Genomic DNA, 57,671 nt, shown 5'->3' on the forward strand with positions numbered 1-57,671 from the left:
TGGCCCGCTCGCTCAGCAAGACGCTGTTTTAACAACTCATATGACCCTTTTAAATATACAAACTGCACATTCTGGTCATGGCCGCGTAAAATATCTCGGTAGACCCGCTTTAGTGAAGAACAAGTAAACACTGCTGTCTCACCCGCCTGCTGTTTCTCTTCAATAGCTTTACGAATCGCGTGTAACCAAGGCATGCGATCTTCATCAGTTAGAGGAATACCCTGACTCATCTTGCTTTTATTTGCAGTTGAATGCAGTGTATCTCCATCGAGAAACTCACAAGCCAAATGCTCCGACAGCAACTCACCAATCAGTGTTTTGCCTGTTCCACAGACACCCATTGCAATCACAATCATGGATTACTTACCTCTAATTATAAAATAGTGCTAAGAAGTAGCGTGAAAGACAAACCCAACACCGAAATAATGGTTTCTAATACTGACCAAGTTTTGAGTGTCTGCCCTACTGTCATACCAAAATATTCTTTGATTAACCAAAATCCTGCATCATTTACATGGGAGAAAACTAATGAACCTGAACCTGTGGCAAGTACTAAAAGTTCCGGTCTAACGGCGACACCAGCTGTAGCAGCAATCGGAGCGACAATACTACAAGCAGTAGCCATAGCGACTGTTGCCGATCCTGTTGCCAAACGAATCAATGCTGCAACTAACCAGCCCAACAATAACGGTGACAAATTTGCCTTCAAGGCTGTAGAAACGATCTCATTAGAAATACCACTGTCACGCAAAATACCGCCAAAACCGCCACCAGCACCGACAATCAACATGATTCCGGCAATAGAAGCCAAACAACCGCCACAGAATTTTTCGATCTGTTCACGGTTAAAGCCCTGCATCGTACCAAAGGTAATAAAGCTGACCAGTACGGCAATAAGCAATGCGATATCAGAAGTACCAATGAAACGTAGTAAGTCGTTTGCGAAAGTTTGTGGTGCAAAGAAAAGATCAGCCCAACTTCCGATTAACATTAATACGACAGGCAACATAATCGTAAATAAGGTAATTCCAAAGCTTGGTAGCTCACGAGTTTCTTTCTTATCTACCTCAACAAATTGCTTAAACAATGGATTGTTCTCAGGCAATTTGACATATTTGTTGATCCATAATGCATACAACGGCCCTGCAACAATCGCCGTTGGTACGCCCACTAACAAACTGTAGGCAATCGTTTTACCAATATCAGCGTGATATGCCTGTACCGCCAACAATGCTGCTGGATGCGGCGGAATTAAGCCATGCACAACGGACAAACCTGCAACCATTGGCAAACCTACAACCAATAACGACTTACCTGTTCTTTTGGCAATGTTAAAAGCAATTGGAATTAGTAGAACAAAGCCTACTTCGAAAAATACGGGCAGCCCCACAATAAGGGCAATGAACATCATGGCCCAGTGAATATTTTTCTCACCGAACCATTTAATTAAAGTAATTGCTATTCGCTCTGCACCACCCGACTCGGCCATCATTTTACCGAGCATTGTTCCGAGTGCGATTACAATCGCAAGGTGACCTAAAGTTTTACCGGTACCGGCTTCATATGACTTAACAATATCGCCCATTGGCATGCCAACAGCTAAGGCTAAACCAAGTGAAACAATAATAAGAACTAGAAATGGATAAATTCTGAACTTCGCGATCATGACAACCAATGCAATAATCGCGATTACAGTGTAGATAAGCAACATGCCACCCTGAACCGTCTCCATGTGACATTTCTCCTTGGAGTAACTATCTAGGCAACTAAGCCCAAATAAAGGTCTTCAACCAGGATAATTCCTACTGTTGAGACACTAATTTTTTATATTTAGGTATGACCAGCATCACTACTGGTCATATCGACATAAACTCTAAAGCACATCAAACGCGCTTCATTTTTTATAAATATTTACTACACTTAATCAGCTCTCAACTGACTAGCCAATTGTGCCAAGCGAGTAATTTCCGCCCAATCTTGTGAAGCAACTGCTGCTTTCGGTGTTAACCACGAACCACCCACACACACCACATTTGGTTGCTTTAAAAAGTCCGGAGCTGTCTCTACAGTAATGCCACCTGTAGGGCAAAAACGTAGGTTTGGAAATGGACCATAGAATGCTTTTAGCATCTCGACTCCACCCGCTTGCTGAGCTGGAAAGAACTTCACAATCTCATAACCTAATTCAATGGCCTGAATCAGGTCACTTGGCGTCATCACACCCGGTAATAAAGGCAAACCTGCATCTTGCGCAGCCAAATGTAAATCTTTAGTCAAACCTGGTGACACACCAAATTGAGCACCAGCTTTTTTGGCTTGAGCACAATGTTCTGGCTTGGTAATCGTACCGACACCGACCACAATGTCATCTGCCAACTGGCTCGCACGCTCAATAGCAGCCAGTCCTGCCGCAGTACGTAACGTAATTTCTAATACTTTCACACCACCAGTGTGCAGCGCGCGTGATACATGCTCACCTTGCTCGGCAGACTCAAATGCCAGTACAGGAATCACTGGTCCTAATTGAACGACATCTTCAATCTTAATCATTACTTTTCTATTCCTATTATTATTAAAGTCTAAGGTTGAACGATTTCACCAACCAATGCACCAAACACAGAAGCACCATGTTCAGCTGGTGCAGCAGTGGCACGGAAAACACCAAATAATTCTCGGCCAAAGCCGACTTCGTTTTCTGCCTGATGTTCAGGTTGTGCAACAGGGCGTGACTGCCAAACAACTTCATCTAACTCAATATCGAGTACACCAGCTTCAGCATCAATCACCAACATATCTCCCGTTTGCACTTTAGCAATCGGACCGTTCAGCAATGCCTCTGGAGATAAATGAATCACTGCTGGAACTTTGCCTGAAGCACCTGACATACGACCATCAGTTACTAATGCCACATGGAAACCTTGATCTTGTAAAACACCTAATACAGGGGTTAAACGATGTAGCTCTGGCATACCATTCGCACGCGCGCCTTGGAAGCGAACAACAGCAATGAAATCACGGTGTAACTCACCACGATCAAATGCAGCTTGCACTGCTTCTTGAGAATCAAACACGATTGCAGGTGCTTTAACTTTACGATGTTCTGGAGCAACGGCAGAGATCTTGATCACACCACGTCCTAAACGCCCTTGCATCAAACGCAAGCCACCATCTGGTTGGAATGGCTCATCGAAACTACGCAGAACTTTGTCATCAAGGCTTTGAACCACGCCATCAACCCAAGTGAGCTTACCATCGATCAGTTTTGGTTCTTTGGTGTAATGGTGTAAACCCTTACCTGCAACGGTAGTCACATCGTTATGCAATAAACCAGCTTCAAGCAAATTACGAATGAGGAAAGCAACCCCACCTGCAGCCTGAAAATGGTTTACATCGGCTTTACCATTTGGATAGATTTTTGCGAGCAATGGAACAACAGCCGACAATTCATCAAAGTCATCCCAGTCAATCAAGATGCCAGCCGCGCGAGCAATCGCAATAAGATGCAAAGTATGGTTAGTTGATCCACCAGTAGCGAGCAATGCCACAATGCCGTTTATAATTGCTTTTTCATCAACAACATGACCAATCGGCGTGTAGTTCCCGCGCTCAACGGTTAAGTCAAGTACACGAATGGCAGCTTCTGCGGTGAGTGCATCACGTAACGGCGTATGAGGGTGAACAAATGCGGCACTTGGAAGGTGTAAACCCATCACTTCCATCAACATTTGATTACTGTTGGCTGTACCATAAAATGTACAAGTACCTTGTCCGTGATAGGCTGCTGCCTCAGCTTCTAGCAGAGCATCTCGCCCAACTTCACCTGTTGCGAACTGCTGACGGATTTTGGCTTTATCGTCATTAGATAACCCACTTGTCATTGGGCCCGCAGGCACAAAAATGGTAGGTAAATAGCCAAACTGCAAAGCACCAATCAATAATCCTGGCACAATCTTGTCGCAAACACCCAGACATAGTGCAGCATCAAACATGTTATGAGACAGTGCAATCGCAGTGCTCATTGCAATCGTTTCACGAGAGAACAATGATAGTTCCATGCCAGCATTACCTTGAGTAATACCGTCACACATCGCTGGCACACCGCCTGCAAATTGCGCTACACCACCATTTTCACGAGCGGCTGTTTTAATTAGATCTGGAAATGTTTTATAGGGTGCATGTGCCGAGAGCATTTCGTTATATGAAGATACAATGCCAATATTTGGCTCACGGCCTACTTTAATAATTAATTTTTCATTATCTTCCATGCTGGCAAAACCATGAGCCAGATTGGCACATGAGAGTGCACCACGAGCAGGAAATTTGCCTTGTGCATGTTCAATACGTTGTAAATATGCAGAACGGGTTCGTTGACTACGCGCAATTACGCGCTCGGTAACTTTTGCCAGTATGGGATTCGGCAAGTCCATGCAGGACGCTCCTGTACAACCGGATAAGCCGGAAAAAATAAACCAAATGATATATTTTCTGATCATTTGAAAAAGAATGAATAATATTATTCAGGCGAAAAGCGACATGCAACCCCAGTCAATGCTGCTGTAATGGCCTCAGCACAAGCCTTAGAGGCGTAGTAAGCTTAGGTTTTAGACCAAAAACCTATTTAAAATCTCGATTATTTATGCTTAAACTGAACTTCAGAAATTATGGTAAAATTATCGTAATATCAATATCATGAAATACATTAAACAACATCTAGATAATAAGCTTTTCATACTATTTTTTAGTTCTAATAAGCCTATGTTTTATTCTTTATAATTCTCATTCCTACTATTAATTCTTAATTTCAATTACGTATATTATTTGTAATATATTTTTCAAATTTAATTAAAGAGACTTCTGCCCTCTTAATAAAGAATCAATACCCAACATTTAAAAATGAAATTTGATTCAAGCTTACTTTTCATAAATGTATACAAAAAACTCGTTTGCATCCTTATAAAAAAACAAGGAATACAGTGATTAAGCTTTATACTGAACAAATATTAGTTACAAATAATTTGATGGTCGATAGTGCTTAAGTCTAATGGGCTAAAGTCTATCTTGGACAGAAAAACAACACATGTTAAAAGATGACAACCAGTTCAACGTGTAGCCGAAAATAATACATTTTGAACAGGAAGTTAGGAAAACTATTTTAAATCAGGACGTGGGTATTTCAACGTGGCTACATCAGTATTAGTTATCAATTGCGGCTCTTCATCTATTAAATACGCGCTGGTTTCAGAACGTCGTGAAGATCGTATTTACGGTTTAGCAGAAAACTTGGGGGCAGCCGATGCTCGTATTAAGGGAGTGACAGTTGGTGGTGAACCACTTGAACTTTCAATTCCCTATGCTGACCATGCCAAAGCTTTAGAAACTTTACTTGCGCGTCTTGCCAACTACAAACCACAGGCAATCGGACATCGTGTTGTACACGGCGGTAGTTTAACCAAAGCCGAATTACTCACTCCTGAAATTATTGAACGTATTCGTGCTGCGACGCCTTTAGCTCCGCTTCATAACCCAGCACATTTAATCGGTATTGACGCAACCGTACGCCTATTTCCTGAATTACCTCAAGTTGCAGTCTTCGACACCGCATTCCATCAAACCATGCCACCGCATGCCTACCGTTATGCAATTCCTAAGTTCTTATATACCGAACATAATGTCCGTCGTTATGGCTTCCATGGTACAAGCCATGCCTATGTGTCTGACCGAGCAAGTGAACTTGCAGGCAATCTGAAAAAAGGTGGTTGGTTAACAGCACACCTAGGAAATGGCAGTTCAACTTGTGCAGTATGGAACGGACAAAGTGTTGATACTTCTATGGGCCTTACTCCACTAGAAGGTGTGGTGATGGGAACCCGTAGTGGTGATGTCGACCCAAGCCTACATAGCTTCCTTGCGAAAAATCTTGGTTGGGACCTCGCTAAAATTGATAAAGTTTTAAATAACGAAAGTGGCTTACTTGGCTTGTCGCAATTGTCTAATGACATGCGTACAGTCATTGAAGCAGCAGAAATTGGCAATGAAGATGCTTGCCTTGCAATTGAAGTGTTTAGTTATCGCCTTGCAAAATCACTTGCAGCATTAAGCTGCGGCCTACCAACTTTAGACGGCCTCATTTTCACAGGTGGTATTGGTGAAAACTCGGCATATATTCGTGAAAAAACTTTAGCGTATTTACCTCATTTTGGTTTGCAGCTCGACAAAGATCAAAACAACAACTTAAAACGTGGCACCGAAGGTCGAATCGACAATGAAATAGGTCCGCAAATTTGGGTCATTCCAACAGACGAAGAAGGCCGTATTGCCAAAGAAACCCGTCAAGTTGTTGAAGCGGCAGGAACTACAGCATCTGTAGCGAGCCTTGCTTAATCAGATCTTAGCGAAAACTCGATATTCGTTTATTTATAGGTTTATATGAATACAATTTTATTGATTCCTACAGGTGAAGGGGTTGGTTTAACCTCTGCCTGCCTAGGCATGATTTACGCACTTGATTGTAACGGGATTAAAGCAGGCTTTTTAAAACCATTTTCTCAAGAAGACCAAGAGCATCTTGATCGAACAACTTCTTTATTTGGTCACTTATTTCAAGGTAAAACTGTTCAATCTATTTCGCATGAAAAATTAACTCAGCTTATTGCCGCTGGGGAAGTGGATGAATTACTTGAAGAAGCTGTAAGCCTACATCGCAGTGTTGCAGCAGACCATGATGTCATTATTGTGGAAGGCTTATTACCAAACGGACAAGACCACTTCGCCAGTGAACTCAACGCAAGTCTTGCACAAGCACTTGATGCAGAAGTCGTATTGGTCAGTACAGCAGATATTCAAAACCCTAAAAAAGCCGCAGAAAAAGTAGATGCTCATTTACGTCAGTTTGGCGGTGCAGCGTCAAATCGTACTGCGGGTGTACTCTTTATGCGTACCCGTGGATTAACCGAAGAAACAGCACAAATTCCTGTGGCGTTTGATCCATCATTACGACCAACCGAAGACATCGCAAAATTTACGACCGAATTGCAAAAATATAATCGTTATTTTGGCTCTAGCGATTTACCAATTATTGGTTTAGTTCCATTTAGTAATACCCTAAGCGTACCTAGAACCCTAGATATTGCGAATGTAATTGATGGACAGTGGGTACATCAAGGTGAAGCTAAAACACGCCGTATTTTGCATTCAAGTTTAATTGCGTCAAGCATTGAATATGAACTGAATAAGTTCATTGCAGGTGAACTAATTATTAGTGCGTCTGAGCGTACAGACGTATTACTGGCAAGTAGTTTGGCGACCAGTAATGGTATTCCACTCGCTGGCTTGGTTCTTACTGAACGTGAAGCACCAGCTCCTGAGCTTTTAGAGTTTTGCCAAAGTGCGATCAAGCAAGGCTTACCGATTTTACATACACGTCTCAATACATTAGAAACTGCTCAGCGTTTATCTGACTTTGGTAATGAAATTCCCGTCGATGATACTGAACGTGCGGAACAAGTGACTCGTTTTGTTTCAAGTCATATTGATGTCGAGTGGCTTAAGCAGCACAGCAACAATGCCGCTACCCCTCGCCTGTCTCCATCGGCTTTTCGTCATGAACTGGTGCAAAAATCGATTGCAGCGAAAAAACGCATTGTACTGCCTGAAGGCGATGAGCCACGCACCATTCAAGCTGCAGCCATTTGTCAGGCACGTGGTATTGCTGACTGTATTTTACTGGCAAAACCAGAGGCTGTTCAGGATGTTGCAAAAGCCCGTGGTATTGAATTACCAGCCGGATTAGCAATTGTTGATCCAGATAGCATTCGCGACCAATATGTAGCGCCAATGGTCGAGCTACGTAAAGGTAAACTCAACGAACTTCAAGCGAAAGAACAACTTCAAGATACCGTAGTGCTGGGTACAATGATGTTAGCTTTAGACGAAGTAGATGGCTTAGTTTCTGGTGCAGTACACACCACAGCAAATACGGTCCGCCCAGCATTCCAGCTCATCAAAACAGCCCCTGAATATTCACTGGTTTCATCAATCTTCTTTATGCTTTTACCAGATGAAGTTTATGTGTATGGCGACTGTGCAATTAATCCAGACCCTACCGCAGAACAATTAGCTGAAATTGCGATTCAGTCTGCTGACTCGGCTAAAGCTTTTGGAATTGATCCACGTATTGCCATGATCAGTTATTCAACTGGAACATCTGGAACAGGTGCAGATGTTGAGAAGGTACAACAAGCAACTCAAATTGCTCAGCAACGTCGCCCTGATTTACTTATTGATGGTCCACTTCAATACGATGCAGCTTCAGTTGAAAGTGTTGGACGCCAAAAAGCACCAGACTCACGCGTTGCTGGCCGTGCCAATGTATTTATTTTCCCTGACTTAAATACGGGTAACACCACGTACAAAGCAGTACAACGTGCTGCGAATGTTGTGAGCGTTGGACCAATGTTGCAAGGTCTCAACAAACCTGTAAATGACTTGTCTCGCGGAGCATTGGTAGATGACATCGTGTTTACCATTGCGTTAACGGCAATTCAGGCAGAACAGCAAGCCGCTGCTAAATAATTAATAATTTGATCCGCTTCTACCTCTCGCCATTTGATGTCCGCTCAAATGGCTTTTTTTATTTTAATCGTTTCAAAATAAATAATTTTCCTATCTCTGACGTTTAAATGCGCTCTATATAGTCTTATGCGACTTTCGGTCAAAAGATCAACCAATCTCCCACAAAACTATCTTTTTGTCATATAATTTAGCCCGCTAGCTAACAGCCCGCTCAAGAGATTTTTTGGTATGACAACGATTATCAAACAAGATGACTTGATTACATCAATCAAGGACGCCCTACAGTTTATTTCGTACTATCACCCGCAAGACTTTATCCAAGCAATGAGTCGTGCTTATGATCGCGAAGAAAACCAAGCTGCAAAGGATGCAATTGCACAGATTTTAATTAACTCTCGCATGTGTGCGGAAGGTCATCGTCCAATTTGCCAAGATACTGGTATTGTTAACGTTTTCCTTGAAGTGGGTTTAGATGTTAAATTTGATTTAACAATGAGCTTAGACGATGCAGTAAATGAAGGTGTTCGCCAAGGTTACCTTGAAAATAGCAACGTTCTTCGTGCATCTGTACTTGCTGACCCTGCATTTGGTCGCAAAAACACAAAAGATAATACCCCTGCTGTAATTCACTACAAACTCGTTCCGGGTAACAAAGTAGATATTACTGTTGCTGCTAAAGGTGGCGGTTCAGAAAACAAATCTAAACTTGCGATGCTTAACCCATCTGACTCGATTGTTGATTGGGTACTTAAAACTGTACCAACAATGGGTGCAGGCTGGTGTCCTCCAGGTATGCTCGGTATTGGTATTGGTGGTACTGCTGAAAAAGCCATGATGCTTGCTAAAGAAGCGCTCATGGAAGAAATCAACATGGACGAATTACTTCGTCGTGGACCAGAAAACAAAATCGAAGAACTTCGTATCGAAATCTTTGAAAAAGTAAACGCACTTGGTATTGGTGCACAAGGTCTTGGCGGTTTAACCACTGTTCTTGATATTAAAATTAAAGATTACCCATGTCACGCTGCTGGTAAACCAGTAGGTATGATTCCTAACTGTGCTGCTACTCGTCATGCTCACTTCCAGCTTGATGGTTCAGGTGTAGCTCATATTCAGGCACCAAAACTTGAAGATTACCCATCTGTAACTTGGGATTCTTCAAAATCTAAACGTGTAAACCTTGATACCATTACTCAAGCAGAAATGGATTCTTGGAAACCGGGTGACACATTACTCCTTAGCGGAACAATGTACACAGGTCGTGACGCTGCGCACAAACGTATGGTTGAAATGATCGACAACGGTGAAGAATTACCAGTTGATCTTAAAGGTAAGTTTATTTACTACGTTGGCCCAGTTGATCCAGTGGGTGACGAAGTTGTTGGTCCTGCTGGTCCTACAACTGCAACACGTATGGATAAATTCACACGTAAAGTACTTGAGCATACTGGCTTGTTTGGCATGATCGGTAAGGCTGATCGTGGCCCTACAGCAATTGAAGCAATCAAAGACAATAAAGCAACTTACTTAATGGCAGTTGGTGGTGCAGCTTACCTTGTATCTAAAGCTGTTCGCGAAGCTGAAGTTGTTGCGTTTGCAGACTTAGGTATGGAAGCAATCTACAAATTCGTAGTTGAAGATATGCCTGTTTCTGTTGCAGTTGATGTAAACGGTACTTCAATTCATGCAATTGCTCCAAAAATCTGGCAAGCGAAAATTGGAAAAATTCCAGTAGTCGATGCTGCGGCAGGCTAATCGAGAAAAGCACCGAATTCGGTGCTTTTTTTATGCATTCTTTTTTATTTTAAAATCTGAAAAGAATTGTAACAATTACTTCTTCAATCTGTGCTATTAATAAATGCACTCTCTCGCCATATATTGAATATAGGTCATTTCATGACTATTCGCCCTATTCTTAAAAATCTTTCAATCAGCCTCTGCTTAAGCTGTATTACGACAAGCTTATTTGCATCTCCTGCCAAATTAAGTTCAGTCAAAGAACTCATGCAAATGAGCCAAATTGATTACCTGCTTAAAGAATCAATTAATGAATTAACGCCTTATTATGATCAACAGGCAGAACAGATCGTTAGTAATATCACGGGTATCAAAACTTTAGGTCCAAAAGAAAAAGAAGCTGCGAAAAAGCTCGGTTTACTATTGAAAGATTCAAGCAATCAACTCATCAGCAACCCTAAAACTGCCCAAGCCTTACAAGACATTTATTTAAAGACATATTCTGAAGAAGAGATTCAAGCGAATCTTAAATTTTTAAAAACCCCAGAAGGCCAATCGATTACACGTAAAAACGTGCAGATTATGGGGCAAATTTCAGAATATATGATGGAGTTAGGACAACAGACCTTTAATGATCCTAAAGCACGAGATCATATGCAAGAAGAGATGCTTAAAATTATTGCACCATTGATGAAAGATAAAGAAAAGTCTTAACTTTTCTTTATCTTTTGCAAGTTATTACCAAGTTAAAGGATTCCATAATTTAAAGGGTTTAATCAGATGTACATCTGATTTTTCATCATATTTGGCAGGTTTTAATTCTTGTGGCTTATGTCGAATCTTGCCTGAAGCATCTTCTGCTACAAAGTTGTAGCTTGAAGATTTCAACTCGGTAAAGGCAATTTCTCTACGGCCAATATTATCTTGCATTAACATAAATGGGCCAGTGTGTTCACCTCGGTCCATTTTATTTTCTTCATCATATTTCAAATAATAAGACGTTCCAGCCTCAACAGTTATATCCATATATTTTGGCTCTTGAAAATGAATCCCCAATAAAGGGCGGCTCGCAGAAAGACGATAAGTCCCTGCTGGCAATTCAATCCAATAATAATGGTTATGTAGTAGGCTCGGAATTCGCTTGCCATTTACAAACAGGTTAATCGCAGCAATTTCCTGACGATTCCATTTTGTATCTGGTCGATAGAGATAAACAACAGCAGCTTGTGCGTTTTGTGGTTTGATCGGGACAAATGTCTGACCCAATTTTTGATTAACCCAACCACCCACGGCAAAACCACCTACGTGATATTGGTCTAATAGTCCGGGTTCTTTTTCAACATCGACTTTAGGTAAGGTTGCAGTCAATTCACCCGTATTTTTTTCTAAATGAGATGAACTTTGACAGCCCACAAACAGTCCGGCACAGCACAAAGATACGATTAAATAACGCATGGCATCCCTCAAAGCGTTTTGTTTTTGATTTATTTTTTACACCGCAAAACTATGCGTATTTTGTATTTTTAAGATTAACACCACCCACATAAATTGAAAACAAAAAAAGCACGAATCACTCACGCGATTCATGCTTTTTAGATGAATGAAATCTATGCAGACTTCGAATCAATAACCTTTAAATCAGCCTTTGCAACACTTTCATGTGTTACAGCTTCTTTAGGTTGACGCTCTGCTTGATAAACAGGTTCTGCTTCACCATTAATGACTGCTTCATTAATAATGACTGTCCCAACGTCAGTACGGCTTGGTAAATCGTACATGGTTTCAAGCAGTACGTTCTCCATAATAGAACGTAAACCACGCGCACCCGTATTGCGTTCAAGTGCTTTCTTCGCGATAGCACGCAATGCAGAATCTTCAAAGATCAGATCAACATTTTCCATGGTGAAAAGATATTGATACTGGCGAGTTAATGCATTTTTTGGCTCAGTCAAAATTTGCATTAATGCTTCTTCATCCAACTCTTCAAGTGTAGCAATCACTGGTAAACGACCAATGAATTCTGGAATTAAACCAAATTTCACTAAGTCGGTTGGCTCAACCTGACGGAACAATTCAGCAAGTTTTTTGGTTTCATCTTTGTTTTTAACATCAGCTGTAAAACCAATACCGCCTTTCTCTTGACGCTGCTGTACAATTTTTTCCAAACCAGAAAATGCACCACCACAAATAAACAAGATATTCGAGGTGTCAATTTGGATAAACTCTTGCTGCGGATGCTTACGCCCACCTTGCGGAGGAATAGAAGCCACTGTACCTTCAATCATTTTTAACAATGCTTGTTGTACACCTTCACCAGAAACATCACGCGTAATTGACGGGTTTTCAGATTTACGAGTAATCTTGTCAATTTCGTCAATATAGATAATGCCCTTCTGAGCTTTTTCTACATCGTAGTCTGCTTTTTGCAAAAGCTTTTGTACAATATTTTCAACATCTTCGCCCACATAACCAGCTTCGGTTAATGTTGTTGCATCTGCCATTGCAAATGGAACATCTAAAAGGCGAGCTAATGTTTGCGCAAGTAAAGTTTTACCCGAACCTGTAGGTCCAATCAGTAGAATGTTACTTTTAGCAATTTCTACTTCTTTAGACACATGGCCATTATGACCAACTTTTAGGCGTTTATAATGGTTATAAACCGCAACAGATAACGTCTTTTTGGCAAGATCTTGACCAATCACATATTGATCAAGCGCAGCACGTATTTCATGTGGTTTTGGCAATGCCTTACTCGCCCAGTCCCCTGCTTCAACCTGTTGGCTGGTTTGTACAAGGTCTAAGCAGACATCCACACATTCATTACAAATATATGCGTCCTCACCTGCAATCAGTTTCCCGACTTCAGACTGCGTTTTACCGCAAAATGAACAATGTTTTTGTCCTTGAGGATGTTCGGACATATTCACTCCACAAATAGAATCTTAAATATTAGGGCAAGATGCACTGCATAAATAACTAAATGGAGATCTTTTTCAACATCTCAAGTTATTTATATAGGAAGCTCCTTATGGACGCTTACTTAACACCTGATCAACCAAACCATATTCTTTAGCAGACTGTGCTGTCATAAAGTTATCACGGTCAGTATCACGAGCAACGGTTTCGTAGTCTTGACCACTGTGCTCTGCCATTAAGCGGTTTAAACGTTCTTTAATAAATAGAATTTCACGCGCATGAATTTCAATATCCGATGCTTGACCGCGGAAACCACCCAATGGTTGATGGATCATGACACGCGCATTTTCTAGACAATAGCGTTTGCCTTTAGCACCAGCATTTAACAAGAATGCACCCATTGAAGCAGCTTGACCCATACAATATGTCACGACATCAGGTTTAATAAACTGCATCGTGTCATAAATAGCCATGCCCGCTGTCACAGATCCACCTGGAGAATTGATATAAAGGTGGATATCTTTATCAGGGTTTTCAGCTTCTAAAAACAACATTTGGGCAACAATCAGATTTGCCATGTTGTCTTCAACTTCACCTGTTAAGAAAATGACGCGCTCACGTAAAAGTCGTGAATAAATATCAAAAGAACGTTCGCCGCGAGAAGATTGTTCAACCACAACAGGAACTAAAGCATTTTCAATTGTTGGAACATACATACGTTATTTATTCCTAAATTTTTTGTGACTTAACCTATGGCAACAATATGCGGGATAATTTCTCAAATTGCAAAAGGTTCGCACTGAAATATTATATTATTTATACCTAAGTACTTAATGTCGCACTCAAATTAACCACATAGTGAAAAACAAAAAAGGCGCCTAAAGCGCCTTTTTCTGACTTCTTAAAAGATTAGCCCATACGGCGAGCTTGTTGTTCTTTTAACAAATCATCGTAAGATACAGCTTTGTCAGTCACTTTAGCAGCAGCTAAGATGTGATCAACAACTTGATCTTCTAATACAACTGCTTCGATTTGAGCACGTTGTTGAGCATCATTTTTGAAGTATTCAATCACTTCAGTTGGATCTTCGTAAGAAGAAGCCATGTCGTCAATGTAAGCATCAACGCGAGTTTGATCAACTTCAAGTTTAGCGTCAGCTAAAACTTTGCTCACCAATACGCCAAGCTTAACAGAACGCTCTGCTTGCTCTTTGAACAATTCGTCAGGAAGCATGCTCTTGTCAAAAGATTGCGCGCCTGCACCACCGAACTGTTGAGTGAACTGTTGAACCATTTGTTGACGTTGACGGTCAATTTCTTGAGCAACCATTGCAGTTGGAACTTCAACTTCGTTCGCAGCAACAAGTGCGTCAAAAGCAGCTTGTTTAACTTGGTTACGTAAACCATTGCGAACTTCACGTTCCATATTCTTGCGAACGTCAGCTTTTAACTTCTCAACGCCTTCTTCTTCAGTTACACCGAAGATTTTCAAGAATTCAGCATCAATTTCTGGAAGTTTTGATTTTTCAACTTGCTTCACAGTGATTTTAAACTGAGCTGCTTTACCAGCCAAGTTTTCAGCTTGGTAGTCTTCAGGGAAAGTAACATCGATTACTTTCTCTTCGCCAGCTTTCATGCCAATGATGCCGTCTTCGAAGCCAGGAATCATACGACCTGAACCTAACACAAGTTTAAAGTCTTCAGCAGAACCGCCTTCAAACTTCTCACCATCGATAGTGCCTTCAAAGTCAAAAGTCACTTGCATGTCTTTTTTCGCCATACCCTTGGTAACAGCCCAAGTTTGACGTTGTTTTTGCAAGTTTTCGATCATAGCGTCAACGTCAGCATCTTTAATTTCAGCTGTTTTACGTTCAACTTCTAAACCGTCAAATGCTTGTACTGTAACTTCTGGATAAACTTCTACAGTCGCTTCAAAAACTAAAGCATCTTCTTTATGTTCAACTTTATCAATGTTCGGCATTCCTACCGCATTGATTTTTTCTTGTTGAATTGCTTCAAAAACGCTATCACGAATGATGTCATTTACAACTTCTTGATAAATGCCCGCACCGTATTCGCGACGAACAACGTTTTCAGGTACTTTACCTGGACGGAAGCCGTTGATCTTCACAGTTTTGGCAGTGCGCTTCAAACGAGCTTCAAATTGCTCGTTAATACGGCTCGTCGGTACAGAAACATTTAAACGACGGGCAACGCCCGAAACCGCTTCAGTCGTTACTTGCATGGCTTCCTCGATAAAAATTAGTGAGTAGGAACAGTTTTTTTAAAAGTGCTGTATTATATGACAACTTTCAAGATATACAAAATTAACCGACCACTTCATTTAAATGAAGGTCGTTATTCTCGTAAATTTCACAGTAATTTTATGATTCTTTAAATATTTTTCATAAAGCCTTAAGCAAAACTAATTTTTTAGTTATTCTTCATAAATCTAAAATTACAATCAAAATCTAATTTTAATCGTTTTTACAAACAATTACTAAGAATCAGTAGATTAGCTACATAAAAGTACAATTACCTATTCAATCATTCACTTCATCTTCACAATCCAATTGGCAAATCCAATTAACACAAACTGTACATATAAATAAGAATTATTATTATTCGCATAACCTTTTAGTTTTAGAGTCCTGAAGTCATGTCTTTGATTAGAACACGTAAAAAAATTGTTTCTTCTGCGATAGCTTCATCGCTATCAATGATTGCAACAACAGCCATGGCACAAGAAGCAATTTCACAATTACCAACGATTCATACTCAAGCGACTCAAGAAGAATCTTTAAAAGTAGACCAGTCTGCAAACTCTAAATTCGTGGCTCCCCTCAAAGACACGCCAAAATCGGTCTCTATTCTTTCTCAAAAATTAATTAAAGATACAAACTCTAATACCCTACTCGAAGCTTTACCTTATGAACCAGGCATTACTTTAGGTGCAGGTGAAGGCGGTACACCATTTACAGATATGCCTTACATTCGTGGTTATAACGGACAGTCTTCTATTTATGTTGATGGTGTTCGCAATACAACGTCACAAAGCCGCGATATGTTTGCTATTGAGCAAGTTGAAGTGATTAAGGGCTCTTCTTCTGCTCTTGGTGGCGGTGGTAGCGTTGGTGGAAGTATCAACTTAATCCCTAAAGTTGCTCATGAAGGTGATGTTTACCAAGGCAGCGTTCAAGGTGGTACCGACAACTATCGCCATATCCAACTTGATGCCAACAAAGACTTTGGTAACGGAATTGCTGGTCGTGTTGTTATCATGGGCCATGAAAATGAAAAAGCTGGTGCTAACAATGGAGCTGAATATGCTCGTGCTGGTATTGCCTCAAGCCTTGCATTTGGCCTAGATACAGCAACTCGTGGAACACTTAGCTACTACTATTTACGCAGTAATGATGAACCAGATGCGGGTATTCCATTTAACAATGCAAACCCGACTACCCCTCCTGCTGGAGTTACTGTGACTCCTGGTAACGGTAAGCCTGTTGATGTAAAAGCGGGTACTTACTATGGCTGGAAAGCTCGTGACTTTGATAAACGTGAAAACCATATTGGTACGTTTAAATTAGAACATGACTTTAATGAAAATCTTACCTTGTCGAATGTAGCGACTTACAACAAATCTAAATCTGACTATGTTTACACCAATGCTGATGACTCGAAGGGTAATATTTACAGAGGGACAGTCGCTCGCCGTGCTTTAAGCCGTATATTGGATAGTGATGCGTATAGTGATCAACTTTCTTTGAGAGGTAAATTCAATACTGGTTCATTAAAACATTCTTTTAATGTCGGTACTGAATGGAGCTTCCAAGAAACTGACCAAGGCGTATATACCTTTACTAATGCTGCTGGTGAAACTACATCGACTATTTTAGACAGCAATATTCAAAACTGTACTTCAGCTGCTGCTGTAGCAAATGGCTGGTGTACGAGTTTAAATAATCCAGGAAACGGTGCATTCACAGATAAACGTGGTTCTATTACAGCACAATCGACCACTCGTAGTCATAATGTAGGAATCTACGCTTTAGACAGTATTGAATTTAATCCACAATGGTTACTTAACCTAGGTGTTCGTTGGGATAAATTTGAAACTGAGAAAAAATACAATAAGGACGTAGGTGGACGTACACCTCATAAAGCTGGTGATAAATTAGAAAGTGATACAGATTACTTCTCTTACCAAGCTGGTTTAGTTTTTAAACCAACAGAAGATGGTAGTATTTATTTAAGTTACGCAACATCAGCGAACCCTGTAGGTGTGCTAGCTGAAGGTGATACAGGTTCAGATTCTATTAGCGACTCAGGTAGCGCAAGTGCGAGTGCAAATGATCTAAAACCTGAAGAAGCACGTACTTTTGAACTTGGAACAAAATGGGACCTGTTTAATAATCGTGCGAACTTAACTGCTGCGATCTTCCGTACTGAAAAGCAAAATACACGTATCCAAATCGACCCTACAACAACTGCTAACGCTGGTAAAAGTAAAGTTGATGGATTTGAAATCAGCTTGAACGGGAAAATCACCGACAAATGGGATGTATCTACAGGTTATAGCTATTTAGACAGCGAAATCACTGAAGCGGCATATAATGCGGTTGCTCAAGAAGGTAAACCTCTTCCATTCGTAGCTAAAAACAGCGCGACTTTATGGTCTACTTACAGAGTGATGCCTCAATTGACTTTAGGTGCTGGTGTTGAATACCGCGATCAAGTATTTGTAAACACGACTGCTCCAAAATACTTGCCAACTTATACTATTTACAATGCGATGGCTAAATACGACGTTAACAAGAACGTAAATTTACAGCTTAATATTAATAATATCTCTGATAAGCGTTATTTCACTAGTGCACATGCAGCACACTATGCATTTGAAGGTAATGGCCGTAACGCAGTGTTAGCAATTAACTTTAAGTACTAAGTTTAAATTCCATAATAGTTTTATGGAATTAATTAAAGTTCATATAAGATAGCCTCATCACGAGGCTATTTTTACAAATGAAGTATCTATTTAAAAGGTGTTTGCTGTGATTCATCATATCCCTAATGTTTTAAGCAAAGAGCAAGTTGCTGAGTTTCGTAAGCTCATGAAAGAAGCGAGTTGGGTGGGTGGAAAAGTAACTGCTGGCACCCTATCGGCTTCGGTTAAAAGAAATCAGCAACTTTCTGAACAAGACCCGCTTACACATCATTTAAGTGATATTGTGATCAAAGCAATTTGGCAAAATCCTGTGTTTCAGGCTGCTGCTTTACCTCATAAAATTATTCCACCACTTTTTAACCGTTATGATGAACATGAAAGCTTTGGTTTCCATGTAGATAATTCTATTCGCCTGATCCGTGGGACTTCTGAGCAGCTCCGTACCGATTTATCTTGCACATTATTTTTAAGTGAGCCCGATGAATATGAAGGTGGTGATCTGGTTATCGAAGATACTTATGGTTATCACGAAGTCAAATTACCAGCGGGTGATGTCGTACTCTACCCTTCTACTAGCTTACATGAGGTAAGTAGTATTACATCAGGTACTCGATTTGCCTCTTTTTTCTGGGTACAAAGTTTGGTACGCGATGATAGTAAGCGACACCTTCTATTTAATCTAGATGAAAGTATCAGAGCACTACGTAAGACACACGGTGATAGTTATCCTGAAGTTATGAAACTCACCAACATTTACCACAACTTAATTCGCATGTGGTCAGAACTGTAACTACATTTATTTTTGCCTTATTGAGACCATTTAATCTTTTTTCCCTCAATAAGGCAAAATATCGAAAAATATTTCCCACAAATTAGAAAGTAGCGCAAAATTAGAAAATTATTTTCTAATTTCCGAGATTAAAATTATTATAAGAATTTTGCACAACGTGTAATCATTGTTTAGATGTGATATATCTAAATGATAAACATATTAGCAAACCACCAAACTTATTATTTCACGGTCTAGAGATGAAAACGAATTACTTGTTTGCCCAGCCTACTCAAGCAAGACATCATCTGCAACTCCTGATGCTGCGCCTCGCGCGCGTATAAATATTTTGTCTGCTTTTTAAAGCAGCACTTCGAAATTACCTTTAATTTTTCTCAATTAGATACCATATATAACCGTAGAGACGTTGCCTTTTAAATATATCCAGAGCAACCGCGCTACGAGACAAGGAGTTTTCTCATGATGTTGGCTGACCCAAGCAAAAAATACCGCCGTATGTACCAACGAGTGGATTTACCAGATCGCCAATGGCCAAATAACGAAATTACAAAAGCGCCAATCTGGATGAGCACCGATTTACGTGACGGTAACCAAGCAATTTTTGAACCAATGGACATGGAACAAAAATTCAAAATGTTCAAAATGCTTGTAAAGATCGGTTTTAAGCATATTGAAATCGGCTTCCCTTCTGCATCTCAAATCGACTTCGATTTTACCCGCATGTTGATCGAAGAAAATCATATTCCTGATGACGTATACATTGAAGTCTTGGTTCAAGCACGTGACCATTTAATTGAACGTACTTTTGAATCTTTGGCAGGTGCTAAACGTGCGATTGTGCATATTTATAACTCTAATTCTCCAACCTTCCGTCAAAAGGTGTTGAATGTAGATGTTAATGGTGCAAAACAGTTAGCAATTAATGCTGCTCAAAAAGTTAAAGAGTATGCGGCGCAGTATCCTCAAACTGACTGGATTTTCCAGTACAGTCCAGAGTGTTTCTCTGCAACAGAATTAGAAGTCGCTAAAGATGTCTGTGATGCCGTCACAGAAATTTGGGATGCACGTCCTGACCATAAAGTTATTTTAAACTTACCTGCGACTGTAGAAGTGTCTACACCAAATGTTTATGCAGACCAAATTGAATGGATGCATCGTAATTTGGCACGTCGTGATGGCGTAATCATTTCTGTTCACTGCCACAATGACCGCGGCTGTGGTATTGCTGCATCAGAACTTGCAATTATGGCAGGTGCTGACCGTGTTGAAGGTTGTGTGTTTGGTAATGGCGAACGTACGGGTAACGTTGATGTTGCAGCGATTGCATTGAACATGTATACCCAAGGCGTAGCGCCAGAATTAGATTTCTCTAACATTAATGAAGTGATTGCAACGGTTGAAGAATGTACTGGTTTACCTGTACACCCTCGTCACCCATATGCAGGCGACTTGGTATTTACTGCATTCTCTGGTTCACATCAGGATGCCATCAAAAAAGGCTTTGAGTACCAGAAAAACGAAGAAATCTGGGATATGCCTTACTTGCCAATCGACCCGAAAGATTTGGGCCGCGACTACGATGCAGTTATTCGTGTAAACAGTCAGTCTGGTAAAGGCGGTATCGCTTACTTATTAGAGGCGAACTACAACGTTGTATTGCCGCGTCGTTTGCAAATCGAGTTCAGTCAAGTTGTTCAACAATATGCTGATGACAATGGTACAGAAATTAATGCAAAAGAAATCTGGACCTTATTTAAAGACACGTATGCTGATGTGAAAAACCACCATTACACAGTTAAAAACTACAGATTATCTGACATTAATGGTACTCAAATCATCGAACTTGATGTTGATGTCGAAGGTGAAACACAACAACTTCGCGGTGAAGGTAATGGACCAATCTCTGCATTCTTAAATGCGCTTCAGTTACCAATTGACGTGTTGAACTATGAAGAACGCAGTATTAGTTCAGGTGCAAATGCGAAAGCGTTAACCTTAATTGAACTTCAAGTGAAAGGTACAGGCAGAGGTTCATTTGGTGCAGGTGTTCATGACAATACAGTCACCTCATCAATTGAAGCAATTATTGCATGTACTAACCGTTTGATTGATCAAGGCGTTTTAAGTACAGATCAGGTTGTTGCCGCTGCTGTTTAATTAAAAAAAGACTTTGGAAAGGATACCTAGCTTGGTATCCTTTCTTTTTATTCCTGAAAGATTTAAAAGGCGAAATGTTCCCGTGTCTTTTCCAGCTGATTCAGTGGGGTTAGTCACTCCGCAAAAGTTCCAATTTGAAGAACCATTACATCTTGAATGTGACCGTGTTTTGCCACGTTTTGAATTAATGGTCGAAACTTACGGCACTTTAAATGCAGATAAATCAAATGCTATTTTAATCTGTCATGCCTTATCTGGACATCATCATGCAGCGGGTTATCACCACGAAGATGATAAAAAAGCTGGCTGGTGGGATAGTTGTATTGGCCCGGGTAAAGCAATCGACACGAATAAGTTTTTTGTAGTTTCGCTAAATAATATTGGTGGGTGTAATGGCTCAACTGGCCCAACTTCCCCAAATCCTGAAAATGATAATCGCCCTTATGGACCAGATTTCCCATTAGTAACGGTACGTGACTGGGTGAAAACTCAGGCCATGCTTTCTGACCGGTTGGGTGTAAATATTTGGTACGCTGTTATTGGTGGCTCTTTAGGAGGCATGCAGGCACTACAATGGTCAGTAGACTATCCTGACCGCTTACAAAAATGTGTGATTATTGCCAGTGCGCCAAAGCTTTCAGCACAAAATATTGCCTTTAATGAGGTTGCACGCCAGTCTATCTTGTCTGATCCAGACTTCCATCATGGTCGTTATTTGGAAAATGATAGCTACCCAAAACGCGGCCTGATTTTGGCTCGCATGGTGGGTCATATCACCTATCTTTCTGAAGAAGCCATGAAACAAAAATTTGGTCGTGATTTAAAATCAGGCAAATTTATGTACGGTTTTGATGTCGAGTTTCAGGTCGAAAGCTACCTTCGTTACCAAGGCGAACAATTTAGCCGTAACTTTGATGCTAATACTTATCTCATCATGACCAAAGCATTGGATTATTTTGATCCATCACGTGAGTACAACCACTCGTTAACAGACGCGATGGGTAAAACAAAATGTCAGTTCCTGATTGTTTCTTTTACAACAGACTGGCGTTTTACACCAAGTCGCTCTCAAGAGATTGTTGATGCACTCATTACCAATCATAAGCCAGTAAGTTACCTCGATATTGATGCGGAACAAGGACATGACTCGTTCTTATTCCCGATTCCATTGTATGTAAAAACAATGCGCGCTTTCTTAGGCGGTGAAGAACTCTTAAAATCGACGTCACTGGAGGCAAGCTAATGCGTATTGATCAACAACTGGCAGAAAAGTGGATTAAACCAGGCTCAAGCGTACTCGATTTGGGGTGTGGTGATGGTGAATTACTCGCTCATATGAGCCAAAAGCATCAAATTCGTGCTTATGGCTTAGAAATTGATCAAGAAAAGATTGCAATTGCCGTCAGTCGCGGGTTAAATATTATTCAACAAGATTTGAATCTCGGTTTGAGCCGTTTTGCTGACCAGTCTTTTGACTATGTGGTTATGGCACAGGCTTTGCAAGCTGTAGATGCACCGGATGTTTTATTAAGAGACATGGTGCGTGTGGGTAAACAGGCAATTATTACTTTTCCAAACTTTGCGCATTGGAAGACTCGTTCTTTTCTTGCATTAAAAGGTATGATGCCTGTATCGGATGCTCTACCATATATGTGGTATAACACCCCCAATATTCATTTATGTACATTTAAAGATTTCGAAGCACTTTGTGCGGAAAATCAGATACAAATTATTAATCGACTCGCCGTCAATGGAAATCAGCAGGGAAGCCTGTTAAGCAAACATGTTCCTAATTTGTTTGGTGAAGTCGCTATTTATCGAGTGAGTGCACTATGAAAAAGACATTATTTAGCACACTATTTGCAGGACTGCTAAGTATGCAGGCTCATGCAGATTATATCGCCCAGCCACAATCGGTTGCGAGTCAGGCTGCACGCTTTTCAACAATGGGGGTTAATGACCTTCAGAAAGCTGCAAAAGCTGGTCAAGCAGGCGCACAATTTTACCTTGGTACACACTACCAATATGGTAAAGATGTAGAAAAAGATGAAAAGCAAGCTTTCACATGGTTTAAAGCAGCAGCTGATCAAGGTTTATCGCCAGCACAATTAAACGTAGGCCGTATGTATGCCGACGGTATTGGTGTTAGAAAAGATGAGTCAATGGCTCGTAAATACTTCGAGAAAGCGGCAAGCAATGGTGATAACCGTGCAAGCTATAACCTCGCGATGATGGAAGAGCAAAAGAAAAACTACGTAGGTGCTTACCAGTGGTATGAGCTTTCAACTCGTGATGGCATGCTGGACAATAAAGTAATTAGCCTATCAGAAGGTAAGAAAACTGCTCTTGCTGCTAACTTGACTCAAGAACAAATCCGTACAGCACGTGACCGTGCAGACAAATGGATTCAAGCACAATAATAACGGTTCATCCGTAAAAAACCTTACTCGACTAAAACCACCTTGTATGCTCTACAAGGTGGTTTTAGTTTAGATCATCTCATTTATATTCTATTTGTTTCCCTCTATATCCCCTCTTAAAAAACACGTAACATAACTCACGTTCGATATTAGCTATAAAGTTTGGTTTTATTATGTCTACCCCACATTGGTTTGATCAGGGCAGTTTAGTTCTTGCCAGCAATAACAAAGGTAAAGTCGCAGAGTTTGAAAAACTTTTTGAACAGCTTAAGTTACCTGTAGAAATTATTCCTCAAGGTCGCCTTAATATTCCTGATGCAATTGAAGATGGCTTAAGCTTTATTGAAAATGCCATTATTAAAGCTCGTCATGCCTCTCAAATTTCAGGTAAACCTGCTATGGCTGATGACTCAGGCATTTGCGTTCCTGTCTTAGGCGGTGCACCTGGTATTTACTCAGCACGCTATGCTGGAGAACACGGTGATGACGCTGCGAATAATGCCAAGTTACTTAATGATTTATTACCATTTCGTAAAAATGGTGAAGTGATTGAAGGCATGTTTGTATGTGTACTTGCTTTAGTGACTCATGCTGAAGATCCTTTACCACAAATTTTCCAAGGCATCTGGCACGGCGAAATTTTAGAAGCTGCACGTGGTGAAAATGGCTTTGGCTATGACCCACTGTTCTGGTTGCCTGGGTTACAAGTTTCTAGTGCTGAATTGTCTAAAGAAGACAAAAATAAAATTAGTCATCGTGGACAAGCGATGCAGTTATTTAGAGAAAGCTTGCAGAAGTAAAACTTTATATAGCATTTATTTAGTTTAACGTTAAAACCATTTGCTATCGTGCTAGGCGACATGGATGTCGCCACGTCACTGCCTTGCGCAGATTCCCAAAGCAGTGCTTCGGAAATTGCTCAGGATGTGTCGTCAGTTCGACAAATGGTTTTGTTACTTTTGACGAAACAAAAGTAAATATTGCCTACATACAGAAAATAAGCATATGACCACTATTCTAAGGCCGTCTTATCTAATCCTCTTACTTAGAAATAAAGATGTAAAAACACTGCATAAATCGCAATACACACACAACTCACAATCGTCCCAGAAGCAATATAAGCCGCAGATCTTCCCGTTCCCTGATAATGTGTTTCTAGCGCTACAATATTGGCCGCTGGTGGCAAACAGAACATTAAAAACATCACTCCAATGTGCTGGCTCATATTTGGAATGGGTAAAAATCTATAAGTAAGTCCACAAAGAATAAAACCACACACCACCTTAAAAGCTTGAGCTTTCGTACTGTAAATTAAGTCTTTTACATGAACTCGAGTACGGCGCAGCCACATTCCCAACACACACATTCCAGCAAAAGTCATCACGAACTTGGCAACTTCATAGACCCAGTGTATGGCAGGATGTTCGATATGTTGAGCACCAAGAAGTCTAAGTAGAAGCGCGCAAAAGATCGAAATACATGGTGGAGAAGACAAAACTTTTTTTAATATATTGAGCTTACTTTGCGGTGCAGTTGTTACAGCAGTCACAGCCCAAGCATTGCCAAAAAGCGACATCCCAATATATAAAGCGACAATCGGAGCAGTAGCTTGGGGGCCAAATAAAGCCATGGCAAAAGGAAAGCCGAGCCAGCCCATGTTGGTATAACTTGCACAAAGTGCTAATAATCTATCTTTAAATAAAGCTAAATAAGCAAAGAAAATAAGAAATGCTGAACCAAAGCTAAAGAGCATTAAACTCAAACTACCCGGTTGATAAAATACCATGTTGTAAATAATAACAACTGGGATCAGTAAGCGGGCAAGCCAAGCGGAAAGAACAGGCTTTATCGTTTCTGAAAGAGAAGTCTGGGCAAGTAAAAGTCCAGTGATGAACGCCAATATTGGCAGTAATAACGCCACGTTTGCTCCTCTCACCCATCAAAATCAGTTTGTTATGCTACACCTTTTCAAAGTGAAATGTACTCTCCTTTTCAAGTAATTTAAGCTTCTCTTTTTTAACCCTTTCTAAAATAAAAAAACCAAATACATCCTTTATAAAACTACCTTTTAGATTTTGACTGACGGCCATTGTCTTAAAAATGACATATAAATGTCACATTCCTGTCATGGCAACCTGTTGATATAAAGCGAACTAAAAAGAGGTATAAGATCATGGCTGGTTTATCTATTTGGCATGTCGTTATTTTTGCAATTGTCGTTATTTTATTATTTGGTACATCTAAATTAAAAAATATCGGTAAAGACGTAGGCGGTGCAGTAAAAGACTTTAAAAAATCAGTTCGTGAAGAAGACGAAGCTGCTGCTCTTAATACTCCACGTACAATTGATGCCCAAGTCAAAACGCCTGACAGCACATCAGTAAAAAGCTAAAGGTTTTCAACCATGCTTGATGTAGGAATGACAGAGCTACTCTGTTTTGCAATTATTGCAATTTTAGTTTTAGGCCCAGATAAACTTCCGGAAGCTGCCCGCTTTGCTGGTCGCTGGTATGTTCGCCTAAAACGTTATATTACTAATTTGCAAAATGATATTGATCAAGAGTTGCGTCTTTCTGAATTTCGAAAAGAAATGCAGGATGAACTCAACCGCATTGAAGCACTGGAACGGAAAGTACAACAACAACTCGAAGAAATACAAAAACAGAATATTTCCGAAACTGTAGATAAAACTGAGGCTTCTAAAATATTGCCAAAGCCTATTCGGATATGTCTGCCTATCTCGGGTCAGTATAAAGTGCCGTACATTGGAAGGTTTATTCCTTTTGTATCGACACCCGAAATTTCAGAGACATCTCCCGTTAACTTGAAGATTGCCGTATGAACCAACTGCCTTCAACCACTGTAAATTCTCAGGAAAATCTAGACCAAATGCCGATCATGAGCCATTTGGTTATTTTAAGACGTCATTTATTTAGAATTGTTGGGGTAACATTATTTTTATTCTTTTGTTTATTACCCTTTCGAAATAATACATACCAACTATTATCTGAACCTTTAAGGCTGCAACTTCCGACATCATCTTCAATGATCGCTACAGATGTGACTGCAACCTTTATGGCTCCATTTAAATTAAATTTATTTGTCGCGCTCGTGTTAGCAATGCCATTTATTCTTTATGAAATATGGTCTTTTGTTCGCCCTGCGTTGTATCAAAAAGAACGACATTTAGCGATTCCGTTACTCATTGGCAGTATTGTTTTGTTCTATGCCGGAGTTGCTTTCGCATACTACATTACCCTTCCTGCAATTTTACATTTCTTTATTAGTGTATCACCTGAAACCGTCGCACCTATGACAGATATTAATAGCTATTTAAGCTTTTGCTTAAAGCTATTTTTAGTTTTTGGTCTCACTTTTGAAATTCCTATTGCAACCCTACTACTCATTTTAATAGGCGTAGTAGACACAAAAAGTCTTGCTGAAAAAAGACGCTTTATTATTGTGGGATGTTTTTTTGTGGCAATGTTCATTACACCGCCAGATGCAATTTCAATGGTAATGTTAGCCATTCCAATGTGGTTGCTTTTTGAGCTCGGATTACTCTTTGGTAAAATTCTTGAGAAAAGAAAAACTCATTCTGCTGAATAAAATGATTTCTAAGAAAAAGCCTGAACCTTCAAGTTCAGGCTTTTTGTATAGAACACTTTTTAATCTACAAAGCAATAAAGTGTCTTCAAAGTGACTTAAAAATGTAAGAAAAGTGTCATTTTCAGTCCATAGAATCAACTCAACAAATATACCCACAAAATTTACGGATTTCTTATGACAACTGCTTCTACTCAACCAACGCGTCGCGAAATTTTAAAATGGTTCTCGGGGATTCCTTTTCTACCATTAGGGGCGATGGCTACGGCAGCAACGTTAGCAGGTTGTAATGATAGTGATGACAGTTCAGTAGTCACTCCAACACCACAACCAAGCAAATTAAAAAATGCAAAATTCACAACAATGACGGCGCCTACAACTGCAGCAGACCGTGCCACAACCTTAGTGAACTCTAAATTAGAAATTGAATGGGAAGACTCAACCACTACTCCATATCAATTAGCATATAAGCCTTTCTTTAAAACAGGTGATAGCGTACCAAAACTTGGTGGTGGAACAATTATCGCTGGTGGTTATTTTGATGTTAACGGCAATCCAATTATGGATAAGTCTGTTGCGGGTAAAGAGCGTCAGTTCTTTTCAGACTGTCCAGATGGTTCATCCTTAATTCAGTTAGAAGGTGCGAAAGTTGATGGTGTCGCAAATCCTGTATTCCATGTTGTTCAATTTGAGTACAACTCAAAGGACCAAGCAGGTGGAGATACTTACGGTCAATTACCTTCACCAATTGCAATTTTGACTTTAGATCAAGACCAAAAAACTGGTCATCTAGAACTTAAAAAATACTTCAACGTTGATACTGCTCCAGTCCACGGTCTATGGATTACTTGCGGTGCTAGCCTATCGCCTTGGAATACTCACTTATCAAGTGAAGAGTATGAACCTGATGCATTCAATCAAGGCATTGGTGGAACAGATCCCAAATATCTTGGTAAATACTTCTTTGGTGATGAAACTAAAGCAAACCCATATAACTACGGTCATTTGCCAGAAGTAACAGTTAACCTTGATGGTACTGGTAGCATTAAAAAACATTACTGCTTAGGCCGTATTTCTCATGAACTTATTCATGTGATGCCAGACAACCGCACAGCACTTATGGGAGATGACTACACAAATGGTGGTTTCTTCATGTTCGTTGCTGACAAGGAAAAAGACTTATCAGCAGGTACGCTGTATGTTGCTAAATACATCAATACTTTAACTGAAACTTCAACTGCGAGTATTCAATGGATCAAACTTGGTCATGCGACAAGTAAAGAAATTGAAGATTTAGTTGCGGGTGGAATTAAGTCAACTGACATTATGGAAAGTTTAACAACGAACCCAAATGATGCCAGCTATACTGAAATTACTTTGGCAAAGAAAACGCTTTGGGTCAAACTTAAACCAGGTATGGAAAAAGCAGCGGCTTTCTTGGAAACACATCGTTATGCAGCACTAAAAGGTGCAAGTATGGCGTTCACTAAGATGGAAGGAACAAACGTGAATATTAAAGATAAAGTGGCCTACTCTGCTTTAGCTAATATTCAAGATTCAATGGTCGTGGGCGGTAAAGGTTATGTTGCAGAACATAATGTAGGGTTCTCTAAAAAAATTACTGCTGGTGGGGTTCTTGCACACAAGTTGGGTAATAGCTTTACAGACAATGAAGGCAGCTCAATTAATAGTGAATGGGTCCCTCTTTACTCATATATGTTATTAATGGGTGAAGATCTTGCTACAGCAGATAAGTTAGGTAATACAGCTCACCCAGACAAAATTGCCAGCCCAGACAACCTGAAATTCTCTGAAACTTTACGTACATTATTCATTGGTGAAGACTCAGGTAATCATGTTAATAACTTCTTGTGGGCATACAATGTAGATACCAAAGAGTTAATTCGATTACTTTCTACACCAGCAGGTGCAGAATCGACTGGCTTGCATGCGGTAGATTCAATCAATGGTTGGACTTATATCATGAGTAACTTCCAGCACCCAGGCGATAGCAGCAGTGTACCTGAGGATGTTAAGGCATTAATTAACCAGAATTACAACAATGGTTATAGCGCTAACGTGGGCTATATTACAGCAGACCCAATTGCACCATCAGTCACAACCAAATAATTTTTAATATGGTCCAAACATTAAAGCTGGCTAAGGTCAGCTTTAATGTTTTTAAATAGAGTTTTTACTTTTTATAAAAATGAAATGAAAAATCACTAGAAGTTTTAACCAACTTATCATCAAAACGTCAACGCCACGTCACATTCACAACCTAAGCTCATGAAGACTTTTAGAACAATCTCTTTATTATTTACTTAGGAATTTCCCATGACAGAGCTGACGCCATATCATGAAGACCAAGAACTGGATAACAATACTTCAGACAACATCCACTTCCGTGACATTTTAGAACAACATGTAAGCCGCCGTAGTTTAATCACCAAAGCAGCAAGCGGTGCTGTAGCATTAACTTTAGCTTCTACATTAACTGGCTGTAATGATAGCGATGATGACTCTGGCTCTAACAATGGTGGAACCACACCTGTAGACCCAAATAAAAGACCAGAAAAACTAACTTTTACAGCAGTTGCAAAAAACCACAACGATATTGTGACTGTACCTGAAGGTTATGAAGCGAATGTCATTTATGCTTTAGGGGACTCAATCAACCCAACCTTTGGAGAGTGGAATGATAATAATATCCCATCGGGTCCAAGTTTCCAGTTCCGCTCTGGCGACTGCCATGACGGTATGCATTTCTTTGGTTTAAATACTTCGAAAAATAACTTCGATGAAAGTGTTTCAGCTGAAGGTTTGTTAGTCATGAATCACGAATATATTAATCAGACTTTCCTTCACCCAAAAGGTCCAACAAAAGTTGATGGACGCCGCCCTGAAGATGAAGTGATTCGTGAAACCAATGCACACGGCGTATCTGTCGTTCATATCAAAAAAGATGCTGCAACTCAAAAAGTAGTAATTGATAAAAGTTCTGTTTTTAACCGCCGTATTACAGCATCAACAGAAATGGATTTTGCAGGTGCAGCAGCTGGTTCTGGCTTGCTTGCAACTCGCTTCTCGCCTGCTGGTCGTCAAACTCGCGGCACACATAATAACTGTGGTAATGGTCATACTCCTTGGGGCACGTATTTAACTACCGAAGAAAACTTTATTGGTTATTTCCAACGTTCAGGTAGCGATGAATATGCACGTACAGATGCAGAAAAAATTGCATTAAAACGTTACGGTTTAGGCGTTAAAAAAGATGAACCTTATCTTTATGAGAAAGATGAAAAAGGTGCGCCTAAAAAAGATAAAGATGGCAAGGTTATTTATTTAAAAGATAAAAATGGTGAGTTAATCCCTAACGTTGATGAACAAGGGCGACAAATTTATTTAGGCGCAAGTTCACGTTACGGTTGGGAAACAGCAATTGGTCAAGTAGAGTCACAAGACTTATATGACCGCTGGAATGCAGATGTAAAAGCTGCACAGCCGACACAAGACTACCGCAATGGACCTAATACATTCGGCTGGATGGTTGAGATTGATCCTTTTGATAACCGCCTAAACCCAGTAAAAAGAACATCATTAGGTCGTTTTGCACATGAAGATAGTGCTTGCCGTGCCGTTGTAGGTCAACCATTAGCATTTTATATGGGTGATGACTCTCGCGGAGAATACATCTATAAATTTGTCTCTACCGCAGTGTGGGATGCTAAAGATGTAAATCGTGGTTATGCTGCTGGCGACAAATATATGAACGCGGGTAAACTGTATGTTGCCAAATTTAATAACGATGGTTCAGGTCAATGGATTGAACTTGCCTATGGCAAAAACGGCTTAAATGAAAGCAACACCACCTACCCTTTCAAATCTCAAGCGGACGTTGTTACATTTGCACGTTTAGCTGGTGACGCCGTCGGCGCTACAAAAATGGATCGCCCAGAATGGTGTACAGTTAACCCAGTGAATGGCGAAATCTATGTAACTCTTACCAACAACTCGAACCGTGGTAAAGATTATGAAACTGATGCCGCTAACCCACGTAACTATACTGACCTTAAAGATGGAACAACCACCCAAAAAGGTAATGTGAACGGTCATATTATCCGTTTTAAAGAAACCGATGACAAAACCACTGCTGAAACCTTCAAATGGGATATCTACCTATTTGGTGCAGAAGCATCTATGGCTTCAAACATCAACTTATCTGGCTTAACTGACAATAACGATTTGTCTTCACCAGATGGTATGTGGTTTGACCCACGTGGTGTGCTTTGGATTCAAACAGACGATGGTGCCTACACCGATGTTACGAACTGTATGATGCTTGCTGCGTTACCGGGCCAAATTGGTGATGGCGCTACTGCAACCACTTCAAATGGCCAACAAACGCTAGTCGGTGCTAAAGTTACAGACTCAACACTACGCCGTTTCTTGGTTGGTCCAAAACAGTGTGAAATTACAGGCATCGCCATGACACCTGACCACAAAGCAATCTTTATTAATGTTCAACATCCTGGCGAAGATTCTGCAAGCTACGCGACACCAGACAGTAACTGGCCTGCAACGCAAAAAGACCCAAGCAACAAAACTGCACGTCCACGTTCAGCAACTGTTGTGATTACCCGTAAAGATGGCGGTGTAATTGCTGGATAATTTGTTATCGTAATAAAAATGCCGGTCAATTGATCGGCATTTTTATTGCTATCGATTTAAGAGAACCTGCTGCTGCACAATTTGACCGCTGTGCTCACCTTGTTGAGTCTTTTCTAACCATACCCACTCATTATTAGTCATTCTTAGAAAGTTCGAACAGCGTGTTCCATACACGGGACTTTGAATAAAGGTTGATGATAGCAACTCTTCCATTTCTGCTTGAATGCCAGTATTTGGTAATAATGCCGTTGTGACCTTACGCTCATCTTCCAGAATATCCCACGCTGCATGTTGCAAGGTTAACTCTTCTGTCTGATGTTGAAGCATGGGTAATAGCTCTTGCGTAAAGCGTGTTCGCAAATGTTTAGTTTTTTCCCAATGCTCAGACATCAAACCATTAGAAACTACATAGACTCCATTAGCTAAAACTTGAGGAGCTTCACCGCGGTTACTCATATAGACAGCCTGATCAGCATTGCCCATAAACAAGTTAAAGCCAGCAAAATTCTGTTGTTGCTGTTCTAATTGCTGTGCAAAACGAATCGGCAATAAATCAGACTCTAAAAAAGCCTGAACTAAATGTCCCCGAGAAGTTTCATATGACTTTTGGTCTCGCCCATCACGAAAATTGGTCAAAACAGCCCATCGGCCTTGAGGCGTAACCCCCATCCAAGTACCACCGGACTGTAAGTCCTGCCCTGCAACAATTGGCGTATGTTCCCACTGATGCAACAAAGCTGTGGGGCGATGATAAAACTCGTCTCGATTTGACATAAGACACAAGGGCAGATCATCCAGAACATGCCATGCTAAAGCCACAATACACATTAATTATTGTTCCCTATCTTTACACATTGAATGTACAACATTTTTCACATCATTCCGCTACAATCTGTCAAAACGTAAGATCAAGGAGCAGCAATGCTGACCTATCCTAATATCGATCCGGTCGCAATACACTTAGGACCTCTTCAAGTCCATTGGTATGGACTCATGTATTTATTAGCATTTTTATGTGCTTGGGGGCTTGCTTCCTACCGTGCCAAACAGCGTGATGGCTGGACATCGGACATGGTTTCCGATCTGGTATTTTACGGTGCCCTAGGTGTTGTTCTGGGCGGTCGTGTTGGCTATGTCCTTTTCTATGAGTTTGATAAATTCCTCGAAAATCCGATTTGGTTATTTCAAGTCTGGACAGGTGGTATGAGTTTCCACGGTGGCTTTCTCGGTGTTATGGTTGCTATGCTATTTTGGTGTAAAAAATACCAAAAAACATGGTTCCAAACCCTCGACTTTATTGCCCCATGTGTACCGACTGGTTTAATGTTCGGACGCATTGGTAACTTTATTGGTGGAGAGTTATATGGTCGTGCGGTAACTGACCCAAATTATCCATTTGGTATGATCTTCCCAACGGATCCGTTACACCTAGTTCGCCATCCATCACAAATCTATCAAGCGCTTTGTGAAGGTTTGATTCTATTTATTATCTTGTGGTGGTTTAGTTCAAAACCGCGTCCACGTATGGCTGTTTCTTCCCTATTCTTAATGGGATATGGCGTTGCCCGCTTTGTGATGGAATTCTTCCGTCAGCCTGATGCCGACCAGGGTTTTATTCTGTTTGGCTGGATGACGAAAGGACAGATTCTAACAATTCCAATGTTGCTGATTGGCCTTTGGATGATGTGGTATGCCTATCAAAAGAAAATTTACGACTGGGGTCCACAAAAGAATAGTTAATATCTAAATTAGAGGAGTTTCGGCTCCTCTTTTCTTTTTTATGCTACAGTTTTTACTCTCCCAAGATGAAGATATACCATGCTGGAATTCTGGTTTAACACGCAAGTCCCAACATTTAAAAAACTAGTGATTTTGATTATCACGCTGCTTATTTGTATTGCGCTATATCAATACCAACCACTGCCTTTAGATACGATTCTGATGTTTACTGGAACTGGGGTAATTTTTTTAATCTGCCGTTACTTTAAATTGCACTTTGCTCAAAAAAATCCGACGGGGTTATTTTACCGCCTGTTGACTTGGATACCTATCGCACTGTTATTTGCCCTTATTTTTGTTAAAACAATGCCTAACTTACTGATTTGGGGCGTGCAAGGAATTGCTTTTATGGCACTTGCAGCTTTTATTTTTTCACCGCAATCACTTTTTAATAAATAGGTTTAGTTTTCATGTTGGCTTATTGGTACAACGCTCCGCGCCATATCAAACTCATCTTCATTGTTGCCGTTTGTGTGGCAGTTTACATAGCTAATCAAGTTCAGCCCTTGTCTCCTATTTATACTGTACTCAGCCTTATTTTCGGTTTTGGTTTACATGTTGGACATTACTTAAATAGCAAAATTTCAAATAACAAATCATATAAATCGAGCTTTGGAATTTTAAGCAGCATCTATCCTATTTTTATCATTGTTATTTTGATGTATCTGCTTCCTGCTCAGCATAAATGGATTCTTGCGATACAAGCTTTAGGCTTTGTACTGGTTGGCTTCTTTCTTGTTTCGATTTATCAAAATCGTGCCAAGCGATTTGATTAATTACACCCATTGAAATGTCATAGAACTATTTTTAGATTTTCATCTTGAGCTACAACAGGTATCATCTTCAGTGGTTCATGATGAAGCAGCTCTATTGCGTAATTATTTATCATTGAGCTATCTCCCCCCCTTTATTTTATGGAATTAATCCGAACTCGAGAGTGTTATGCGTGCATATTTAGACCTACTACAACATATCCTTGATAATGGCGGTGACAAAGGCGACCGTACAGGCACAGGAACCCGTTCTGTATTTGGTCATCAAATGCGTTTTGATCTCTCTAAAGGTTTTCCTTTACTCACCACAAAAAAAGTTCACTTCCGTTCTATTGTGATTGAGTTACTTTGGTTTTTAAAAGGCGATACCAACGTCCAATATCTAAAAGATAATAAAGTATCGATTTGGGATGAATGGGCAACAGCAGAACAAACTGCCCGTTTTGGCCGCCCAGAACATGAACTTGGACCTGTATATGGTCATCAATGGCGTAATTTCGGCGCAACAAAAAAAGCCGATGGTACTTATAACCAAGATGGTTTTGACCAAATTAAATGGTTAATTAATGAAATCAAAACCAATCCGAATTCACGCCGTTTAATTATTTCAGGCTGGAATCCAAATGAAGCTGGACAAGTAGCTTTACCACCTTGCCACACGCTTTTTCAATTTTTCGTACAAGATAACAAGTTGTCATGCCAGCTTTATCAACGTAGTGCAGACGTGTTTTTAGGGGTTCCTTTTAACATTGCCAGTTATGCTCTACTCACTCATATGATTGCTCAAGTGTGCGGCTTAGGAGTCGGTGACTTTGTTTGGACAGGCGGTGATACGCATCTTTATGTCAATCATTTTGAACAAGCACAACTTCAATTGACACGTGAACCTTTACCACTATGCCAATTGAAACTGAATCCAGAAGTAAAAGACTTATTTGATTTCAAATTTGAAGATGTTGAAATTGTAGGGTATGAGTCACATCCTGCAATTAAAGCACCAGTTGCAGTATAACGACGACTCAAATTTCATTAGGTTACGGTTTAGAGAATAAGATTATGGCATGGCAAAATGTAGAAGTTGTTCACGTTGTGGCAATGGACAAAAACCACTGTATTGGTAAAGGCAATGCGTTGCCATGGCATATTTCTGCCGACTTAAAACACTTTAAAGAAATCACACAAGGCGGTGTGGTCGTGATGGGACGTAAAACCCTTGAGTCTATGGGGCGTGCTCTACCCAACCGTGTGAACTGGGTGATTACCCGTGACATTAACTGGCAATTTGACGGTGTTAAAGTTGCTTATTCAATTGAAGATGCTTTAAACGCAGCTTTAGAAGATGTAAAAAATACCGAAAAGCAGGCACTGTTCATTATTGGTGGTGGTGAGATATTTAAGCAAACTTTGTCAATTGCAGACCGTCTTGAACTCACTCATGTTGACTTAGATGTGCAAGGTGATGCACATTATCCAACAATACCGAGTGAATTTCATAAAACTGCGAGTGAACAGCAAGTTGATGAAAAATCAGGAACTTCATTCGAATTTGCCACTTATAAAAAATAATTCTATGGATGCCTATGCACAATATCGGAACACGTGAATTTATTACTGCCCTATTTTTGGGGCTGTTACATAGTCTATTCACGCTGTTTATTGTGCTCTCTAGCATTTGGGTATGTGTAGCACTCTGGGTTCAACAACCTTTTGGCTGGTTAGGCAGCCGCATACTCATTGGCATCTGGATTGCTTTTGCGCTCAGTATGGCTGGCTTATATGTTGAAGGCCATATTATTAGCCGCCGTACAGACATCCTGATTTATCTTTTGGCATTTGCTTGTTCTCTCGTTTGGTATTTTTCAATTACTGCACGTCAAGACCGTGACTGGAACCCTGAAGTTGCCAATATGCTGAGCTACGAAAAGCATGGCGATGTGATTACCCTGCATAATGTTCGTAACTTCAACTGGCATCCCGATGGAACCTATGATGTTCGGTGGGAAACTCGAACTTTTGATCTTAACCAGTTGAATGGCATAAACATTATTGCCTCTTACTGGATGGGACCACAAATTGCTCATACATTGGTCAGTTTTGAATTTAAGAATCAACAGCCCTTAGTATTTTCAATCGAGATTCGCAAAGAAAAAACTGAAGAGTTTTCGGCAATTGGTGGTTTTTTTAGAAAATATGAACTTAGCTTAATTGCTTCTGATGAAAAAGATATTGTCTATACGCGTAGTAACATCCGCAAAGAGCAAGTTTATAATTTTCCTATCAACATGCCACTTCGCGAGCAGAAGGCTTTATTTTTAGAATATCTAAAGAAATCTGATGAACTTCGTGCAGAACCAAAGTGGTACAATACCCTCACTAGTAACTGCACCACTCTAATTTTTGATATGGTTCAAGCGATTAACCCATATCAGCTTCCTAAAGATTACCGCCTAATCGCTTCAGGTTACTTACCTAATTATTTATATGATCTTAAAGCACTTAATCAAACTATCAGTTTAAAACAGTGGTATCAAATTGCACACATCAACCCACGTACTGAAAATTTTGAACAGCTTTCAGATCAGAGTAGCGAACATTTCTCTCAAATCGTTCGACAAGGTTTACCAAAACCGAAATAAGTAATGCACTTTTCTTTACTTTTTTATACATGCTTTACTTTGTATTTTAAATACATAAACCCTATTGTAATAGGCAGGAAATAGAGGGAAAAACAATGCAACAGGCATTATTTGGCGGCGGCTGTTTTTGGTGCGTCGAAGCTGTATTTTTACAAATACGCGGTGTAGAAAAAGTAACTAGTGGTTACGCAGGTGGGCACACGACTAATCCTACCTACGAGCAAGTATGTCAAGGAGACACCCAGCACGCTGAGGTGATCTTGGTAGATTTTGATGAAGAGCAAGTAACATACTCCCAGTTACTCGATGTATTCTTCGCGACTCACGATCCAACGACTTTAAATCGCCAAGGTAATGATATTGGCACGCAATATCGCTCTGTTATTTATTATTATAATGAAGAGCAAAAGCAGGCAGCAGAACACACAATTCAAACGCTAAAAGATGATGATCTTGATATTGTGACTGAGTTGTCTCCTGTTCCGACGTTCTATCCAGCCGAAGAATATCATCAGAATTACTATGCAAAGAATCCTTCACAAGGTTATTGCAACTTTGCGATTCCACCTAAGTTGCTCAAGCTATATAGTAAATTCCAGCACCTTATGAAAGATCAATAAATTAGAGCAATAAAAAAGCAACCAATGAGGTTGCTTTTTTATTGCGTAAACTAAATTTTAGTTTTCACTGACAAAGGCAATATCGCTCAGTCCGGCTTCACTTGCGCGAGACATTACCTGTGCAACAGTATCGTACTTCGACTCTTTATCAGCACGAAGTTGAACTGTTGGTTTAACATCACCTTGACCTGCTTCTTGAAAACGTTTTTGAAGCTCATCTAGGCTAATTACTTGAGTATCCCAAGCCACTTCACCATTTGCATTAATACTAATCGTAATTGCTTTTGGTGGTGGATCAATAATTTCAGCAGTTGTTTTAGGAAGCGTTAATGGAATCGATGGGTTGGCAACTGTTGCTGTGACCAAAAAGATGATCATTAACACCAACATAATGTCGATTAGCGGAATGAGGTTCATCTCATTTATGCCACTATCGTGGTCTTCACCCAATTGAAAAGCCATTAAGCTTGACCTCCAACATAACTTTGCTGTGCAGTTTTAACATCAGACTTTACAGTAGAGTCTTGCTGCAACATCGTGTCAATTAACAGGCTATGCGCTTGATCTTGTAAATCATGAGCAAGACCACGGTTAGCACGTACACAGATGTTATAAGCCAATACCGCAGGAATCGCAACTGCAAGACCAAGACCCGTCATAATAAGTGCTTCACCTACTGGTGTAGCCACTTGAGCCAAACCTGCTTGTCCACTTTTACCTACTGCAACAAGTGCATGGAAAATACCCCATACCGTACCAAATAAACCAACGAATGGTGCAATTGAAGCAATTGTTCCTAAAACAGAAATACCTTTTTCAGCATTGACTTTTTCAGCAGAAATTTGACGAAGTAGAGCCTGCTCTGCAACCGCTTTACGTTGCTCAAAACTTAATGGTTGTAACTTTGCTTTTAGCGAAGTGATAGCCTGAGAAAGTTGAGCATAAGCTTGTTGCTTTAATTGGCGAGTCCCCATCAAACGTAAGATGAAAACTGTCCAGGTAGCAATCGACATTGCCAATAAGATGAAATACAGGGTTTTACTCACTGCATCTGCATGTTGCCAATAGATTGAAAAGTTCATATTGAACTCCTGATTAAGGTTAGCCGTTGGGACTCAAATTCATTTAAGGGGTTAAATCAAAGGGTTGCTCTGCTTTAATTGGGTAAGCAACTCCGTTTTCCATATAAGGTTTAAATTTCGCACCGCGAACAGCACGGACAACTTTGTCATCTAGACTTGAAATACCACTACTTCTAGTCACTCGTACATTAATAATCTTGCCTTTTTCATCGGCTTCAATCAGTACCATGACAGAGCGTGCTTCGCCTTGTAAATCTTTTGAAGAAACTGTTAAACGTGGTGAACGACTCCATTGCACACCCGAACCACCAATCGAAACTCGTTTTGGTGATGGATCTGGAGCAGGTTGAGCTTTAGGCGTTTCTTGTACCACTGGCTTTGGTTTTTCAACGACTTTTTCAGTAACAGTAGTTGTCGTTGTCACCACTTTGGTTTCAACTTTAGGTTCTGTCTTTACTGTTTGTTTTGGTGTTTCAGCTTTCTTCACCTGTTGAATCTTTTCCACTTTTTTAGGTGGAGTCACAGGTTTTTCAACAACTTTAACTTCTTTTACCTCTTTCTTAGGTTCCGGTTTTTTTGGCGGTTCCTTTGGCTTAGGAGGTAATGGTTTTGGTTGCTCTTGAATTTTTACGAAACGTACCTGTAAAGGTTTCTTCTCGATTGGCTTTAACTCAGCAGGCTTAATATGGCTGACTGCCCATAAAACCCCGATATGACCAATTGCAACTGCAATTAGTGCTGTGATGACTTTCTTTTTCATCGGATTGGGAGAGTTTAAGGCTGCGGAAGATTGACTCATAAGAATCTAATTACCTAATGGATGATGATTTCAGCTTTCTATTTATAGAAACGATTTCAAACATCGGATAGAACAATAAAGTGCCACAATAATAAATGAGAAGTGTTTTCATTTGCAACTATTTTTTGAGAAAATCATCTGTGCTATGTCATCCATTTGTATCTATTAAGTGCCTTTGCTTTAGTTTTCTCATAGTTACATCAGTGTTGATTACTTGCTCATCATTCACTTAATCAAACTTATATTGCTTGAATAACTTCATATTGAACAAAACCAATGCTATCACAAACCAACTCCATTATTGATATGTTATATCATTTCATAAATATTTTAAATATAAAAAAAACACGCATAAAGCGTGCTTTTTTAAGATAGCGGTTATTTAAAAAACAACAGTCTTATTACCATCAACAATAATACGGTCTTCTAAATGCCACTTCACTGCGCGAGCCAATACATTACGCTCTACATCTTCACCAAGCTCACGTAATTGCTCAACATTATAGTCATGACTCACACGCTCAACATCTTGCTCAATAATTGGGCCTTGATCAAGGTCAGCTGTCACATAGTGAGCTGTCGCACCAATCAACTTCACACCTTTTTCATAAGCTTGCTTATATGGGTTAGCACCCACAAAAGCTGGCAAGAAAGAATGGTGAATATTGATGATTTTCATTTCCCATTTCGCAACAAAATCTTCACTTAAAATCTGCATGTAACGTGCAAGAACTAATAAATCGTTGCCTTGCATCATTTCATCAATTTGCGCATAAGCTTCAGCTTTATTGTCTTTGGTGACTTTAATTACAGAAAATGGAATCCCGAAGTTTTCGACAGATTCACGTAAATCTTCATGATTTGAAATAACATGAGTAATTTCACAAGGTAACGAACCGCGTGCATGACGCCATAACAACTCAAGCAATGCATGGTCAACTTTAGAAACTAAAATACCAACTTTTTTAACATCGCCTACGAAAGCAAGACGCCATTGCATGCCATAACGCTCAGCAACGTTTGCAGCAAAAGTCTGAATTAAGGCATCTTTACGCGATTGTAAATGATCAAGTTCAAATTCAACACGCATGAAATAACGTCCGCCCTGAGCTTCCGTCGCATACTGATCAAGCGCGGTAATGTTTGCACCTTGATGATACAAAAAGCTCGATACCGCTTGTACGATCCCTGGCTTGTCTTCACAAGTAATCAGTAAACGGGCTGTATTGGCAGTGGTCATATTCATTTGGTTAATATCACTTAATTGAGATAAATTTTTTAATAGGCCGAGTATTCTAGCGCCCTAAATAAACAAGCACAACTATTCGTCTTTTAAGGACGATAAGCTAGCAAATAGATCTGAAGGGCCAAGAGATTCAAGCAACTGCTCATACGTTGCTCGGCTTTCACCCATAAGATAAGGGCCTTCAAGGAAAACCATTTGGCGTAATGCTTGCCAGACCCATTTTTCTTCTAAATGGTTATTGTCACTAATATGACCAGACATATATAAAAAGTTTGTCCAGTTTGTTAATACAATCCAGAGGTTAATAATGAGTGCTTCAATTTCCGATGCCGTCATTTTCATAAGACCTGCATCTACAAAGGCTTGATAAATCCTTTGCCCCTGCTGCATGACCTGCCCTGCAAAACGTGGATAAATCTTTTTAAAGTCTTCATTACTTTCAACTAAATGATAAACATCGCGATGAATAAAACGGTAACTCCATAACTGGCCACTTAGTACTTGAAAATAATTGATTTTATCATTAGTCGTTAATGGTCTATCGTCAGGTAAAGAAAGTACTTCCAAAGTCTCGGCCTGATATTGATACATTAATTCCTTAATAATTTCATGCTTGTTCCGGAAATGATAATACAAGTTCCCGGGACTGATACCCAACTCCGCAGCAATATGATTGGTTGTAACCGACCGTTCACCTCGCTCGTTAAAAAGCTGCAAACTGATTTGTAAAATCCGGTCTTTTGTCTTCAGAGCTTTAGGTTGAGACATTTTAATAACCTTTAATAATTCAAATGGTTAAGACTTGAACACATAAACTGACTTGACTATTTAGAGTATTTACTCTAAAAAATAAACATATCAATGTATTTGGTAAGTACCGATGAACAGTCAAACAAAAACAAATCCAGAGACTCAGCTTCCTTATGATGTTAAGCATTTACATGATTTGCTTGAACATCAAAAGCTTGCTTATTTACGTCATCCGGTACCCACTGCTAAAGAGCGTATTGATCGTTTAGCTCGTCTTAAAAGAGTCTTGGTAAAATATCAAGATCAGATTGCCGACGCAATTAACCTTGATTATGGCAATCGTGCAGTTATGGAAACAAAAATTGGTGAGTTACTCACCAGTTTGGAACAAATTAAATATTACAGCAAACATCTGACAGCGTGGATGAAACCTTCAAAACGCCATATCAGTGTATTACATCAACCAGCAAAAGGTTGGGTACAATATCAACCTATGGGTGTAATTGGTATTATTACACCATGGAACTACCCATTGCTGCTTTCAGTTGGACCATTAATCTGTGCGTTGGCAGCGGGCAACCATGCCATGATCAAGATTTCTAGTGCCTCTCCAAATTTTGGGCGAGTCCTTGAAAGTGTATTAGCAGAAGCCTTTCCACAAGAATTAGTTGCTGTAGTAAATGGTGGTGGCGTTATTTCAGATGCTTTTAGTCATTTGCCTTTTGACAAAATGATTTTCACAGGCTCAACTTCTGTTGGTAAAACAGTGATGGCAGCCGCAGCTCAAAATCTGGTTCCTGTTATTCTTGAGTTAGGCGGAAAATCTCCTGCACTTGTGCATGCATCTATGGATATGAAAGATGTGGCTCAACGTATTGCTGTAGGGAAATTATGGAATGCAGGACAAACTTGTGTTGCACCTGATCATATTTTCTTACCGCGTGGAAAAACTGCTGAGTTCATCGAAAACTTTAAATTGATTGTGGCTGGTATGTACCCACATTTCCGCAATAATCAAGATTACACTTCTATTATTAATGACAAGCAATATAACCGTATTCAGGGCTACCTTGAAAATGCCCGCGATCAAGGTGCTCGTATTGTTGAAATTAATCCACAAAATGAAATTTTAGATGATGTCCGTAAAATTGCACCGACTTTAGTTACAGGCGTAACGACTGCAATGGACATTATGCAAAATGAAATTTTTGGTCCCGTTCTACCAATTTTAGAATATGACCAAATAGAAGAAGTCATCGAATTCATTAATAGTCGCCCACGTCCTTTAGCCATGTATTATTTCGACTATGATCAGGCGCGTGCTGATTATGTTGCACAGCACACCCACTCAGGACATTTCGGAATCAACATGGTCATTACCCATGTGGCTCAGGATGATTTACCCTTTGGAGGGATTGGGGCATCAGGTATGGGTAAATATCACGGACCAGAGGGCTTTTTTAGCCTTTCTCATGAACGTTCGGTGATGTCAAATCCAAAACTTTATAGTCTTAAATACATTCTTCCACCGTTCAATAAGCCCATTCATCGTTTGATTTCGAAAACCTTGTTGCGCTAACTGATCAAGGCATGATCTGTTATACTAAATCATGCCTCGTTTTTACCAATTCCGCTTGTCTTTTAATCGTATTTTTGGTATAAAACGCCCCTTGAATGAATTCATCCGTTTACATTTAGTATGACTGGCCACAGATTTGCTGTTGGCTGAATCAATGGAGTTACACCATGTCTAAGGTTTGCCAAGTTACCGGCAAGCGTCCAGTCGTTGGTAACAACGTCTCACACGCCAACAACAAAACCAAGCGCCGGTTCGAGCCGAACCTGCACCACCACCGTTTCTGGTTAGAAAGCGAAAAACGTTTTGTACGTCTTCGTTTAACCACTAAAGGTATGCGTATTATTGACAAATTGGGTATCGAAAAGGTTGTTGCAGACCTTCGTGCTCAAGGTCAAAAGATCTAAGGAGTCTGAACAATGCGTGATAAGATTCGTCTCGTTTCTACAGCTGGTACAGGTTATTTCTATACCACGACTAAAAACAAACGTACTATGCCGGAAAAAATGGAAATCAAAAAATTTGATCCAAAAATCCGTCAACACGTGATTTTCAAAGAAGCTAAAATCAAATAATTTTAGCCTCGAAAAAAACGACTTCACAATGAAGTCGTTTTTTTTTGCATTTTTTTTATACGTAGCTTTTTTTTGTTAAACTTTTCTTATATTCCGCCTTGGCATTTTTTATGCTTGTCTTTAGCCTAACTCACGTAAAAGGAGTTTTTAGTGCCGCATGACGTAGATTTAATTATTTTACTTGCTGTTGGTTTCGGCGTTGCCCTCATTTTTGGCTATATTGCAGCCCGATTACGACTCCCCCCTCTTATCGGCTATTTAATTGCCGGAATTATTATCAGCCCTAATACTCCCGGTATAGAAGCAGATATTCATCTTGCCAACCAGCTTGCAGAACTTGGGGTAATGTTTCTGATGTTTGGTGTAGGGATGCACTTTTCATTAAATGACCTATTGCTCGTTCGCCGTATTGCTCTACCAGGCGCGATTTTACAAATTGCAGTCGCTACTCTATTGAGAGTTGGCGTATCCATGCTATGGGGATGGAATTTTGGCTCTGCACTCGTTTTTGGCTTAAGTCTGTCATGTGCGAGTACCGTTGTATTATTAAAAGCTCTAGGAGACCGAGGTCTTTTAGATTCAGTCAACGGTAAAATTGCTGTGGGCTGGCTGTTAGTCGAAGATTTAGTGATGGTACTGGTTTTAGTACTGCTTCCAGCCACCGCTGTTTTACTCGGCGGGAAAGCACCAGAAGGTGCTGACGGCAACATTTGGTTAACGCTTGGGATAACTTTATTAAAAGTAATTGGCTTTATTGCCTTTATGCTGATTGTAGGTAAACGTGTTGTTCCTATTATCATGCAGTTTGTTGCTCGTTTAGGTTCAAGAGAGTTATTCACCCTCACCGTTGTTGCAGCTGCTGTTTCTATTGCCTATGGGTCTTATGCCATTTTTGGAGTTTCCATGGCATTAGGTGCTTTCTTTGCGGGAATGGTTGTTAAAGAATCAGACTTTAGCCACCGCGCAGAAGAAGAAACGCTTCCATTACGCGAAATTTTCTCAATTCTGTTTTTTGTCTCTGTGGGAATGCTGTTTGACCCAAATATTCTTGTAGAACGTCCGCTACATATTTTGGCCGTTATCGCCATTATTATGGTAGGTAAAACACTTGCTGCAATGGCTTTGGTTTTATTCTTTCGCTATCCACTTAATACAGCCCTTACAGTTGGCGCGAGTTTGGCCCAAATTGGTGAGTTCTCATTTATTTTAGCAACTCTGGGTGTCTCATTAGGTTTATTAACTTTAGAAGCACAAAACCTAATTCTAGCTGGTGCTTTATTTTCAATTACGCTGAACTCTTTTATATTCTCTGCAATTGAACCAGTACAACGCTGGATTCGTGAGCGCTCTCAATTAGCTCGTCTTCTTGAACGTAGTGGTGACCCATTAGCAATGTTACCTGATGAAGTCGATCAGGCTTATTTACGCGATCAAGTCGTCATTGTGGGGTACGGCGGTGTGGGGCGACGTATTACTGAAAATTTAATTAATGAGAATATTAAAGTCGTTATTGCCGAAGAGAATCGTGAAATCGTAGAAAAACTGCGGAACTCGAATATTGCAGCAGTCAGTGGCGTTGCAACTGAGCCAAGTGTTTTAATTCAAGCACATATCATGCATGCACGGCTCTTGGTGATTTCACCTATGGATATTCTAGATATTCACCGTATTGTGGCGATTGCTAAGCAATTAAACCCTCAAATTCAGGTGTTAATTTGTGCAGAAAGTAAAGAAGAAGCGGCTATCATTCGAGATGAGAATATTGGTGAAGTGTTCTATGCTAAAGAGGAAATGGCAAAGAATATGAGCCATCATATAGTAAATCAGATCGAGCTTGCCCATCAGTCAACTATTCATTAACTGATATAAAAAGCGTACTCAAGAGTACGCTTTTTATTAGCTCAAGAATTTAGGCTGTTCGTCTACTACCTCAGCCTGCCACTCATTTACCTGCTTCTCAAGCAGTCCAAACAATGCAGCCTGAATCATATGTTGGGCAACCACAGGTGTTTGTTCACCTAAGATTGCTTTTACTTCATCGCTAAATTGAATTTTGACCAAGGGTTCATTCTCAGAACCAGCATTACGCAAGGCAAGTTCACCACCTTCGAGTTGGACTAATTCCAACACTGCTTCTTGATTTCCAAATAACTCTTTCAATTGCTGTATAGACATATACTTCCTCCATGTTTCAACATGGTGGCAAAGCACCCTTGCACTTTGCATCTCTTGTCTTATTTATATAGGCACATCCACACCAAATTTCAAGCACTAGGGCAGTTTAATTTTAGAACTCGACCATTTCATTACGAAAACCATCAATTAAATGGGTTAATTCTCGATGCCATTCACGCAAAATTTTGACATCAGGCAACCAAGATTGAGGACCTTGAGTTACTTTGATAATCAGGTTAGATGATGTCTCTTCTTCAGGGGTCGGCTCTTTGGGTTCCGGTGCATATTGGCACATACGATAAGCTCGCTTTAACTCAGCAACGAAACCATCTTTTGCCAATTGCTGCAAAACAGAGACTTCAGGAGAAACCTGCCCTTTTGTCGCCATATGTTCCTCAATAGATTTTAAGGTAGGTTGTAAATCATTTAAACGATAATAACGTACCAATTCTTGCAAGAAAGCTAACATTGCACCATGTAGGTGGAATACAGCTGCTTCACGGTGAGCTTGTATCTGCTGCACATGATCGGTCTGTTCAGCCTGTTGACACGCTAAGCGCGCAAAATAGAGCTTCTGATTGGTACGATCGGCATGATAACGAGCAACACGTGACATAACTAAACTTTCCTGTTCTAAAATCGCTATTGCAACAGCTAATCTTTAGCTTAACGACTCCATTAATAAAATCAACGTTATTTATGGTAAATCCAGCTCAACTTGATAAATTTTATGTTTAGCTAAAGTTTTTAATGGCTGCTTTATAGGACGAACATTACTTAAAACCCAAGCAAAATACCCTTCGTCCCAAGCAGTTGCACATGCTGGTTCAATTTCATCATTTCGCCAAGCATGAATAGAGTCGACATCAACCAAAGCGACAGCAACTCCCTCTTCTTCATCAGTATCTTTAACCAAAAACTTTTGGTTCTCGACAATTAATAGATCTTTGATTGGCAGTTTTGTAGGTACCCATGAACGCACTTCAAGTGTTTTTATACCTTCAGCGATACGAGTACCATTTGGCGTTACAATCGAAAGAGCTAAAAACTGTCTTTTCACACTGAAGACTTATTCTTCAGCTGCTTTAACGCGAATTCCATTGCCTTTAACTTTAAGCAGGTTTAAGCCTTTAATTGCCTTAATTGCTTCACGTGGGTTAGGCATTTCAACAAAACCAAAACCTTTCGATTTACCTGTGTCTTTATCAGTAACAAGAACACACGTTTCAACTTTACCAAATGCTTTGAATAACTCTAAAATTTCAGTTTCACTCACAGCACGATCTAAATTACGAACTAATATCTTCATTTTCTAACCTTAATTGGCAATAAAAGGGAGCAGCCAATATATTTAAGTAATCACAGTGTCTTATACAGTAGTTTAGTCTAGATCGATACCAAAACCTAAATTTACTGCTGGGGAACGGTTCCATTGCTTTTTAGCAAATGGCTGAGGTACTTGCCTATGAATCTTTGCCTGAACTAAATGTGCAGGAAGATCATTTAGGAAATAACTTTCGATTTTACGACCTTGCTCATCGTAATTGTCTTCTGACCACGTATTGAGGTTTTGCTTGGTCAAAATTAATTCATTTTCTGCACGTGTTAATGCAACATACAATACACGGCGCTCTTCCTCGACGTCATCAAAATCGCCCTGTGCCCTTGCATAAGGATATTGATTTGGCGATACATGAGGTACATAGCAGACTTTCTGTTCAGCACCTTTAGCTGAATGGATCGTAATTAAAGTGACTAAATCCTGATCAGCTGCTTTTTCAATTTCAGAAACTGAAATAGGTTCAAGAACATACTCTTCAAGGAACTCACCTAACGATGCATGTTTACGCGCAAGTTGCTTGACCAAATCAAAGTCTTTTAAGCGGCGTGACCAATCTTTAGTTTTATAATTTTGCTCGAGTTGTTCACCTAAAGCATCGAGTGCTAAGCCAATACTTGCTTCAACATGCTGCTGCAATACATCTAACTGCTTTAAAATTAAAATAGCCTGTAAAGGAACTTTTCCATGACGTTCTAGACGGTTGCAACGCTCCTCTACATCAGTAATTCCCATCAGCTCTTGAGCGAGCTTACTTGCTCCAACATCACCAATACCATCCCACAAAGTTAAGAAACGCATCCACGCCAAATCATCGTGAGGATTACTCACAATACGTAGCAGGCTAAGCACGTCTTTTACATGGGCCGACTCAAGAAGTTTTACACCACCAATAAAACGGTAAGGTAGTTCAGCAGCAATAAAAGCCCCTTCCAGATATCGTGCACTATAGCCAGAACGCACTAAAATCATATGGTCGTGCCAGCTTGCACCTTGCTGATGTCGCGTTATTAAATCCTGTGCAATCCAGTTTGCTTCTTCATACTCATTACCAAATAGGTGTAGCTGAGGCTTTTGGCCTTGACCACGATGAGCTTGCAGCTGTTTTTGATAATCAATTGGACTGTGTTCCAATAACCAATTTGATAAATCCAGAATTTCTTGAGTCGAGCGGTAATTTAAATCCAGTGTATGAATGACTGCGTCAGGTATCCGCTCTTTAAAAGAATGGATATTTTCAAAGTCTGCACCGCGAAAACCATAAATCGACTGGGCATCATCGCCAACACAAAACAACTTCACTTTGCCAATCAATGGTTGTAATAAAGCCCACTGCAAAGGATTGGTATCTTGCATTTCATCAACCAGCAGTGCCTGACAAAAACCTGCAACCCAGTTGGTGAGTGCTTCAGAATTTTGCAAATAGACAGCTACAATTGAGAGAATATCGTCGTAATCTAAAAAATTACGTTCTCTTTTACGCTGCTCATAGGTTTTCATTAAATCTGCAATTTGAGTCTTATGCTCATAGGCTTCTGGAAGCTGTTTGATTAATGCTTCAGAAAGCTTTGTTTGAGTATTTCTTGCATATGAATATAAATCGCATAGCTCTGCGGCTTTAGGTAAGACGTTATCTTTGTCTTTGCCTCTTAATAAGCGAAACATGAGCAACTGATCATCACGATCAATAATACTAAATTGATTTAACCCAAAAGCTTGTGGATTACGGCGCAGTAAATACATACAAAAAGTATGAAAAGTTGAAGCTCTCAGACCCTTTGCCTGTGCTCCCACATGTTGCTCTACTCTTGCAACAATCTCACTCGCAGCACGTCGAGTAAAAGTTAAAATCTGAATTTGGTTCGCTGGTAAGCCTTGATCAATTAAATAGGCTGCGCGCGCAACAATCGTTTTAGTCTTGCCACAACCAGCACCCGCCAAAACTAAACAGTTCTGCGCAGACGTTGTTGCTGCTTTTTTTTGCTGAGCATTTAGTTCATTAATTAATTTTGCAAGACTCATAACACATATCGCTAACACACCAAGGCATAGTTTAACAGAGCCTAGCAACGGATGGGTCTGCCCGTCCTAAAAACAAAAAGAGCACTTAAAGTGCTCTTTGAGTCGATATTATTTTTTAAGATACTGTTTTTGAACTAGATGGAAGATGTTTGATGGCTGAAGCTAAACCAAGGAAGTTAATTCCCTGAAATAAGATATCAACAGCAAGGAACATTCCCAGCACCCAAAAAGGTGAATCTTTAGAAACCAAAATTAGAATACCAGTAAATAAGGTGAGCAGTCCCGAAAACAAGGTCCAGCCCCATCCTGTAATGGGCTTAAGTAAAATTGCATTTATAGTACGTATAGCACCTGCAATGATAAGCGCTATAGATAATAGACTTGTCAAAACCACCGCTGTAGTGACTGGAGTAGAAAAAGCGTAATAGCCAGCCATGAGATACAGCACACCAAACAGTGCCCACAACCATCTACTTGCACCTTTAAAAACACTCATAGCCGCGACGAGATGTAACACACCGCCGACCATCATGAGTATTCCAAATAAAAAAACGACAGAAAAAGTCGCAAATGGCAATGAACTAAATAAAATCAGACCAAAACCAATAAGCACAAAGCCTAATATCAAATACCATTTACGGTCAGCATGTAACTGATTACGTACCAAATCATTACCTACAGTTTTCATCATGGCTACTCTTATTATCAGGTATTAGAATTTCATCTACCTAACAATAGTGATGTACTTCACACTTTTTGTCTGTATAAAATCTGCATCGTTTCTTAACAATTGATGTGGATAAAGCAGTATTTATCCACAGTTTTATTTCACCCAGCCAATTTCTCGGGCAGTAGGTAAACCTATGATCGTTTCTTGTAAATTATTGGGCATTTTACTACTCTGCTCAGATAAGGCAGTGCGACCCCCCATAATTTCAGCTTGATTTTGCGGATAAAGAGGAATTTTTTCTGGTTGACCATAACCTAGAGGATAAATCGGCTGTCCTGTTTTTAAATCATATTTGTCCTGTGCTCCAAAGCCATGTAAAAGCTCATGAACGATGACGACTTGATTTTGTGAAGCTTGTGTTTTGGTCGCAAATAAATTAACACTACCAATGCGCCCTTTTTCTAAAGCAGTCGAATGGATCAAGACCTTCTGATAATTTGGATCATAATAATTTAAGTAAAGTTTGAGTGAGGCTCCACTATCTTCAGGTTGTTGTTGTCGCCATGCATAAAACCGAAACTTTAAGCTCCACCAAATAACATGCAAGATATTGGCATTTTCAGGAACCTCTGGTGGTCGTTGCTGTAACTGTTGTCCTAAACGAATTACAAAGTTTCCTGTTTGCCCGCGATAATGCTGTGACCATTCATCTAGATAGTTTTTAATTGCCCAAAAATCTTCGTTTTTTAACTGATGAATATAGGTCTGTGTTGTCTGTAAACCATCAGCATTCACTGGATGTAGAACGACTACAACTGTGTGATTCCAATCTTGATTCTGATCTCGCCATGCCTGAACAGCAACAATCAACAAAATAATTAATAAGCATAAGACCCGAATGTTTTTCCACATTCTTATTCCCCATAAAATTAAAATTTTCTTTTATTGTTTTAGACATAAAAAATGCTAGCTGAGCTAGCATTTTTTATAGTGGGCTTGTTTAACCCTCAACCCATTTGCCATCTTGATAAATCAGGCTCCATTTGGTTTGTTTACCCTCTGGTGTTTCAGAGCCTACATATTGTGATTGATTCTTACGACTGAATTTCACAACTGCTGGATTACCTTCTGGGTCTACATCTGGTGCTTGCAAAATAAATTGATATTTTGGATCAAGCTGAGCTGCAACACTACGTAACTCAGCAACTTTTGGCGCACGTGTTTCACGAATTTTCGGGAATTTACTCGCTGCCAAGAATAAACCTGCTGCGCCATCACGTAACACAAAGAAGTCATCATGTTTCGCTGAACGTAAATGCTCCATTTTGATTGGCTCTACACGTGGAGGTGCAGGTTGACCACTCTTCAAGACTTTACGTGTATTGTCACAACTGGTACAAGCGAAATATGGACCGAAACGTCCCGTCTTAAGCTGCATTTCACCATCACATTTGTCACATGGGATCGTTGGGCCATCATAACCCTTGATCTTGAACTCTCCTTCTTCAAGCTCAAAACCATCACAGTCCGGGTTGTTACCACATACGTGCAGTTTACGACCACCATCAATCACATAGCTGTCCATGGCTGTGCCACATTTCTCACAGCGATGCTTTGACATCAAGTCTGCTGTTTCTGCACCATCATCATCAGATAGAGCAGCTAACGACTCAACAGGTGTTAAGTTCAGTGTACCTTTACAACGTTCTTTAGGCGGTAGGTTATAGCCAGAACATCCTAAGAATACACCAGTTGTACCCGTACGAATCTGCATTGGACGTGAGCATTCAGGGCAATGTACTGCTGGTACTTCAACCGGTTGGTTACGGCGCATTCCCTGCTCACCCTGAGCATTGGTTAGGCGTTTCTTAAAGTCGCCATAGAAAGTGTCTAGCAACTCTTTCCAGTTACGCTCGCCTGTTGCAACCTTATCAAGCTGACCTTCAAGATCTGCCGTAAAGGCATAATTCATCAGGTTATTAAAACTTTCATCCAGACGATCCGTCACAATTTCACCCATTTTTTCGGCAAAAAGACGACGGTTTTCTAACTTAACGTAACCACGTTCCTGAATGGTAGAAATAATAGCTGCATAGATCGAAGGACGGCCAATACTACGTTTTTCAAGCTCTTTAACTAAAGATGCTTCAGTAAAACGTGCAGGTGGTTTAGTAAAGTGCTGACTTGGATCTAACTTTTCTAATTTTAAAATTTCGCCTACTTTAATTGCAGGTAAAATAATATCGTCATCTGACTTATTCGCGCCACGTACTTTAGTGAAGCCTTCAAATACAAGCGTACGGCCTTTTGCCTTTAACTCAACATTCGCTGCTTCAACAATCAAAGTAGAAGATAAATATTCTGCTGGTGTCATTTGACACGCAACAAATTGACGCCAAATCAAATCATATAGGCGTTGAGCATCACGCTCTACACCCGCAAGCTGATCGCCAGTAAGCGCAACATTTGACGGACGAATCGCTTCATGGGCTTCTTGAGCACCCGCTTTGTTACCATAGCGGTTTGGCTTTGCTGGTATATATTTTTCACCATATTGGCTTTCAATATGAGCACGTACCATGCTTACTGCATCATCACTCAAGAAAGTTGAGTCAGTACGCATATAGGTAATAAAACCTGCCTCATACAAGCGCTGCGCCAGCATCATGGTTTTCTTTACAGAAAAGCCTAAACGCGTACTTGCAGCTTGCTGTAACGTTGAAGTGATATAAGGTGCACTTGGATTGACCTTAGTCGGTTTATCTTCACGCTGTGCAACTTTATATTCAGCACCCTTTAGAACATCTAATAAAGCATCAGTTTCAGCTTTATTTTTCAGTTTAAGTGTTTTACCAGCCTGTCTAAATGCTTCAAGACGAATATCATCTTTTTTGGACTGAGTATCTGCAAAAACTTGCCAATATTCTTCTGGAATAAATGCACGAATTTCACGCTCACGCTCTACAACCAGTTTCACTGCTACTGACTGCACACGTCCGGCAGATAAACCACGGGCAATTTTTTCCCAAAGTAATGGCGACACCATAAAGCCCACTACACGGTCTAAGAAACGACGTGCTTGTTGAGCATTTACACGATTTAGATCTAGACGTGTTGGTTGTTTAAATGCTTCTTGAATGGCATTTTTGGTAATTTCGTTGAACACCACGCGGTGATAACGACTGTCATCACCACCGATAACTTCTCTTAGGTGCCAAGCAATGGCTTCCCCTTCTCTATCCAAGTCCGTTGCGAGATAGATTGCATCGGCATCTTTGGCGAGTTTTTTGAGTTCAGCTACAACATTTTCTTTACCAGGCAGAACTTCGTAATGAGCTTCCCAACCATGCTCAGGATCAACCCCCATACGATTAACTAAAGCCTGACTAGCTTTTTGTTCTTTTTCGGCTTCGGTGAGTTTAGTCCGGGCAGCCGGCTTTTTCTCTGTTGATTTACTGCCGCCTGTTGGCAAGTCACGTACGTGACCTACAGAAGACTTTACAATGAATTGCGACCCCAAATATTTATTGATGGTTTTCGCTTTGGCAGGCGACTCCACAATCACTAAGGCACGTTTAGGTGCAGCAGGTGCAGTAGATGCTGTGCTTTGAGATGCAGAGCGCGAGGTATTCGCCATATAAAATGTTATTCCTATACCAATAAATTTAAAAATCAGGCTTTAGCCAAGGCCAACAGATAAGCCTTCATCTCATCTAATTGTGTCGCTCTTAGGTCTGATTCCTCATCCCAATAAAGCCCTACACAGTTTGCCTGCATATCAATAGCATAAATCCCTTTTAATGCAATGGGAGAATCATTAAATTTCTCATCACCCTGAATTACTTTTAACTTGCCGTCTATAACGCGAGCACGCATTAAAGATAAACGGGCATCAGGAATCAATACACTATAATAAGCAACCATGCTGGCACGTTTTTCAGTAGCCATTGGGACATGTGTCCATTCAGGTGCAACGATTACACGTGGATGTAACCCTATTTTACGGGCTTTATCTCGCATAATACCAAGTGCCTTTTCACGTGGGCTCACTCTTAAACCAAAAATGGAGCCTAGTACGAAAAGAACAATGATAACGGTAACCCAAATTCCCATATTGTCCATAGCAAAACCTATTAATCTCTTTTATTAGAGTTGCATAAGCTGACCAGAAAACGCAAGTTACATCATAAAAATAATGCCCGATAAGATCGCAAGGCCCAAAATATTGGTATTTCAAGGTGCAAATTGCCGTGAGATTATTTAAATATGTTTAAGGGTTCTGATCGCTCGCAACCAATGCCAATTTACCAAATTGATCAAGATGGGCATCTCCCCATAGTTTTAAAGCAAACAAAATTTGCTCTAGACTCCGCCCTAAATCAGTTAGAGAGTACTCAACCTTAGGCGGAACTTGAGGATAAACTTCCCGATGGATAATTCCATCTTGTTCTAACTCACGTAACTGATTTGTCAGCATTCTTTGGGTAATGCTTGGAACACGCTTTCGGATTTCATTAAACCTTAAGGTGCCTTCATTAAACAAATGCCAAAGGATGACGCATTTCCACTTTCCATCAATCAAACTAATGGCTGCTTCAACTGAACAACCCGGAGAGCAATCAAAACTTGAATGTCGTGCTTTTGCCATTTTACAGTATCCTTTTTGACACTATGAGCGTTATTTGTCTGTAGTCACCCAATTTAAGCTTACGTTATGATCAAACTCCCAACAAGAGGAATTATTATTATGAAAGCTGTGGCATATCAAAAAGCAGGTCCCATTACATCACCAGAGGCACTGGTTGACGTCGAACTAGAGACACCTGTTGCAGAAGGTCATGATCTACTTGTCCGTGTCCAAGCGGTCTCTGTGAACCCTGTAGACACAAAAATTCGTAAGAATGTAAGCACAGATAATAATCAGTGGAAGACTCTTGGCTGGGATGCGGTAGGTGTCGTTGAAGCGATTGGAGACAAAGTCTCACAATTTAAAGTCGGAGATGTGGTTTGGTATGCAGGTGCACTCAATCGCCAAGGCAGTAATAGTGAATTACAGTTGGTTGATGAACGCATTGTGGGTCATAAACCAAAAACCTTAGAACCTACAGAAGCAGCGGCCCTTCCTTTAACCGCAATCACGGCGTGGGAAATGCTATTTGATCGGTTACAGGTCCCAAAAGTTGCCCCAGAAAATACATCAATATTAGTGATTGGGGGAGCTGGTGGAGTAGGCTCAATCACAATTCAGCTACTCAAACAGTTGACCAATCTCACTATTATTTCTACCGCTTCACGAACCGAAACTAAAGAATGGGTTAAGCAACTCGGTGCTGATTATGTACTAGATCATAGTCACCCTTTAACGGCACAAATCAAGCAATTAGGTTTAAATGCACCTTTATATGTGTTCTCGACTACCCAAACAGATCAACATTTATCGGATATCGTAGAGTTGATTGCACCACAAGGTCATTTTGGCTTAATTGATGATCCGGCACAGTTAGATATTAAACCTTTTAAATCTAAGTCTGTATCAGTGCACTGGGAATTTATGTTCACTCGTTCCATGTATCAAACCCAAGACATGGTTAAACAAAGTGAATTACTCAGTGAGGTTGCCGAACTTGTTGACGCTGGTAAAATCAAGACCACTGTTTCGCAAGTTTTAAGCCCAATTAATGCTCAAAACCTAAAACTGGCTCACCAACAAATTGAAAGTGGTACAACAAAAGGGAAAATTGTATTGCATGGTTTTTAAGCAAAATTCATAAATATTCCCTAATAAAATGGCAAGTATTGAACTTGCCATTTTATTAATAGTGAGGAGGTTTATTGGTTAATGGGTCAAAAGCGGCAATACCTTCTGATAAATCCGATGATTCCATACGTTGATAAAGAAATTGCATTTGTTTTTTTAAATCAGCTATTTCTTGGGTCTGAATAGCGAGTTGTTGATTTAATTCTTCAACTAAATCATCCAAAAATGTAATTCGCACTTGCAAATCTTCAATGGGTGCGGACAATGACGCTTGATCATCATGATATGGTGGTTTAGTCATTTAAATCCTCATTTGAGATTCTGGAAAACATTATGGCCTATATTACCCTAAGGGATGTCCAACTTGCTTTTGGCGGACCTGCCTTGCTCGATGGCGCGAACTTTAATCTAGAGCGTGGCGAACGAGTCTGTTTAATTGGTCGTAATGGTGAAGGTAAGTCTACTTTACTTAAACTGATCGAGGGAAGCCTATTACCAGATTCTGGTGAAGTTTCCATTCAAAATGGTCTAACTGTTTCAATGTTAGCCCAAGACGTTCCAATGGACTCTGGCAAAGTAGCCGACATTGTGGCAGATGGTGCCGGAGAAGCGGCAGAAGTACTCAGAGCTTATCATGAAGCGACTGACGCTTGTATGCTAGGAGATATGGAAGCCTGTGATCGTATGGGTAACCTTCAGCATAAGCTAGACCAACTAGACGGTTGGGCACTCGAAAATAAAGTAAATGCTCTTCTAAGCAAAATGGGACTTGATCCAAATGCCGACTTAGCAGACTTATCTGGTGGACGTAAACGCCGTGTTTTACTAGCACGTGCTCTTTTGACACAACCGGATGTATTACTTCTAGACGAACCAACGAACCATTTAGATGTTGAAAGTATTGAATGGCTAGAAAAATTCTTACTTGATCAAAATAATTTAACGCTTCTGTTTATTTCACATGACCGTTCTTTTGTAGATAGCATTGCAACTCGAATTGTAGAACTCGATCGAGGCGTTTTACGCACTTATGAAGGTAACTATTCACGTTATTTAGAGCTTAAAGCTCAGCAAATGGAAGCAGAAGAAAAGCAGAATGCTTTATTTGATAAAAAATTAGCTGAAGAAGAAGCTTGGATTCGTCAAGGTATTAAGGCTCGTCGTACCCGTAATGAAGGCCGCGTGCGCGCTTTAAAAGCTTTACGTGATGAATCAAAAGCACGTCGCTCACAACAAGGCAAAGTGAGTATGGCGACTCAAGATGCAAATCGCTCGGGTAAATTAGTATTTGATATCGAACATTTAAGCGTCGCTTACGATGACAATTTACTGATCAAAGATTTTTCTGCCCTTGTTATGCGTGGTGATCGTATTGGCTTAGTAGGTGATAACGGCGTTGGTAAAACTACGTTGATTAAAGCCATTTTAGGTGAACTCGAACATGGCGGTTCAGTTAAAACAGGTACACAGTTAGAAGTTGCCTATTTTGACCAGTTACGTAATGCCTTAGACCTTGAAAAAACAGTCATGGCAAACGTTTCAGAAGGCTCTGACTTCGTTGATGTAAATGGCAACCGTCGTCATATCTACAGCTATTTACAAGACTTCTTATTTTCACCTGAACGTGCCCGTACTCCAGTAAAAGCACTTTCTGGTGGTGAACGAAATCGTATCTTACTGGCTAAATTGTTACTCAAACCATCCAATCTAATTGTAATGGATGAACCAACCAATGACTTGGATATGGTGACTCTTGAGCTACTTGAAGAAATGTTATCTGATTATAAAGGTACGTTGCTTCTCATTAGCCATGACCGTGCATTTATGGATAACGTAGTAACATCTACATGGGTATTTGATGGTAAAGGCAATATTGCTGAGTACATCGGTGGCTACCAAGACTATTTGCAACAACGTCCAGATGACAAAGTAGTAGATCAGAAATCTGACGTTAAAAAAGCTCAGGCAAAAGCTGAAGCAGACAAAGCTGCCGCCCAAAGTACCGTTAAAAAGGTCAAACTGAGTTATAAAGATCAGCGTGAACTTGAACAATTAC

The 57,671-nt window shown here is 40.1% G+C and carries 54 protein-coding genes and 2 pseudogenes (2 of these 56 running past the window's edge); 30 read left to right on the plus strand and 26 right to left on the minus strand.

All coding sequences use genetic code 11. From position 1 onward, the window contains the following. The 4 genes from F936_RS03215 to edd form a co-directional block, all read right to left on the minus strand. Positions 1 to 356, minus strand: the 5' portion of a protein-coding gene (locus F936_RS03215) for a gluconokinase (protein ID WP_005036944.1). 157 nt of this gene lie to the left of the window's left edge; only the first 356 of its 513 coding nucleotides appear in the window; its start codon is at positions 354 to 356; the stop codon falls past the left edge of the window. 17 nt (positions 357 to 373) lie between these two features. Next, positions 374 to 1,732, minus strand: coding sequence for a GntT/GntP/DsdX family permease (locus F936_RS03220; protein ID WP_003654858.1), 1,359 nt, complete (start codon positions 1,730 to 1,732; stop codon positions 374 to 376). 188 nt (positions 1,733 to 1,920) lie between these two features. Further along, entirely contained in the window at positions 1,921 to 2,550 is a 630-nt protein-coding gene (gene eda / locus F936_RS03225) for a bifunctional 4-hydroxy-2-oxoglutarate aldolase/2-dehydro-3-deoxy-phosphogluconate aldolase (protein ID WP_005044873.1), read from the minus strand. Positions 2,551 to 2,579: 29 nt separating this feature from the next. Next, the gene (gene edd / locus F936_RS03230; protein WP_005044874.1) at positions 2,580 to 4,427 is read right to left on the minus strand and encodes a phosphogluconate dehydratase; all 1,848 of its coding nucleotides are present in this window, start codon (positions 4,425 to 4,427) and stop codon (positions 2,580 to 2,582) included. A 650-nt stretch (positions 4,428 to 5,077) separates the two neighbouring features. On the opposite strand from edd, the pseudogene F936_RS18590 reads away from it, so the two are divergent. The 5 genes and pseudogenes from F936_RS18590 to F936_RS03250 all read left to right on the plus strand — a co-directional run bounded on the left by F936_RS18590 (position 5,078) and on the right by F936_RS03250 (position 11,022). Next, positions 5,078 to 5,197: pseudogene (locus F936_RS18590) on the plus strand (hypothetical protein). After that, on the plus strand, positions 5,179 to 6,381 hold the full coding sequence (locus F936_RS03235; protein ID WP_005044876.1) for an acetate/propionate family kinase: 1,203 nt from the start codon (positions 5,179 to 5,181) through the stop codon (positions 6,379 to 6,381). Before F936_RS18590 ends, F936_RS03235 begins: the two are co-directional and overlap by 19 nt. Positions 6,382 to 6,426: 45 nt before the next feature. After that, positions 6,427 to 8,571 (plus strand): phosphate acetyltransferase, encoded by a 2,145-nt coding sequence (gene pta, locus F936_RS03240; protein ID WP_005044878.1) that lies wholly within the window; start codon positions 6,427 to 6,429, stop codon positions 8,569 to 8,571. Between the two features lie 228 nt (positions 8,572 to 8,799). Next, a complete protein-coding gene (locus tag F936_RS03245) occupies positions 8,800 to 10,326 on the plus strand; it encodes a fumarate hydratase (RefSeq protein ID WP_004641080.1) in 1,527 nt (508 codons plus the stop codon). Positions 10,327 to 10,467: 141 nt separating this feature from the next. After that, entirely contained in the window at positions 10,468 to 11,022 is a 555-nt protein-coding gene (locus F936_RS03250) for a DUF2059 domain-containing protein (RefSeq protein ID WP_003654848.1), read from the plus strand. Positions 11,023 to 11,046: 24 nt separating this feature from the next. On the opposite strand, the gene F936_RS03255 is transcribed toward F936_RS03250, so the two are convergent. The 4 genes from F936_RS03255 to tig all read right to left on the minus strand — a co-directional run bounded on the left by F936_RS03255 (position 11,047) and on the right by tig (position 15,468). After that, positions 11,047 to 11,763 (minus strand): DUF2846 domain-containing protein, encoded by a 717-nt coding sequence (locus F936_RS03255; RefSeq protein ID WP_005036950.1) that lies wholly within the window; start codon positions 11,761 to 11,763, stop codon positions 11,047 to 11,049. A gap of 152 nt (positions 11,764 to 11,915) precedes the next feature. Then, positions 11,916 to 13,229 carry an ATP-dependent Clp protease ATP-binding subunit ClpX gene (gene clpX / locus F936_RS03260; protein WP_003654846.1) on the minus strand — a complete coding sequence of 438 codons (1,314 nt, stop codon included), beginning with the start codon at positions 13,227 to 13,229 and terminating at the stop codon, positions 11,916 to 11,918. Between the two features lie 105 nt (positions 13,230 to 13,334). Then, positions 13,335 to 13,940 (minus strand): ATP-dependent Clp endopeptidase proteolytic subunit ClpP, encoded by a 606-nt coding sequence (gene clpP / locus F936_RS03265; RefSeq protein ID WP_003654845.1) that lies wholly within the window; start codon positions 13,938 to 13,940, stop codon positions 13,335 to 13,337. Between the two features lie 193 nt (positions 13,941 to 14,133). Continuing rightward, positions 14,134 to 15,468: a trigger factor gene (gene tig / locus F936_RS03270; protein ID WP_005036955.1), complete on the minus strand. Its 1,335-nt coding sequence runs from the start codon at positions 15,466 to 15,468 to the stop codon at positions 14,134 to 14,136. 414 nt (positions 15,469 to 15,882) lie between these two features. On the opposite strand from tig, the gene F936_RS03275 reads away from it, so the two are divergent. The 7 genes from F936_RS03275 (at position 15,883) to rdgB (ending at position 24,338) form a co-directional block, all read left to right on the plus strand. After that, complete coding sequence (locus F936_RS03275; protein WP_005044883.1) at positions 15,883 to 18,171, plus strand: TonB-dependent receptor; 2,289 nt, start codon at positions 15,883 to 15,885, stop codon at positions 18,169 to 18,171. Between the two features lie 106 nt (positions 18,172 to 18,277). Continuing rightward, positions 18,278 to 18,961 (plus strand): Fe2+-dependent dioxygenase, encoded by a 684-nt coding sequence (locus F936_RS03280; protein WP_004641069.1) that lies wholly within the window; start codon positions 18,278 to 18,280, stop codon positions 18,959 to 18,961. Positions 18,962 to 19,420: 459 nt separating this feature from the next. Then, the gene (gene leuA / locus F936_RS03285; RefSeq protein WP_005044886.1) at positions 19,421 to 21,118 is read left to right on the plus strand and encodes a 2-isopropylmalate synthase; all 1,698 of its coding nucleotides are present in this window, start codon (positions 19,421 to 19,423) and stop codon (positions 21,116 to 21,118) included. Positions 21,119 to 21,200: 82 nt separating this feature from the next. Continuing rightward, positions 21,201 to 22,361 (plus strand): homoserine O-succinyltransferase MetX, encoded by a 1,161-nt coding sequence (metX, locus tag F936_RS03290; RefSeq protein ID WP_004641065.1) that lies wholly within the window; start codon positions 21,201 to 21,203, stop codon positions 22,359 to 22,361. Continuing rightward, positions 22,361 to 22,954 (plus strand): methionine biosynthesis protein MetW, encoded by a 594-nt coding sequence (gene metW, locus F936_RS03295; RefSeq protein ID WP_001217230.1) that lies wholly within the window; start codon positions 22,361 to 22,363, stop codon positions 22,952 to 22,954. Before metX ends, metW begins: the two co-directional genes overlap by 1 nt. Next, positions 22,951 to 23,538 (plus strand): tetratricopeptide repeat protein, encoded by a 588-nt coding sequence (locus tag F936_RS03300; RefSeq protein WP_016801941.1) that lies wholly within the window; start codon positions 22,951 to 22,953, stop codon positions 23,536 to 23,538. The genes metW and F936_RS03300 overlap by 4 nt, the downstream gene beginning before the upstream one ends. A gap of 173 nt (positions 23,539 to 23,711) precedes the next feature. Next, positions 23,712 to 24,338, plus strand: coding sequence for an RdgB/HAM1 family non-canonical purine NTP pyrophosphatase (gene rdgB / locus F936_RS03305; protein ID WP_005044888.1), 627 nt, complete (start codon positions 23,712 to 23,714; stop codon positions 24,336 to 24,338). 245 nt (positions 24,339 to 24,583) lie between these two features. Here the strand turns inward: rdgB and F936_RS03310 are convergent, their stop codons facing one another. Continuing rightward, entirely contained in the window at positions 24,584 to 25,459 is an 876-nt protein-coding gene (locus F936_RS03310; protein ID WP_005044891.1) for an AEC family transporter, read from the minus strand. Between the two features lie 252 nt (positions 25,460 to 25,711). Here F936_RS03310 and F936_RS03315 point away from each other — a divergent pair, with 252 nt between their 5' ends. The 5 genes from F936_RS03315 to F936_RS03335 all read left to right on the plus strand — a co-directional run bounded on the left by F936_RS03315 (position 25,712) and on the right by F936_RS03335 (position 31,815). Beyond that, positions 25,712 to 25,930, plus strand: coding sequence for a Sec-independent protein translocase subunit TatA (locus F936_RS03315; RefSeq protein ID WP_003654829.1), 219 nt, complete (start codon positions 25,712 to 25,714; stop codon positions 25,928 to 25,930). 12 nt (positions 25,931 to 25,942) lie between these two features. After that, entirely contained in the window at positions 25,943 to 26,380 is a 438-nt protein-coding gene (tatB, locus tag F936_RS03320; RefSeq protein WP_005036974.1) for a Sec-independent protein translocase protein TatB, read from the plus strand. Next, positions 26,377 to 27,147 (plus strand): twin-arginine translocase subunit TatC, encoded by a 771-nt coding sequence (gene tatC / locus F936_RS03325; protein ID WP_005044893.1) that lies wholly within the window; start codon positions 26,377 to 26,379, stop codon positions 27,145 to 27,147. The genes tatB and tatC overlap by 4 nt, the downstream gene beginning before the upstream one ends. A gap of 174 nt (positions 27,148 to 27,321) precedes the next feature. After that, on the plus strand, positions 27,322 to 29,274 hold the full coding sequence (locus F936_RS03330; protein ID WP_005044896.1) for a PhoX family protein: 1,953 nt from the start codon (positions 27,322 to 27,324) through the stop codon (positions 29,272 to 29,274). Positions 29,275 to 29,481: 207 nt separating this feature from the next. Then, positions 29,482 to 31,815, plus strand: coding sequence for a PhoX family protein (locus F936_RS03335; RefSeq protein ID WP_003654819.1), 2,334 nt, complete (start codon positions 29,482 to 29,484; stop codon positions 31,813 to 31,815). 48 nt (positions 31,816 to 31,863) lie between these two features. Here the strand turns inward: F936_RS03335 and F936_RS03340 are convergent, their stop codons facing one another. Further along, positions 31,864 to 32,643 carry an NRDE family protein gene (locus tag F936_RS03340; RefSeq protein WP_005044898.1) on the minus strand — a complete coding sequence of 260 codons (780 nt, stop codon included), beginning with the start codon at positions 32,641 to 32,643 and terminating at the stop codon, positions 31,864 to 31,866. Between the two features lie 93 nt (positions 32,644 to 32,736). Here F936_RS03340 and lgt point away from each other — a divergent pair, with 93 nt between their 5' ends. The 7 genes and pseudogenes from lgt (at position 32,737) to msrA (ending at position 37,623) form a co-directional block, all read left to right on the plus strand. Beyond that, positions 32,737 to 33,555 (plus strand): prolipoprotein diacylglyceryl transferase, encoded by an 819-nt coding sequence (gene lgt / locus F936_RS03345; protein WP_005044903.1) that lies wholly within the window; start codon positions 32,737 to 32,739, stop codon positions 33,553 to 33,555. 78 nt (positions 33,556 to 33,633) lie between these two features. Further along, a complete protein-coding gene (locus F936_RS03350; RefSeq protein ID WP_005044905.1) occupies positions 33,634 to 33,993 on the plus strand; it encodes a hypothetical protein in 360 nt (119 codons plus the stop codon). Between the two features lie 11 nt (positions 33,994 to 34,004). Then, a pseudogene (locus F936_RS03355) lies at positions 34,005 to 34,374 on the plus strand (hypothetical protein); the annotation flags it as partial. Positions 34,375 to 34,536: 162 nt separating this feature from the next. After that, positions 34,537 to 35,379 carry a thymidylate synthase gene (gene thyA / locus F936_RS03360; protein WP_005044910.1) on the plus strand — a complete coding sequence of 281 codons (843 nt, stop codon included), beginning with the start codon at positions 34,537 to 34,539 and terminating at the stop codon, positions 35,377 to 35,379. Between the two features lie 44 nt (positions 35,380 to 35,423). Beyond that, complete coding sequence (locus F936_RS03365; protein WP_003654807.1) at positions 35,424 to 35,933, plus strand: dihydrofolate reductase; 510 nt, start codon at positions 35,424 to 35,426, stop codon at positions 35,931 to 35,933. Positions 35,934 to 35,947: 14 nt separating this feature from the next. Continuing rightward, positions 35,948 to 37,003, plus strand: coding sequence for an Lnb N-terminal periplasmic domain-containing protein (locus tag F936_RS03370; protein WP_005044913.1), 1,056 nt, complete (start codon positions 35,948 to 35,950; stop codon positions 37,001 to 37,003). Positions 37,004 to 37,098: 95 nt separating this feature from the next. After that, the gene (msrA, locus tag F936_RS03375) at positions 37,099 to 37,623 is read left to right on the plus strand and encodes a peptide-methionine (S)-S-oxide reductase MsrA (RefSeq protein WP_005036987.1); all 525 of its coding nucleotides are present in this window, start codon (positions 37,099 to 37,101) and stop codon (positions 37,621 to 37,623) included. A 57-nt stretch (positions 37,624 to 37,680) separates the two neighbouring features. On the opposite strand, the gene F936_RS03380 is transcribed toward msrA, so the two are convergent. The 5 genes from F936_RS03380 to F936_RS03400 form a co-directional block, all read right to left on the minus strand. Beyond that, positions 37,681 to 38,085: an ExbD/TolR family protein gene (locus F936_RS03380; RefSeq protein WP_003654800.1), complete on the minus strand. Its 405-nt coding sequence runs from the start codon at positions 38,083 to 38,085 to the stop codon at positions 37,681 to 37,683. Beyond that, a complete protein-coding gene (locus F936_RS03385; RefSeq protein WP_004641039.1) occupies positions 38,085 to 38,705 on the minus strand; it encodes a MotA/TolQ/ExbB proton channel family protein in 621 nt (206 codons plus the stop codon). Before F936_RS03385 ends, F936_RS03380 begins: the two co-directional genes overlap by 1 nt. A gap of 43 nt (positions 38,706 to 38,748) precedes the next feature. Further along, the gene (locus F936_RS03390) at positions 38,749 to 39,504 is read right to left on the minus strand and encodes an energy transducer TonB (RefSeq protein WP_005044915.1); all 756 of its coding nucleotides are present in this window, start codon (positions 39,502 to 39,504) and stop codon (positions 38,749 to 38,751) included. A 382-nt stretch (positions 39,505 to 39,886) separates the two neighbouring features. After that, positions 39,887 to 40,750, minus strand: coding sequence for a formyltetrahydrofolate deformylase (gene purU, locus F936_RS03395; RefSeq protein ID WP_005044919.1), 864 nt, complete (start codon positions 40,748 to 40,750; stop codon positions 39,887 to 39,889). A gap of 75 nt (positions 40,751 to 40,825) precedes the next feature. Further along, the gene (locus F936_RS03400; RefSeq protein ID WP_003654791.1) at positions 40,826 to 41,518 is read right to left on the minus strand and encodes a TetR/AcrR family transcriptional regulator; all 693 of its coding nucleotides are present in this window, start codon (positions 41,516 to 41,518) and stop codon (positions 40,826 to 40,828) included. 112 nt (positions 41,519 to 41,630) lie between these two features. Here F936_RS03400 and F936_RS03405 point away from each other — a divergent pair, with 112 nt between their 5' ends. The 4 genes from F936_RS03405 (at position 41,631) to F936_RS03420 (ending at position 45,511) form a co-directional block, all read left to right on the plus strand. Then, on the plus strand, positions 41,631 to 43,079 hold the full coding sequence (locus F936_RS03405; RefSeq protein WP_003654789.1) for a coniferyl aldehyde dehydrogenase: 1,449 nt from the start codon (positions 41,631 to 41,633) through the stop codon (positions 43,077 to 43,079). 167 nt (positions 43,080 to 43,246) lie between these two features. Next, the gene (gene rpmB, locus F936_RS03410) at positions 43,247 to 43,483 is read left to right on the plus strand and encodes a 50S ribosomal protein L28 (RefSeq protein ID WP_000048256.1); all 237 of its coding nucleotides are present in this window, start codon (positions 43,247 to 43,249) and stop codon (positions 43,481 to 43,483) included. A gap of 12 nt (positions 43,484 to 43,495) precedes the next feature. Next, a complete protein-coding gene (rpmG, locus tag F936_RS03415; protein WP_003654787.1) occupies positions 43,496 to 43,651 on the plus strand; it encodes a 50S ribosomal protein L33 in 156 nt (51 codons plus the stop codon). A gap of 150 nt (positions 43,652 to 43,801) precedes the next feature. Beyond that, positions 43,802 to 45,511, plus strand: coding sequence for a cation:proton antiporter (locus F936_RS03420; RefSeq protein WP_005044924.1), 1,710 nt, complete (start codon positions 43,802 to 43,804; stop codon positions 45,509 to 45,511). Positions 45,512 to 45,547: 36 nt separating this feature from the next. Here the strand turns inward: F936_RS03420 and F936_RS03425 are convergent, their stop codons facing one another. The 10 genes from F936_RS03425 to F936_RS03470 all read right to left on the minus strand — a co-directional run bounded on the left by F936_RS03425 (position 45,548) and on the right by F936_RS03470 (position 54,505). Continuing rightward, positions 45,548 to 45,826: a hypothetical protein gene (locus F936_RS03425; RefSeq protein ID WP_003654767.1), complete on the minus strand. Its 279-nt coding sequence runs from the start codon at positions 45,824 to 45,826 to the stop codon at positions 45,548 to 45,550. A gap of 112 nt (positions 45,827 to 45,938) precedes the next feature. After that, entirely contained in the window at positions 45,939 to 46,442 is a 504-nt protein-coding gene (locus tag F936_RS03430) for a DUF6586 family protein (protein ID WP_005044925.1), read from the minus strand. Between the two features lie 81 nt (positions 46,443 to 46,523). Next, positions 46,524 to 46,886, minus strand: a complete 363-nt coding sequence (locus tag F936_RS03435) for an ASCH domain-containing protein (protein WP_005044927.1) — start codon at positions 46,884 to 46,886, stop codon at positions 46,524 to 46,526. A 9-nt stretch (positions 46,887 to 46,895) separates the two neighbouring features. Continuing rightward, positions 46,896 to 47,135, minus strand: a complete 240-nt coding sequence (locus F936_RS03440) for an RNA recognition motif domain-containing protein (RefSeq protein WP_003654760.1) — start codon at positions 47,133 to 47,135, stop codon at positions 46,896 to 46,898. Positions 47,136 to 47,207: 72 nt separating this feature from the next. After that, a complete protein-coding gene (locus tag F936_RS03445) occupies positions 47,208 to 49,187 on the minus strand; it encodes an ATP-dependent helicase (RefSeq protein ID WP_005044929.1) in 1,980 nt (659 codons plus the stop codon). A gap of 115 nt (positions 49,188 to 49,302) precedes the next feature. Beyond that, positions 49,303 to 49,875 (minus strand): HdeD family acid-resistance protein, encoded by a 573-nt coding sequence (locus F936_RS03450; protein WP_016801770.1) that lies wholly within the window; start codon positions 49,873 to 49,875, stop codon positions 49,303 to 49,305. A gap of 135 nt (positions 49,876 to 50,010) precedes the next feature. After that, a complete protein-coding gene (locus F936_RS03455; protein ID WP_005044932.1) occupies positions 50,011 to 50,769 on the minus strand; it encodes a hypothetical protein in 759 nt (252 codons plus the stop codon). 88 nt (positions 50,770 to 50,857) lie between these two features. Next, positions 50,858 to 53,494, minus strand: a complete 2,637-nt coding sequence (topA, locus tag F936_RS03460; protein ID WP_005044934.1) for a type I DNA topoisomerase — start codon at positions 53,492 to 53,494, stop codon at positions 50,858 to 50,860. A gap of 35 nt (positions 53,495 to 53,529) precedes the next feature. Continuing rightward, positions 53,530 to 53,979: a hypothetical protein gene (locus F936_RS03465; RefSeq protein ID WP_003654749.1), complete on the minus strand. Its 450-nt coding sequence runs from the start codon at positions 53,977 to 53,979 to the stop codon at positions 53,530 to 53,532. 148 nt (positions 53,980 to 54,127) lie between these two features. Beyond that, complete coding sequence (locus F936_RS03470; protein WP_005044935.1) at positions 54,128 to 54,505, minus strand: winged helix-turn-helix transcriptional regulator; 378 nt, start codon at positions 54,503 to 54,505, stop codon at positions 54,128 to 54,130. 99 nt (positions 54,506 to 54,604) lie between these two features. Here F936_RS03470 and F936_RS03475 point away from each other — a divergent pair, with 99 nt between their 5' ends. Then, a complete protein-coding gene (locus F936_RS03475; protein WP_005044937.1) occupies positions 54,605 to 55,615 on the plus strand; it encodes a zinc-binding alcohol dehydrogenase family protein in 1,011 nt (336 codons plus the stop codon). Between the two features lie 55 nt (positions 55,616 to 55,670). Here F936_RS03475 and F936_RS03480 read toward each other — a convergent pair whose 3' ends face one another. Next, the gene (locus tag F936_RS03480; RefSeq protein WP_003654743.1) at positions 55,671 to 55,916 is read right to left on the minus strand and encodes a SlyX family protein; all 246 of its coding nucleotides are present in this window, start codon (positions 55,914 to 55,916) and stop codon (positions 55,671 to 55,673) included. Positions 55,917 to 55,948: 32 nt separating this feature from the next. Here F936_RS03480 and F936_RS03485 point away from each other — a divergent pair, with 32 nt between their 5' ends. Continuing rightward, positions 55,949 to 57,671, plus strand: partial view of an ATP-binding cassette domain-containing protein gene (locus F936_RS03485; protein WP_005044939.1) — the 5' portion only. It continues 188 nt past the right edge of the window; 1,723 of the gene's 1,911 nt are visible here — the first part of the coding sequence; the start codon lies at positions 55,949 to 55,951; its stop codon lies beyond the right edge, outside the window.

The sequence above is a fragment of the Acinetobacter calcoaceticus DSM 30006 = CIP 81.8 genome (assembly GCF_000368965.1).
Classification (GTDB): domain Bacteria; phylum Pseudomonadota; class Gammaproteobacteria; order Pseudomonadales; family Moraxellaceae; genus Acinetobacter; species Acinetobacter calcoaceticus.

Excerpts from the sequence above, each read along its gene's own strand:
- lgt (WP_005044903.1), top strand. The coding sequence starts at position 32,737 with ATGCTGACCTATCCTAATATCGATCCGGTCGCAATACACTTAGGACCT.
- F936_RS03250 (WP_003654848.1), top strand. The coding sequence starts at position 10,468 with ATGACTATTCGCCCTATTCTTAAAAATCTTTCAATCAGCCTCTGCTTA.
- F936_RS03220 (WP_003654858.1), bottom strand. The coding sequence starts at position 1,732 with ATGGAGACGGTTCAGGGTGGCATGTTGCTTATCTACACTGTAATCGCG.
- F936_RS03275 (WP_005044883.1), top strand. The coding sequence starts at position 15,883 with ATGTCTTTGATTAGAACACGTAAAAAAATTGTTTCTTCTGCGATAGCT.
- F936_RS03245 (WP_004641080.1), top strand. The coding sequence starts at position 8,800 with ATGACAACGATTATCAAACAAGATGACTTGATTACATCAATCAAGGAC.
- F936_RS03430 (WP_005044925.1), bottom strand. The coding sequence starts at position 46,442 with ATGTCACGTGTTGCTCGTTATCATGCCGATCGTACCAATCAGAAGCTC.
- rdgB (WP_005044888.1), top strand. The coding sequence starts at position 23,712 with ATGTCTACCCCACATTGGTTTGATCAGGGCAGTTTAGTTCTTGCCAGC.
- topA (WP_005044934.1), bottom strand. The coding sequence starts at position 53,494 with ATGGCGAATACCTCGCGCTCTGCATCTCAAAGCACAGCATCTACTGCA.
- F936_RS03335 (WP_003654819.1), top strand. The coding sequence starts at position 29,482 with ATGACAGAGCTGACGCCATATCATGAAGACCAAGAACTGGATAACAAT.
- clpP (WP_003654845.1), bottom strand. The coding sequence starts at position 13,940 with ATGTATGTTCCAACAATTGAAAATGCTTTAGTTCCTGTTGTGGTTGAA.
- F936_RS03315 (WP_003654829.1), top strand. The coding sequence starts at position 25,712 with ATGGCTGGTTTATCTATTTGGCATGTCGTTATTTTTGCAATTGTCGTT.
- tatB (WP_005036974.1), top strand. The coding sequence starts at position 25,943 with ATGCTTGATGTAGGAATGACAGAGCTACTCTGTTTTGCAATTATTGCA.
- F936_RS03480 (WP_003654743.1), bottom strand. The coding sequence starts at position 55,916 with ATGACTAAACCACCATATCATGATGATCAAGCGTCATTGTCCGCACCC.
- rpmB (WP_000048256.1), top strand. The coding sequence starts at position 43,247 with ATGTCTAAGGTTTGCCAAGTTACCGGCAAGCGTCCAGTCGTTGGTAAC.
- F936_RS03385 (WP_004641039.1), bottom strand. The coding sequence starts at position 38,705 with ATGAACTTTTCAATCTATTGGCAACATGCAGATGCAGTGAGTAAAACC.
- F936_RS03445 (WP_005044929.1), bottom strand. The coding sequence starts at position 49,187 with ATGAGTCTTGCAAAATTAATTAATGAACTAAATGCTCAGCAAAAAAAA.
- rpmG (WP_003654787.1), top strand. The coding sequence starts at position 43,496 with ATGCGTGATAAGATTCGTCTCGTTTCTACAGCTGGTACAGGTTATTTC.
- F936_RS03405 (WP_003654789.1), top strand. The coding sequence starts at position 41,631 with ATGAACAGTCAAACAAAAACAAATCCAGAGACTCAGCTTCCTTATGAT.
- F936_RS03440 (WP_003654760.1), bottom strand. The coding sequence starts at position 47,135 with ATGAAGATATTAGTTCGTAATTTAGATCGTGCTGTGAGTGAAACTGAA.
- F936_RS03425 (WP_003654767.1), bottom strand. The coding sequence starts at position 45,826 with ATGTCTATACAGCAATTGAAAGAGTTATTTGGAAATCAAGAAGCAGTG.
- F936_RS03255 (WP_005036950.1), bottom strand. The coding sequence starts at position 11,763 with ATGCGTTATTTAATCGTATCTTTGTGCTGTGCCGGACTGTTTGTGGGC.
- msrA (WP_005036987.1), top strand. The coding sequence starts at position 37,099 with ATGCAACAGGCATTATTTGGCGGCGGCTGTTTTTGGTGCGTCGAAGCT.
- metW (WP_001217230.1), top strand. The coding sequence starts at position 22,361 with ATGCGTATTGATCAACAACTGGCAGAAAAGTGGATTAAACCAGGCTCA.
- leuA (WP_005044886.1), top strand. The coding sequence starts at position 19,421 with ATGATGTTGGCTGACCCAAGCAAAAAATACCGCCGTATGTACCAACGA.
- F936_RS03475 (WP_005044937.1), top strand. The coding sequence starts at position 54,605 with ATGAAAGCTGTGGCATATCAAAAAGCAGGTCCCATTACATCACCAGAG.
- purU (WP_005044919.1), bottom strand. The coding sequence starts at position 40,750 with ATGAATATGACCACTGCCAATACAGCCCGTTTACTGATTACTTGTGAA.
- clpX (WP_003654846.1), bottom strand. The coding sequence starts at position 13,229 with ATGTCCGAACATCCTCAAGGACAAAAACATTGTTCATTTTGCGGTAAA.
- F936_RS03300 (WP_016801941.1), top strand. The coding sequence starts at position 22,951 with ATGAAAAAGACATTATTTAGCACACTATTTGCAGGACTGCTAAGTATG.
- F936_RS03380 (WP_003654800.1), bottom strand. The coding sequence starts at position 38,085 with ATGGCTTTTCAATTGGGTGAAGACCACGATAGTGGCATAAATGAGATG.
- pta (WP_005044878.1), top strand. The coding sequence starts at position 6,427 with ATGAATACAATTTTATTGATTCCTACAGGTGAAGGGGTTGGTTTAACC.
- F936_RS03365 (WP_003654807.1), top strand. The coding sequence starts at position 35,424 with ATGGCATGGCAAAATGTAGAAGTTGTTCACGTTGTGGCAATGGACAAA.
- F936_RS03400 (WP_003654791.1), bottom strand. The coding sequence starts at position 41,518 with ATGTCTCAACCTAAAGCTCTGAAGACAAAAGACCGGATTTTACAAATC.
- F936_RS03455 (WP_005044932.1), bottom strand. The coding sequence starts at position 50,769 with ATGTGGAAAAACATTCGGGTCTTATGCTTATTAATTATTTTGTTGATT.
- F936_RS03350 (WP_005044905.1), top strand. The coding sequence starts at position 33,634 with ATGCTGGAATTCTGGTTTAACACGCAAGTCCCAACATTTAAAAAACTA.
- F936_RS03340 (WP_005044898.1), bottom strand. The coding sequence starts at position 32,643 with ATGTGTATTGTGGCTTTAGCATGGCATGTTCTGGATGATCTGCCCTTG.
- F936_RS03370 (WP_005044913.1), top strand. The coding sequence starts at position 35,948 with ATGCACAATATCGGAACACGTGAATTTATTACTGCCCTATTTTTGGGG.
- thyA (WP_005044910.1), top strand. The coding sequence starts at position 34,537 with ATGCGTGCATATTTAGACCTACTACAACATATCCTTGATAATGGCGGT.
- F936_RS03465 (WP_003654749.1), bottom strand. The coding sequence starts at position 53,979 with ATGGACAATATGGGAATTTGGGTTACCGTTATCATTGTTCTTTTCGTA.
- eda (WP_005044873.1), bottom strand. The coding sequence starts at position 2,550 with ATGATTAAGATTGAAGATGTCGTTCAATTAGGACCAGTGATTCCTGTA.
- F936_RS03330 (WP_005044896.1), top strand. The coding sequence starts at position 27,322 with ATGACAACTGCTTCTACTCAACCAACGCGTCGCGAAATTTTAAAATGG.
- edd (WP_005044874.1), bottom strand. The coding sequence starts at position 4,427 with ATGGACTTGCCGAATCCCATACTGGCAAAAGTTACCGAGCGCGTAATT.
- tig (WP_005036955.1), bottom strand. The coding sequence starts at position 15,468 with ATGCAAGTAACGACTGAAGCGGTTTCGGGCGTTGCCCGTCGTTTAAAT.
- F936_RS03470 (WP_005044935.1), bottom strand. The coding sequence starts at position 54,505 with ATGGCAAAAGCACGACATTCAAGTTTTGATTGCTCTCCGGGTTGTTCA.
- F936_RS03390 (WP_005044915.1), bottom strand. The coding sequence starts at position 39,504 with ATGAGTCAATCTTCCGCAGCCTTAAACTCTCCCAATCCGATGAAAAAG.
- F936_RS03450 (WP_016801770.1), bottom strand. The coding sequence starts at position 49,875 with ATGAAAACTGTAGGTAATGATTTGGTACGTAATCAGTTACATGCTGAC.
- tatC (WP_005044893.1), top strand. The coding sequence starts at position 26,377 with ATGAACCAACTGCCTTCAACCACTGTAAATTCTCAGGAAAATCTAGAC.